The sequence below is a fragment of the Campylobacter sp. BCW_4321 genome, from assembly GCF_001763075.1.
GTDB classification, from domain to species: Bacteria; Campylobacterota; Campylobacteria; order Campylobacterales; family Campylobacteraceae; genus Campylobacter_D; species Campylobacter_D jejuni.
This window is the reverse complement of the sequence record NZ_MJYA01000035.1, coordinates 1-57,671: the sequence shown is the minus strand read 5'-3', so window position 1 is coordinate 57,671 and position 57,671 is coordinate 1. Positions and strand designations below refer to the sequence as shown.

The window sequence follows — 57,671 nt, the reverse complement described above, 5'->3', positions numbered from 1 at the left end:
CATATTTGTAATCATCCTAGCTAAAGACGCCCTTACATGTTCAATAATCATATCAAAACTCTTGCTTACTTCTGCTATATCGCTTACAGATTCTAAAATAGTAAGCATATCTTTAATTGGTATGTGATGCTTAAGCAAGTCTTTGAGAATTTTTTGAATAAGACTTACAGGTGCAACACCTAAAGCACCTTCTACAATGATTGGATAATCATTTTTAACCTTATCAAGAAGATTTTGCACCTCTTGGCGTGTAAGAAGTTCGCTTGCGTGTGCTTTGATAAGTTCGCTCATATGTGTTGAAATAACACTTGCAGGATCTATTACTATATAGCCATTTAATGTTGCTTCATCTTTTAAATTCGCATCAATCCAAAGTGCATCAGAGTTAAAAGCAGGTTCTTTTGTAGCAATCCCTTCTATCTCTTCTGTGATAAAACCACTATCCATGGCTAAATATTTATCCGGATAAATTTCAGCACTTGCTATAGACACGCCCTTGAGTTTAAAACTATACTCATTTGGTTTAAGTCTTAAATTATCTCTTATTCTTATTTTTGGCATTAAAAATCCTAAACTTTCAGCAATACTTCTTCTCATTGAGCGAATTCTTTCTGTAAGTTCGTTTTCAGCAAGCTTAATAAGTCCGTATCCAAGTTCAAGTTCTAAAATTTCAACTTTGAGTATGTCGTTAATCTTGTACTCTTCTTCTTTGAGAATTTCCTCTTCGCTTTTCTTAGCAGGTGCTGCCGTTGTCCCACCTGCTCCACTTTGAGATGCAGCTGCGGCACTTGGTTTGCTTTTTTTAACTGTGGTTATATCAATTTTACCTTCCTTAACCTGCTTGGTAAGATAGCCAAGACTTAAAAAAACTAAAGCCATAAAGCCCAAGGATAAAGTTGGCAAACCAGGTACTAACGCAAAGATAAAAAGTACAAAACCTACTATTAAAAGTGTGCGATATTCACTTAAAAGTTGAGTTAAAGTTCCTTCTGCAAAATTTTCCTCATCTTTGCTTGCACGAGTGATAATTATAGCGGTTGCAGTAGAAGTAATAAGCCCTGGAATTTGCGATACAAGTCCATCGCCTATGGTTAAAATAGTATAAGTAGATGCAGCATCGCTTAAAGCCATATCGTGCTGAAAAGATCCTATTAAAAAACCACCTATGATATTTATAATAGTTATGATAATTCCTGCAACAGCATCTCCTTTGATAAATTTAGAAGAACCATCCATTGCACCATAGAAGTTTGCTTCAGCAATAACTTCTTGACGTCTTGCTCTAGCGGTTTGTTCATCGATAAGTCCTGCATTTAAATCCGCGTCAATAGCCATTTGTTTACCCGGCATTGCATCAAGTGTAAATCTTGCTTGTACTTCAGAAACCCTTGTACTACCTTTTGTTACAACCATGAAATTAATCAATACTAAGATACAAAATACAATCACACCAATGACCATATTTCCACCAACAACAAATTCTCCAAATGCTGCTATAATCTCACTCACAGCTTCAGGGCCGTTTTGCCCTTCGCTTAAAATCATCCTTGTAGTAGCTATATTTAAAGAAAGTCTAAATAAAGTAATAATCAAGATTAAAGTTGGAAAAGTTGTTAAATCTGTCGGTTTAGGTATATAAATAGAAATTAAAATAATTAATACCGATAAAGCTATACTTAAAGCTAAGAAAAAGTCCAAAATAGGACTTGGTAAAGGAACTATAATAATAGCTAAAATGCAAACTAAAAAACCAACAATAGTTAAGCTTTTAGCTTTTAAAACAGGAGCAATTAAAGGCCCCAAAAAAGGAAAAACTAAATCGACTATTTTATTTTTTGCCATTATTTTTCATAATATCTTCTAAAGTAATAGAATCTAAAAATTCATCTACTTTATTTTGTAAATTTACTAACATAGGCATTAAGGTGCAATTTTTTTCTTTATTATTTGGACAAGTACCACCGCTGCATTCAAATACACTGATATCCTTTTTTTCAGCACTATTAACAATTTCTTTTATAGTATATTGATTTGGTTCTTTGATTAATGCAAAACCACCTTTTGCCCCTTTAAAGGATTTTAACAAGCCATCTTTAGCTAAAGTTTGTAAAATTTTAGCTAAAAAACTTTTGGGAATATCAAGCTCTAAAGCTAAAGAATCTACATCTTGAGGTGCTTCTTTTTGAGAAATATAAATTAAAGAAAGTAAAGCGTATTCGCTAGCTTTGGTAAATAGCACAAATTCTCCTTATTATAACTACAGAAATAGCTGTAATTATAATAAATAATTCTTAGAAAAAGACTTAAATTTTGACAAAACCTTCTAAAAAGGATAAATTCAGTTTATTTTTTGCTTTTTAAGATAAAATTACAGTTCTTTAATTTTATTATTTTACCAATCAGGAGGTCTATCATGGCTTTGGATTCGGCCAAAAAAGCAGAAATAGTTGCGAAATTCGCTAAAAAACCAGGTGATACTGGTTCAACAGAAGTTCAAGTAGCTCTTTTAACTGCAAGAATTGCAGAACTTACAGAACATTTAAAAATCTACAAAAAAGACTTTTCATCAAGACTAGGACTTCTAAAACTTGTAGGTCAAAGAAAAAGACTTTTATCTTATCTTAAAAGAAAAGATTATAATTCTTATAGTAAGTTAATTACTGAATTAAATCTTAGAGATAAATAATTTTTAAGCCCTTTTTACGGGGCTTTTTCTTTTTAAATTTCTTCTTTTGTAATCAGTTTTATATATCAAAAATACAAGAAAAATCTTACAAGATTTCCCTTTGTCCTTTGGCATCAGGTTCGCTTAAAATCCCGTTTTGCGTAAGTTGTTCAATAATATTTGCAGAGCGGTTATAGCCGATTTTTAAACGGCGTTGCAAATAAGAAATGCTTGTTTTTCCATCTTCTAAGATCACTCTTTTGGCTTCTTCATAAAGCTCATCTACTTCCCCATCAAAGCTTTCATTTGTTGTAACACCCACGCTTTGCTGATCTTTTAAAAAGCTTTCATCATATTCTACGCTTTGTTGATCCTTTAGAAAATCCACGATTTTTTCTATTTCAAATTCGCTTGCAAAAGGCGCATGCAAACGCACTATAGAGCTTGTTCCAGGAGGAGTAAATAAACAATCCCCTCTTCCAAGTAAACTCTCAGCACCCATAGCATCTAAAATAACTTTAGAGTCAACTTTTTGCCCTACTTTATAAGAAATTCTACTTGGCAAATTCGCTTTGATCAGCCCTGTTACAACATCAACAGAAGGTCGTTGTGTAGCTACAATCAAGTGAATTCCACTTGCTCTTGCCATTTGTGCAAGTCTTCCTATATAAAATTCTACATCTTTACCTGCAGTCATCATCAAATCGGCAAGTTCATCAATAATTACTACAATAAAAGGGAGCTCTTCGCTACCTAATTCTTTCATTTTTTCATTGTAATTTTCTATATTTTTGGTTTTTGCATCTGCCATTAAACGATAGCGTCTTTCCATTTCAGCCACCATATTTGAAAGCGCATTGACCGCTTTTTTTGGATCTGTGATAACAGGAGTTAAAAGATGAGGAATATCATTATAAATGCTAAATTCAAGCATCTTAGGATCTATCATCATCAAACGCAAGGTTTTAGGAGAGTTACGATATAAAAGACTTAAAAGCATAGAATTTATCCCCACACTTTTACCGCTACCTGTAGTTCCTGCGATGAGTAAATGCGGAAGTTTTTTAAGATCGGTTACAAAAGCATTGCCTACTATATCTTTGCCCAAAGCTATAGTTAAAGGACTTTTAGCATTTTTAAAAACTTCGCTTTGTAAAATTTCTCTTAGATAAATAGTTTGAATTTCATCATTTGGGACTTCTATGCCTACAACATCTTTTCCTGGTATTGGAGCTTGAATACGGATTGATTTTGCCATTAAAGCCATAGTTAAATCATCTTGTAAATTTAAAATACGACTTACTTTTACATCTGCGCTAGGACGAAATTCAAAAGTAGTTACAACAGGACCAACATAAGTGCTTATAACATCGCCACCTATTTTAAAACGACGCAACTTTTCAAGAAGATTATAAATTTTTTTATCTATTTCACTTTCATTGATTTCTTGTCTATGCTCTTTTGGATTAGCTAAAAAATCTAATGGTGGCAAGGTGAAATCTTTTGGTTTTTCTATCTCACCCTGCTCTATTTCACGCAATAAAGCTTGGTTAATAGCAATTTCTTTGGCTAAAACTGCTTTTTGAAGTTTAATTTCTTGATCATTTGTTTTTTCATTATCGATTTTAATTTCTGTATTTTGGATAAAATCGAGTGTATTTTTTTCTTCTATAACTATTTCATTTATATTTTTTATAGGAGTAGGTTCTATATAAGGATGATTTAACTCTTCTACAATAGGAGTAAATTCGAAGATATTGTCTGCTTTATCTGGATTTTTATTTTCATTTATTTTGTTTGATTCTTCTGTTTCTGTTTTGATTGTCTTTGAGTTATTAAAACTGTATTTATTCCCTTCTATAATATCGCTTGAATTTATCGCATCATATTCTTCTAATTTTTTAATTTCTTGTTTTACTTTATTTTCTAAAATTTCATTTTGATAGGCTTTGTATTCTTGTTCTAGTTTTTCTTTTTTTATCAAATTCTCTCTAAGTTCAAGCTCTTTTGTGAAAATTTTTGGTTTAACTTCCTGTTTAGAAACTGGAATTTCAATATTTTTACGCTTATAACTTGGCTCATCTAAATTTTTATTTGTATCTATTTGCTTTATATCTTCAAGTTTTTTAGGTTTTAAAAAACGTTCAGGAATCATATCTACCCCTTCTTCTGAAATAAAATTAAAATCTTCATCAAGGCTAATGCTCATTTTGCTAGCCTTTTGTGCGAAATTTCGCACTTGTTGAGAATGCTCATAAACAAAACTTCTTGATTCTTTTAAGCTTTGTGTATCAATCTCTATGGTTTCATCTAAAATTTGATTTTTTAGTTTTTCAAAGTTTTCCTTAGCTGTGGTAATTGAATTTTTACTTGCATTGATATTGCAATCTTTGATTATCTGTTCTAAGTTATTGGTTTTTTCTTTTTTATTTATTTGCAAATTCTCATAAATACTATCTTGCAAAATATTTAATTTTGGAGCCATAGGTTCTGATTTACCTACATCTTCTTTCTCATTTTCTCCGCCAAATACACGCATAAGTAAAGATTTAAAAGCTTGCTCTACTTTTAATAAAAAAGTAAAATCTAATTCTATTTTTAAAATTTCTTTTGCAAATTTCGGAAACAATAAGATCAAAGAAAATAGCAAAAGTAAAAGAGCAAAAATTCCACTCCCTGTATGTCCTAAGATTATAGAAAAAAATCCATATACAATTTCTAAAATATACCCAAACTCTCTATAAAAGACAGAAAATAAAAGCAAAGTAGAAAAAAAGGCCAAAGAAAAACCAAAAAGCTCTCTACGCTTAAAATTTTCTATTTTATAATTTTTTCTATAGTAAAGATAATTTAACACAAGTAAAAAAAATGGATAATAATACCCAAATTCTCCAAATAAAAATAAATTAGCCTTGTAAACCCATTCTCCCATGCTAGGTGCTAGCATACAAAGACAAATATAAAAAATAACAAGTGTAGAGCTGGTAAAAATGGCTTCTTTTTTAATATTCTTTCCTTAAAAATAAAATCAAAGCCAAATTATACCATAAATTTTTACATATAATTTAATAAGCTAAGTTGAGAAATTGTTGTACTAGCCTTAAGAGAAGCTTGATATGCAAGTTGAACTTGCATTAAATTCATCATAGCTTCACCATAATCTACATCAATAACATTTGACTTAATGCTTTGCACATTTACGCTTAAGAAATTTACTCGAGTATTGACACCATCTATAGTATTATGATAAGCTCCCATGGTTGTATTAAGCTTGCTGATATGATCTGCTAAATGATCGAGTCTTTCTAAAGCTCCTTGCATTCCGGTATTTCTTGGATCGGCCGAATTTCCATCGGCTCTCATATTACCACTTAAAACCGCATCTATCATAGTATCTAAATCTTTTATAAGATCAACATTTGGTTCATCTATAACTAAAGCATTATTGGCACTAAAACTAAAATTTGGACCATTCTCTACTTGCGCAGTTGTAGTATAAGGTGGTTGCGGAAAATGTCCACTTTGAGAATCACTTAAAGAAATTCCTATGTTGGTTCCTGAGGATAGCTTATCGGTAACGCTAATGCGACCTTTATAATCCATGCTTACATCAACAGTAGCTTGAGAATCTTTCATGAGTTGTTGTAAACTATTATAACCATTTGCATCAACTTTTCCATTTGTAGCTGTTATGCTTTGGGTTGGAATTTTATCTGCGGCAAACATACCTATAATATCATTGATTTGACCATAAGTAATATCATTTGATCCTGTAACAACTCCACTATTTCCAGTTGCAGGATCAGTATGGGTTATAGGAAAACTTATGGTTTGACCTGGAATATTAGGATCAGGATAGCTTACAGTTGAAGTTTGTAAATTTATAGTAACATCGTAAGAATTTCCACCTTTGGAATTGACTTTTAAATTTAAAGTAGTACCATTTAGACTATTTCCTGCCATTACCTCGCTAAGTTTGGTTGAATCAGTTGCATAAGCATTACTTCCTTTAATAACTTGAGAAACATTACCATAAACAGTATTTCCATCTTTTTCAAAATAAACATTATCATAATCTGCACCATTGGCTTTGTTGCCAGCTGAATCAGTCATATTGCTTTTAATAAAATCAGTTTGAGCTAAACTAAAGGTAAACTCTTGCTCTTTTCCATCTTTTCCTGTTAATTTAATAGTAACTGGACTAGTTGGATTGGTAATATCACCATTTTTCATAGCCTCTTGCATAACAGCATTGGTAACATTATCCATGTTAAGATCATTATCCTTAACAAATTTTTCCATTGCTTTGAAACTTTCTGTTTTGTCCATTTGTGGAGTATAGGCTACGGCATGAAAGTCTAATTTATTATTGCCTTGTTTTAAATCTGTGATTTGAATTTGACCACTATTATTGATGCTTACTTCTACAACTTTATTATTAGCAGTGTTGCCATAAAGTGCACCAATTTGCTCTAATACATCTTCTATTTTATCATCTGGTTTTACTAAAACTGCACTTTTAAAGCTTGTTCCATCTGGTTTTGTTCCTTGAACATAGAGTGTTGAAGGTGGAAAATTAAGTTTTCGGTCTTTATCTTCAAAATCTATATCCGGATCTAATTTTCCATCTTTTACATAATTTTGCCCGATAAGCTGCTTCCAAGCAGAATCCCCGTTTAAATATTCTTGTTTATCTTTATCTGTATAACGATTATCTGTAAAACTGATATTAGTAGTAATTTGTTTTTTATAGTCTCCATCTGCTTTGAAAAATAAATCCCATCCAGGTATATTATAAGGACTTTCAGTTCCAGCTCCAGTTACTACATTGATATTATTTTTATCTCCATAATAATTACCATTGGAATCAAAAGGTTTATTTGCAACTTGTGAGCCTGCAAAAAGATACTGACCATTAACGCTAGTATTTGCAAGCTGAACTATACTCTCTTTTATGCGTTCTAATTCTTTTGCTATAGCCTCCCTTGAAGTTTGAGAGTTCCCATCACTTGCAGCTTGAGTTACTTTAACTTTAAAATCTTCAAGAAGTTTTACCATATCTTGCAAAGCTTTCATGCTGTTTTGAGTCATTTCTTTTGCACTGTTTGTTGCTTGTTTTACTTGTTCTAATGTTTTAATTTCATATTCAAGACGCGTATTATCTATATAAATGCTTGCATCTTCATATGAATTTTGTATTTTTAAACCTGAAGCAAGTTGTTGAGATATCTGATATAAAGCACTTTGACCACCCATAGAATTATTCACACTATTTGTGAAATTAAGTTTATTTGTAATTCTCATTTTTTTCCTCTAAAGTATTAAAGTTAAAATCTTTTCAAACATTGCTAATAAACAAAAGCAATAACTGTTCCAAAAATTTAAATTACATAATTTTATATAATCTTTTTGAAAATACTTTTTATTTTTAAAGTATTTTTTAGTCTAAAAAAGTATAATTTCAACTTTAAATCTTAAAAATGAGCCCGAGTGGTGAAACTGGTAGACGCGCCAGACTCAAAATCTGGTAAGGGCAACCTTGTGTCGGTTCGAGTCCGACCTCGGGCACCACTTATTTTTTGCGGGAATAGCTCAGGGGTAGAGCACAACCTTGCCAAGGTTGGGGTCGCGAGTTCGAATCTCGTTTCCCGCTCCATAGAGTAAAAAAATATAAAATCTTTATTAATTATAAATTCTCACTTTTCTCTAATACTAAAAAATACTCATTTTCTAGAATTTCAAGTTCTTTTTGCATTACTTCAAGCTCTTGATAAAGCTTGTTAATACCTATTTCTTGATATACATTTGGATCGGATAAATCTTGATTTAATTTAGCTATCTTTTGCTCTAAAAAATCTATTTTTTCAGGATGGTTTTTTAATATCTCATTTTCTTTGTAGCTTAATTTTTTAGAGCTTTTTTCTTTTTGGTTATTATTTTGCTCTTGGGTTTGAAGCTCTAAAGCAAAATTATCCAATTCTTCAATTTCTTTTTCATTTTCAAGATATTCAGTATAAAGAGTGTGTAAAATATTTATATATCCATTTCCCTCAAAAGCATAAAGTTTTGTTGCGATTTTATCAACAAAATATCTATCGTGTGATACTAGCAAAATAGCCCCTTCAAAACTAAGTAAGTATTCTTCTAGTATATTAATCGTAGCTATATCAAGATCATTAGTTGGCTCATCTAAAATCAAAACATCATATTCTTTAGTAAAAAGCAAGGCTAAAGCAACGCGATTTTTCTCTCCACCACTTAAAAGAGCCACACTTTTATCTAAAAATTCCTTAGGAAATAAAAAATTTTTCAAATATCCATAAACATGCATATTTTTACCACGAACTTCAACCCTATCTCCACCATTGGGACAAAAAATTTCAAGCAAGCTTTTATCAGAATTTACCAAGCTTCTAGCTTGATCAAAATATCCTATCTTAAGCTCTCCGCGTTTTATTTCACCGCTATCTTGTTTTATTTGCCCTAGAAGAATTTTTAACAATGTCGATTTTCCACAACCATTTCTTCCTACGATAGCTATGCGTTCACCTTGTAAAATACGCGTTGAAAAATCTTTAAAAAGATTTTTATTGTTTATATTTTTGCTTATATTTTTAAGCTCAAAAAGCATTTTTTTACGATTGATCGTTTTTCCTCCATTAAAATTTAAGGCCGCTCTTGAAATTTCAAGTTTTAAGCGTTTGATTGCTCCGGGATTTTTTTTCGCTTCTTCACGCATTTTAAAAATGCGTTCTTTTCGTCCTTCATTTCTTTTAAGTCTTGCCTTAACCCCTCTTCTAAGCCATTCTTCTTCGCTTTTTAATTGCTTTAAAAGAGTTTCATGGCTCTTAGCAAGGCTTTGCAAAATTTGTGTTTTTTTCTCTAAATAGTTTGCATATCCGCCTTTAAAAATACTAAGTTTACCCTGCTCCACTTCTATACACTTGTGTGCTATAGCGTTAATAAAATATCTATCATGGGAAATAAAAATCACACACATCTTTGAATTTTTTAGCAATTCTTCTAAAAAGCTTGTCATATATACATCTAAATGATTAGTTGGCTCATCAAGCAATAAAATATCAGGATTTTTTAGTAAAAGTATGCAAAGGCCAACGCGGCGTATTTCTCCACCACTTAAAGTAGATATAATACGATTTTCATACTCAAGCAAACTAAATTCTTTTAAAACGCGTATTATTTTAGATTCTATATTCCAAGCATCTTTACTATCAATCAAAGTCATAAGCGTATCTATTTTTTTAAGATAATCTTTATTGCTAGGATCTTCTTCTAATTTTTTATGCAGTATTTCATATTCTTCTAAGGCATTGTAAATTTCTGCAAGCTCTTGCTTGATGGCTTCTTTTACACTTAAATTTGCGTTAAAATCAACGGTTTGTGAAAGCATGGCTATGCTTTTTCCATTTTGTCTTATTACTCTACCGCTATCTAAAGGAAGTGCGCCTAAAAGCGTTTTTAAAAAAGTAGATTTTCCTTCTCCATTTTTGCCTATAATGGCAATCTTTTCTCCCTCGTTTGCGCTAAAATTTACTTCATTTAAAACTATTTTGTCTCCAAATTTTTTTGAAGCTTCAATTAAATCTATAAGAGCCATTTTTTATCCTTGACTGAGTTTAAAACTAAAACTAGAACCATAGCCTAAAGTGCTAGAAATTTCAAGATAACTTTTATGTATACTTAAAATTTTCTTTACTAAAAAAAGTCCCAAACCAAAAGAATTATCACTTTTTACATCAATTTTATAAAATTTTTTTGTAATCAATTTTATTTTATCTTCTTCTATACCTTTTCCAAAATCTTGCACTATTATCTTTTGATCTCTTGCTGTTAAAATGACTTCTTTTTGACTATATTTTAAAGCATTAGAAAGCAAATTTATAATCACTTGCTCGATTAAAAATTCATCAGCCTTAACTTTCGTGCTTTTACCTTGCAATACAACTCTTTCAAAGCCTGGGTTTTTAGTGATTTTTTCACACAGAGAAAAAAGATCAAATTCTTGCATCTGCAAGGCTTCACTATTAAGATTAAAAACAAAATTAAGCTTATGGGTCAAAGCATTAAGCTTAATGCTTTGACGCGAAATTTTTTCTAGCAATTCCTTTTTTAATTTTTTATCTTCCAATTTCTCATCTTTTAGCATCTCTAAGCTAAGATCAATCACGCTTAATGGATTTTTAAGCTCATGAGAAATAGCAGAAATCACACTAGCAAGCTGAGTATTTTTTAAAGTGATTTTATCGCTTTGTTTTTTATTTTTCTGGGTATTCTTTAGAATTTTATCCTTAGTTTTTAAAAGCTTCTCATTTAGCAAATTAAATTCTTTAAACATTCCTTTTTCTAATATAACAACTTTATGATCCCCTATAGAATCTAAAAAATCCAAAATTTTATTAAAATTTTTCTCTATTCTTCTACCTAGCAACAACATTAAAATAAAAACAAACAGCAAGGACACTCCAAAACCGATTGCCATTTTTGTCCAAAAAAGTTCTAAATCTAAAAAACGAGGATAAACAATAATAATATATTTATATCCTTTGTAAATAAAGCTTTTAGTGAGAATTTTTTTTGAATCGAAATTTAAAATTTTTCCTTCTTTAAGATTAGAAAAAAAATCAGGATTTTTTACAGAACTTATTTTCATATCATTGTTTAGGATAATAAAATCAGCCCTAGTATCTTTAGCAAAATCCTTGATATTAGCATCATTTAAATGTTCTAAGAGAGAAAATTTTAAAACATCATCAAGGCTTTTGATTTTTTGCTCATATTGTTTTATAAGCAAGAAATTAAGATAAGAGTTAGTAAAAGTACAAAAAATAAACCCAAAAATCAAAGCCAATACAACAAAAAAAACTATAAAAATATTTTTAGTTTTTAGCATAATTTATAGCCAACACCTCTAACGCTTATAATATGATCTTTTAGTTTTGGAAATTTATTTCTAAGTCTTGTTAGAGCTATATTGATTGTTTTATCACTTGTAGTATCATCTTTCCAAACGCTTTCGCTTAAAAATTGTCTAGTAAGCAAGGTATTTGGATTTTCAAAAAAATATTTTAAAAGCTCATAGTCAAGATTTGAGATTTCTAATTTTTGATTTTTGTAAAAGAATTCATAATTAGCCAAATCTAAAATAAAATCACCAAAAGATAGTTTTTCTTCTTCTTTTTTATGGCGTTTTAAAATTGCTTTAATGCGAAGCAAAAGCTCATTAAAATCAAAAGGTTTACAAACATAATCATCACAACCACTTTCAAAGCCTTCGAGCAAATCTTGATGCAAAGCCTTGGCTGTAAGAAAAATAACTGCTTCTTTATATCCTTGCTCTCTTAAATCTTGAATTTTTTCTAAAGAATCTCCACTGGGCAAATTTCTATCGACTATTAAAAGATCGATTTGCTCATTATCGAGCAAATCTTCAACTCCAAAAAAATCCACTAAAGATATAACTTCATAACCACTAGATTTTAACTTTAAAACAAGCAGTTCGTTTAAATCTATATCATCTTCTATAATTAAAATTTTAAATTTCAACATATTGGACAAATACACACGCCTCTAATTGTTTTAGTTCATCTAATACTTCTTTCTGAACTTTTTCATCAATCAAAACAACAGCCAAAGCATACCCAAAACCATCTCTACCAAGCCTAAAATCAGCTATATTGATATTTTTAGCTGCCAAAACGGAGCTGATTTTAGCTATAACTCCTGGTATGTCTTTGTTTTTAAAAATAATCATTTTCCCTTTTGGCTTAAAATCAGTTTTAAAGCCATTTAATCCAACTATGCGTTGTTCATTTTCATTAAACACTGTTCCTGAAACACTGATATTTGAATTTTCGGTGATAATTTTAACGCTAAGTTTATTATTATAACCACTATTTGGAAGAGTTTCGCAAGATAATTCAACTCCTTTTTCTTTGGCAACAAATTCTGCATTAACATAATTAATTTTCTCTCCTAAAATTCCACCCAAAGCACCAACAGCTGCAAAGGTTAGCATAGAATTTGCATACTCGCCAATAATTCCTTCAGCCTCTAATTTAATACTTTTTATAGGATTTTTATCAATTTGAACAGCTAAAAAAGCCATTTTAGAAACAAGTTCTATATAAGGAGCTACAAAAGGTGGTAAATCTTCGGTTTTAATTGGCAAATTTAAGGCATTAGGATAAGCCACGCCTCGTGCTGCACTTAGTGCTTGCTCACAAGCTTCTCTTGCGATATTGTCTTGACTTTCTAAAGTATTTGCTCCTAGGTGAGAAGTAACTGAAATATTTTCAAAGTCTAAAAGAGGATGATTAGTCGCAGGTTCTTTATTGAATACATCTATACCAAGCCATGCTATTTTACCACTTTTTAAACCTTCATATAAAGCCTCTTCTGTGTACAATCCTCCGCGAGCACAATTTATTAATCTTATTCCATCTTTCATTTTTGCAATTTCTTGCTTTCCTATCATACCATTGGTTTCTTTGGTTTTTGGTGTGTGAATGGTAATAAAATCACTTTTTTCTAAAATTTCATCCAAATTTTTTGCTTGCTCCATATCTAAATCTGTAATCTTAGAAGCAGAAATATACGGATCGTAGGCTAAAATTTTCATACCAAATGCTTTAGCACGGATAGCTACTCTTGAACCTATATTTCCAAAACCTATAACCCCTAGCGTTTTGTTCATCAATTCAATGCCATACCATTTTTCTCTTTCCCATTTTCTTTCAATTTTTAAAAAATTATGAGCATTGACAAAGCTTCTAGCTGATGTTAAAAGATGTACCATTGTTAGTTCAACTGCGGCAATAGTATTTGCAGTTGGGACATTCATCACAATCACTCCTCTTTTAGAACACTCTGGAATATCAACATTATCTACGCCCACCCCAGCACGCACAAGCGCTTTTAATTTTTTGGCATGATTTAAGAAATTTATATCTACATCTGTAGAACTTCTAGTAATAGCAACTTCAACATCGCTTAGCATTTGCATAAGTTCATCTTTTGGAACTTTTGCAGCTTCTATAAGCTCAATATCTTCAGCTTTTCTTAGAATATCGATACCTTTATCCAAAATAGCATCACATACTATAATCTTTTTTTTCATAACCAAATTTCCTTTACTTCTGTATTTATTTTATATTTTTTTAATTCTTTCATAATATCATCTATAAGTTTTTCATTACCTGTATCCAAAAAGATTTCTGGACTATCACCTGATTTAAGAAGAAAATACTTCACATTAAAAGAATTTAAAGTCTGTCTTAAGCAAAACATAGAATAAATATCATATTTTCCAACTATAAGTTGATAATATTTATTTTTCTCCTTAAGCTCGCTAGTATCCGCATCAAAATATAAGGTAAATTTTTCTGCTGCTGGGGTAAAATCTCGTGTAGGCCATTTTGCTAATTCTTCTTGCCATGAAAGATCTTGATTTTGGGTTTGAATGCTTGGCTGCGTATTTGTATCTTTAGCAAATTGTGGAATGAAATTTACATTAGCTTTAAATTGCCAAAGTAATGTAAAAACAACAGCAAGCAAAATGAGTAATAAAATACTCAAAATGCTTATTGTAAAGTATTTTTTCATTAAGTTAGTTGATCTTTAATGATATCACCTAAGGTTACTTTATCATCATTATTGATTTCATTAAGAACTTCTCTTTCTTTCATTCTAATAAGATTTTTAACACTTAGGCGAATTCTATTTTTCTTTTCATCAATAAAAACTATAGCAGCTTCAATATCGTTGCCAATTTTTAAATTTTCAAGCATAGAAGTGCTTATATCTTCTTTATGAATTAAAGCATCAACATTTTTACTTAGCTCTACAAAAACGCCAAAATCTTTAATATCACGGATAGTGCCTTTTACAATATCGCCGACTTTATGAATTTTGGCATATTCTTGAACTGGAGAGCTACTTAATTCTTTTGCGCTTAATGATATTTTTTGGTTTTCTTCATCTATTTTGATAATTTTTACTTTGATTTTATCCCCTTGAGAGAATTTGTCTTTGCATTTATCATTTCTATCCCAAGAAGCATCTTCATTATGCAACAAACCTTCAATACCGCCAAGTCTAACAAACGCACCAAAAGAAGTTACTGAGGTAATTTCTCCCTCAACCACATCTGCAATTTTGTAAGATTTCATAAATTCATCAAAAGGTCTAGAAAGTAAATTTCTTAAAGAAACTCTTAAGCGTCTTTCATTTGGATTGATTTCAATTACTTCAACATCAATTTCTTGGCCTTTGTTGATATAATCTTTTGGATTTTTAATATTTTTATCCCAAGAAATTTCACTGATATGTAAAAATCCTTCTATATCATTTCCTAAATCCACAAAAGCACCGTAAGGCTCTATATTTGATACTATTACTTTAATGGTATCACCTACATCAAGAGTATCTTTTATCTCACTCCATGGATCAGGTAAAGCCGCTTTTATAGATAAGGATAAATGTTTGCGTTCTTTATCATACTTTATAACTTTAACTGGAACTTTATCGCCCTCTTTATAAAGTGTTCCAGGATTTACAGGTCCTTTGTAAGAAATTTCGCTGTAATGAACAAGGCCATCAACACCTCCTACATCTACAAACATACCATAGGTGGTAATTTTTTTCACAATACCTTCAATTAAATCTTCTTGTTGTGCTACATTATTGATCAATTCTTTGCGTTTTCTTCTCTCCTCATCTAAAGTTTTTTTACGAGAAACAATGATACTTTGCTCATCTTTGTCGATTTTAATAATTTTAACTTTAAACGTTTTGCCTATAATGTTATTTGTTTCTTTGAAGCCATATTGAGATTTTGGCAAGAAAAATTCAACATCATTTTCATCAACAACTATCAATCCGCCTTTATTTTTTCCAACTACTTTTACGGTAAAAATATCATCTTGATTTTCTTGATAGTTTTTAATAAATTCAATAACTTTTTCTTTTCTCAAAGCTTTTTTATGAGAAAGTAAAGATCTGCCACCACGAGAACCCATAACAGCAACTTTAATACTATCGCCTACATTAAATAATAGCTTAGAATTATCATCTTGTATTTCACTAAGAGCTAAAATACCTTCAGATTTTTTGCCTATATCTACATAAACTTCATCATTTTTGATCTCTACAATCACACCCTCTGTTGTAGTCTCTTCTCTTGATTTATCGAAAGCCTCTAAAAGCAGTCCAAAATCTTCTTCCTCAAGATAATCATCTACGCCGCCTTGAACTTTTTTGTTCACCTCGCTCATTATGGTCCTTTAAAATAATTTTTAGAAATTGATTGATTTTACCTTATTTTTCTTTAATTAGTGTTAAGTTTTTTTATTTTTATTAATTTTTTTTAAATTTTTGACTTTTTTATTCTATATTGAAAACATTTTTTAATTAATTTTAAAATTTTCTATTTTGGCGATAACTTTTTGTATGATCCAATCAGGAGTACTAGCGCCTGCGCTAATACCACAATGTTTTTTATCTAAAAACCATTCTTTTTTTAACTCTTCTTCGGTTTCAATTAGATAACTATCTTCACAATTGGTTTTTGCAATCAAAAAAAGTTGTTTTGTATTGGCTGAGTTTTTACCCCCTACAACAACCATAACATCACTTTTAAGCGAGAGTTCTTTAATAGCATCTTGATTTTTAAAGGTTGCATCACATATAGTATTAAAAACTCTTACTTCTTTGGTTTTAAGTATTAAAAAATTTACTATCTCCATAAAATGTTCAGGCTTCTTAGTTGTTTGGCTTACTACAGCTATTTTATTAGGAAGTTTTATATGTTGAAGCTCTTTTTTATCCAAAACTACATAAGCTTTTGTGCTTACATAACTTTTTACTCCTTTAACTTCGGGATGATTTTCATCTCCAAAAATAACAACTTCATAACCCTCCTTGCTCATTTGCTCGCAAATTTGTTGTGGCTTTGTAACAAAAGGACAAGTGGCATCAAAAATTTCTATATCTTTTTTTCTCAATTCTTCTAAATCTTGCTTTGTAATACCATGAGTTCTTATAATAGCCTTTTTTTCATTGCTTAAAGCTTTTATATTTTCCAAAGTTTTGACATTAAAATTTTTTTGTAAACGAGAAATTTCTTCGTTATTATGAATAAGAGGACCTATAGTTGCGGCATCTTTTATTTGTTCTGCTTTTTTAATAGCTCTTTTAACACCAAAACAAAAACCATAGTTTTTTGCTAATTCAATAATCAATCCTAGCTCCTAAATTTGATAAAATCTCTATAAAATTTGGAAAAGAAGTTTTTATACAATCACTATCATCAATCTCAACTCCACAAAGCAAACCTAAAATAGCAAAACTCATAGCAATACGGTGATCTCCATAGCTTTTAATTTTTGAAGATTTTAGTTCGCATCCACCTTCTATTTCAAAACCATCATCAAGTTCTCTAGCTTCAACACCACAAAGCTTTAGATTTTCAACCATCGCAGTAATTCTATCGCTTTCTTTAACGCGTAATTCTTTAGCATTTATTAAACTAGATTTACCCTTAGCCAAAGCAAAAGCTATAGCCAAAGCAGGCGCTTCATCTATCAACCAAGCGATATTATCTTTAACTTCTATGCCATTAAGCTTGCTAGACTCCACCCTGATCTCACCAATAGTTTCAAAATCATTTTGAGTTATTGTCATTTCAAGTTTGGCGCCCATTTTTTGCAAAATTTTATACGCCTCTATACGAGTAGGATTAAGTAAAATATTTTTTAAAATAATTTGAGATTTAGGCAAAATAATAGCTGCTAAAACAAAATAAAAAGCCGAAGAAGGATCATTAGGAATGATTATATTTTGAGCTTTTAAAGGTTTTTTTAAAGGACTTATTTCAAGACTTAAGCCATCATTACTAACCCTTATTGGAGCTTTCATAGCCTTTAGCATGTTTTCACTATGATTTCGACTAAGAGAAATTTCACTAAAAGTGCATATATTATCAGCTCTAAAAGCAGATAAAATCATAGCTGTTTTAACTTGAGCTGAAGAAATTTCGCTTTTATAGTTAAAAGCTTTTAATTTTTGACCTTCTATACAAAGTGGAGCTAAATTTGCCTCATTTCTTCCATAAATTCTAGCGCCTATTTGAGTAAGTGGTTTGCTTATCCTTCTCATAGGACGATTGTTTAAATACTTATCTCCACTCAAAATAAAAAAACCAGAAATTCCTGCTAAAAATCCTATCATCAAACGCATAGCGGTTCCTGAATTTCCACAGTCTAAAATACAATTTGGAGATAAAATTTCTTTAGGGGGTATAATTTTGACGCAAGAATCTTTTTGTTCAATTTTAGCTCCAAGATTTTTTATAATTTCAAGAGTGTTTAAAGTATCTTGAGCTAAGAGATAATTTTGAGCCTTATTTTCTTCTTGTGTTAAAAGCGAAAATATAGCAAAACGATGAGATATGCTTTTATCTGCTGCTATATTTTCAAGTATAGCATTTATAGAGGTTTGCAATTTGTAAATTTTCATCTTAAATCAAGACCTAAATTTTTAAGAGTATTTAAAATTTTACCCATGCATTCATTTACTTGATTATCTTCTAGAGTTTTATTTATATCTCTAAAAGAAAAACTCATAGTAATGCTATAAAATTCTTTAAGGTTTTCATCACTATAAATATCAACTAAACGAAAATTTTCAAGTATTTCTAAATTCAATTCTTCGATACAATTTTTAATCTGATTGTATTCAAAACCTTTAGGTATTAACACGCTAAGATCTCTAGTGATAGCTGGGAATTTGGAGTAAGGCTTAGCTATTTTAAAATCTTGCTTAATTAAATCTAAATCAAGTTCGCAAATATATGTTTTTGGCAAATCCCTCTCATTTTCTATTTTTAAATGCAAACGGCCTATAAAACCTACTTTAATATCCGATAGATAAATATCTGCTTGTTCATAAGGGCTTAAAATATTATATTTTGATGATTTTAGTTTAAAATCGCCTATAATATTTTTAATGTCTAAAAGAAAATCATAAAATTGCACCGATTCAGGTTTTGCCTTATTAGAAATTTTAGCTTCTTCTTTTAAGCCAGAATGGATAAATGCGATACGATTTAATTCTTGATTATTGACATTGAAAACAACCCCTAGTTCAAAAAGTTTAATAATTTTTTTAGAATTTTTTGCATTTAAACTTGCTGCATTCAATAAATGATTTAAAAGGGTTGTTCTTAAAGTATTAAGTTCTGCTGTAATTGGATTGATTAGTTTTAATTTAACAGAATCAAAACCCAATTTTTTAAGTTCTTTTTCATTGTCTAAAACATAATGTAAGCTTTCAAAATAACCACTAGCTACTGCTCTTTTCCTTAAATTCAAAAACTCAATATAATTTTTATATGCAGAATTTAAACGATTTTTTTCTATAAATTCTAAACCCTTAGAAGCAATATTATCAATACCTATAATTCTTACAACTTCCTCGCAAATATCTGATAAATTTTTAATATCAGGACGATGTAAAGGTACTTTAACATTTATAAGCCCTTCACCTGAAAGTATGAGCTCAAAACCTAATTTCTTCAATATTTTTAATACTTCATCTTTATCAACATTTTGCCCTATTATATCGCCAATACTTTCAATACTTATTGGTATGATTGGTAATTCTTTATTGGTTAAAATTTGTTGAGAAGAACTATAAATAACAAGATTTGGAATCTGCTCAAAAATACTAAGCAAAAAATCCATTCCTAAATTTAATTTAGGTTCACTTCCCCTAAAACTTCTATAAAGCATTTTTTCATCTTGATCTTTATGATATATTTTAGCATCTGCAATTACCAATGGATCGGTATAATTAGCCTCAATAATAATTATTTTAGAATCATCTTTACATCTACTTTCATTATTTTGGAAAATTCCGCTAAAGCTTAAAAGTTTATCTTTGTAAGATACTTTTGTTTCTCCATGCATTTGCTTGCTTAAATTGATGGTAAATTCTTCATCTTTTTCAGAAAAACCACTTAAATCATAAGCATTAAAAAGAACACCAGTTGAATGCGTTGCATAATTTAATAAATTTTCTATGGAATTTTTTCCCAAACCTTCAATTTGAGCAAGTCTTAAACTAAGCAATAAATTTGTTTGAATTTCTTCTTTTAGCTCTATAGCTCGATAATTATAAAGTCCGTTAAGTTCTTTCTCAGCTGCTAAGCGCAAAATTCTACCGATACCCAAAACATTTTCACTTTCTTTGAATGGTTTTGGTTCTTTTAAATTTAAATTTAAAGCTGTAGCTAAATCACGAGCAATACCATAAATACTTAAACAATCACCCCTATTAGGAGTAAGCTCTACTTCTATTAGCTCATCATTAAAAATTTCATAAGTATTTAAAGCTCTCCCAAGTTCTAATTTCCCTATACTCTCATCTAAAAGCATAATTCCTTCATTGATTTTTTCAAAACCCAATTCTAAACTAGAACAAAGCATACCACAAGAATCCACTCCTCGTAATTTTGCTTCTTTTATTTCCATACCGTTTGGCATGATAGCACCTTTAGTTGCAACAGCTACAAATTGTCCTACATCAACATTCGCAGCACCGCAGACAATTTGCAAGGTTTCACTTCCGATATCAACTTGACAAATGCTTAATTTATCTGAATTTTCATGTTTAATTTTTTCCTTAACATAGCCTACAACAACTTTATCTGGAGCCTTTAAAACGCCAACCCTATCAACTTCTATACCTATAGAATTTAAAGTTTTAGCTATTTTATCTGAACTTATTTCTTCAAGTTCTAACCAATCATTCAACCAACTTTTAGTAATTATCATCTAAACTGCTCCAATAATCTTAAATCACCTTCAAATAAAGATCTTAAATCTGGAATTTGATGCAAAAGCATTGCAAAACGCTCTACTCCTAATCCAAAAGCATAGCCACTTACATTTTCATAACCAACAAAATTATAAACATTAGGATCAACTATTCCACATCCTAAAACTTCGAGCCAACCTGTATGTTTGCAAACTCTACAACCCTTTCCTTTGCAAAATACACAAGAAATATCAACTTCAGCAGAAGGTTCTGTAAATGGGAAAAAACTTGGACGAAAACGAACTTTCACATCTCCAAACATATAACGCAAAAAATCTTCCAATACACTTTTTAAATTTGCAAAGCTAACCTTTTGCCCTTCTTCCACTACAAGGCCTTCAACTTGATGAAACATAGGAGTATGCGTAATATCAAAATCTCTTCTAAATACAGCACCAGGGGCTATCATCCTAATAGGAGGTTTTTGTGCAAGCATTGTCCGTATTTGCACTGGCGAAGTTTGTGTTCTTAAAAGCCTTTTATCATCAAAATAAAAGGTATCTTGCATATCTCTTGCAGGGTGAGATTTAGGTAAATTCAACGCTTCAAAATTATGAAAGTCATCTTCTATTAAAGGCCCTTTTTCTATGCTAAAATTCAAAGCTATAAAATACTCTATGATTTTATCCATGGTGCTCATAACAGGATGCAAGGCACCTGTTGTAATACTTTCATCAAAATAGTTAAAATTTAAAGCATCTTGTTTCATTCTTTCTTCTAAAGCAAGATTTTCCAAATCTTTAAATTTAGCTAAATAAGCCTCATTAAATATTTCTTTTTGTGCATTTAGTTTAGCAGCAAATTCTTTTTTCGCCTCATCTTCTAACTCTTTAAGCTTTGTAAAGCCTTCTGTTAAAATACCTTTTTTTCCAAGAACGGAAATCCTAATGGCTTCCAAATCATTTAAATTCTCACATTTTTGAATCTGTTCTATAAAATTTTGCAATTTTCTTACCTTAAAATAAAATATTTCAAGTTCTAATTCTATTAAAAACTATTTTAAATTCAGCATAAAAACCAAACTTTAAAGATATAATTGTATCAAACCAACAATAAAAAAGGATAAATAATGCAAGAAAAAACAATTTTTGAACTCATAGTTGAAGGTAAACTTCCATGCAATAAAGTGCTTGAAAGTGACGATTTTCTAGCATTTCATGATATTGCACCCAAAGCACCCATACATATACTTATAATCCCTAAAAAACATTTTAAAGACTTTCAAGAATTTGATCCTGAACTTATGGCCAAAATGACAAGTTTTATACAAGAACTAGCTGTTCTTTTAGGCGTAGATAAAAGTGGATATCGCTTGGTAACAAACTGTGGAAAAAATAGCGGACAAGAAGTTTTTCATTTGCATTTTCATATGCTTGGAGGTTTTGAACTGCCTAAGGAAAAAACAAAAAAAGAAAATCCTCAAGCTTTATTTTAATTTAAATGGTAGAAAAACTACCATTTAAATTATTTTGTCAGAGGTAGCAACATTCCCTCGTATAATTTTTGATAAATTTCATCACCGCATAACTTTTTAGCTAGTTCTAAACCAAAAAGAATTGCCGTAGCTGGACCTGCTGAAGTTATAACATTTTTATTTACAACTACAGCCTTATTAACACGATTTCCATTAAGTCCAACTTCACAACTAGGATAGCAAGCAAACTCGCCCTCTAAAACACCTGCTTCATTTAAGACTATAGGAGAAGCACAGATTGCGGCAACAATTTTATTGTTGCTATGAAGTTGTTTAATGATATTTAAAATAATATTTGAATTCTTAAGATTCATCATACCTTCAAAGCCACCCGCCAAAGCAATGGCATCTAAATTTTCTATATCAACATCCTCTATAGAACAATCTGCTTTTATACTAATGCCATTAGCACCCTTTACTAATAACTCACTATTTAGCGAAGCTATAACAACTTCCAAATCCGGATTTAATTCTCTTGCTCGTTTTAAAACATCTGCAATTCCTATAAATTCAGCTTCTTCAAAACCTTGAGCCAATGGAATTAATACTTTTTTACTCATTTTGTTCTCCTTTTTTATATTTTTTAAATCTTTCTTCTCTTTCTTTGTTTTTTTGCATCATTTGATGATTGAATCCTATGACCAAAACAATCATTAAAAACACAAAAATAACTATTAGAATGAAATCTAAAATTTCCATAAATACAACCTTATTTTTGGGAAATTCTAACACATTTTTTTAAATCTTTAGAGAAAATTCAAAGATATTTCTATAAAATCTTTTTTTAAATAATTTCTCTGAAAAGGTTTACAAATTGAATCAGAAAAATATAAGAATTTTTGTTTTTTTTGTTATTATTATTTTATGGGGCTATTTTTCTTTCCCGATAGAAATATTAAAAATTCAAGATCCTAGTGGAGTTGTAAGCTATGGCTATACAGAAAATGCAAAAGCTTATTTAAAAAGTTATCTTATTACGCTTTTATTAACTGCTTGTGCTGTTATTATCGGAGTGATTATTGGTTTTAGCTTAGCTATTTTACGCTTCTCTAAATTTAAAACACTTAATTTTATTATAGATGAATATATAGACATTATACGAGGAACACCAGTAATTTTACAATTGATGATTTTTGCTTTTGTAATTTTTACTTTTATAGATAACCTTTATGCAGCCATTCTTGCACTAGGACTTAATAGCTCGGCTTATATAGCAGAAATTGTAAGAAGTGGCATTAATAGTGTGGATAAAGGACAAATGGAAGCTGCAAGAGCAATGGGACTTGATTACAAAACTTCAATGAAAGAAATTATTCTTCCTCAGGCTACTAAAAACATTCTACCTGCATTAGCTAATGAATTTATTTCTTTATTTAAGGAAACTTCTGTTGTAGGATTTATTAGTGTTGTTGATATTACCATGCAAAGTCAAAGCTTGCAAGCCGTACTTTACAATCCAAAACCTATTATTTTCACTGGACTTGTTTATTACGTAAGTGTAAAAATTTTTAGTTATTTTGCAAAAAAACTTGAACTTAGGATGAATAAAAATGATTGAAGTTAAAAATTTACAAAAAAAATATGGAGAATTAGAAGTTTTAAAAAATATTAACACTACAATCTCAAAAGGCGATGTAATAGCTATCATAGGTCCAAGTGGAGGAGGAAAAAGTACATTTTTACGCTGCATCAATCGCTTAGAAGTAGCTGATAGTGGGGAAATTTTAATCAATAAGCAAAACATACTTGATAAAGAAATTGATATTAATAAGATCAGGCAAAAAGTTAGCATGGTATTTCAGCATTTTAATCTTTTTGCTAATAAAAATGTTATGGAAAATTTATGTTTAACGCCCATTAAAACAGGAATTTTAAGTCAAGAAGAAGCCATAAAAAAAGCAAAAATACTTCTTGCTAAGGTGGGTTTAGCAGACAAAGAAAATATAATGCCCCATAAGCTCTCTGGTGGACAAAAACAACGCATAGCTATTGCTAGAAGCTTGATGATGAATCCTGATGTTATTTTATTTGATGAGCCTACTTCAGCTCTAGATCCTGAAATGATAGGCGAGGTTCTAAGCATTATGAAAGATGTTGCAAAAGAAGGTTTAACTATGCTTGTGGTAACCCATGAAATGGGTTTTGCTAGAAATGTTGCCAATCGTATATTTTTTATGGATAAAGGAAAAATTGCTGTTGATGCAAGCCCTAAAGAAGTATTTGAAAATCCTAGCAATGAAAGATTGAGAGAATTTTTAAACAAGGTTTTAAATCATTCATAAGCCATTAAGGCTTATGAATTTTAATCCCAACATTCAGCGTTTTTAATTCCAAGTTTACTAGCGTTAAATTTAGGATCTATACCAGATTTTTGTTGCGTATTAAAATCTTTTAAAACTTTATTTACTATACCACCTAAAAGCAATAAAGATATAATATTTGTCGTTGCCATGAAAGCCATAGTCAAATCAGCCAAATTCCAAGCAAGTTTTAAATTCATTTGCGAGCCTATAAAAATCATAGCTACAGCTGTAATTCTAAACAAATTCATTACAAATTTGGAATTTGTTAAATATTTAACATTAGCTTGAGCATAATAATAATTTCCTATTAAAGAAGTTATTGCAAAAAGAACAATAGCTATAGTAATAAAATGGATTCCAAAGCTACCATAATACTCACGCATAGCTTCTTGAACTAAAGGCATTCCACCATCGATTTTACTTTCTCCAAGTCCTAAATATGCCATAGAAAAAAGAACTAAAAATCCAGAACTTGTACAAACAACAACATCAATTAAAACTGAAAAGGCTTGTATAACACCTTGTTTAGCTGGATGACTTGTCAAAGCTGCTGCAGCTGCATTAGGTGCCGAGCCCATACCTGCTTCATTTGAAAAAAGTCCTCTTTTAATCCCTATAACTAAAGCAGAACCAGCAAAACCACCAAAAATCGCTTTAAAATCAAAAGCACTTTGTAAAATCATATGAACCACAGAAGGAATTTTATCAAAATTCATTAAAACAGCAATCACGGCAAGTAAAACATAAGCTAAAGCCATAAAAGGAACAATTAAAGAACTAATTTTACCTATTTTAGTATGGTGAGAAAAAAACATCCATGCACCAAAAATAGTTAAAACAATACCAATAATCATTGGCCAAGAACTTGATGCAAAATCTACAGCAGCATTTGGATTAAACATATCATAATAAACTTTAAAAGACGAAGTCATTGTTTGACTTTGAAGTCCGTTAAATCCATAAGCATAAGTAATAATAAGAATAAAAGCAAAAAAAGCTCCAAAAAAATGTGAGCCTAAGGCTTTTTTTATATAATAAGCTGGACCACCTTTAAACCCGCCTGTATCATCTTTTGATTTGTAAACTTGAGCTAAGGTACTTTCAGCAAATGCTGAGGCACCACCAAAAAATGCCATAACCCACATCCAAAATAAAGCACCAGCTCCACCTGTAGCCAATGCCAAAGAAATTCCAGCGATATTTCCTATACCAACTCTAGAAGCAGTTGAGATCATCAATGCTTGAAAAGGTGAAATATGTTCTTTAGTGTGTCCTTCGTTTTTTTCTGTAAGAATTTTAAATACAGAACTCAACATACGAAACTGAACAAAGCGAGTTAAAAAACTATAATAAAGCCCACAAACAATAAGTAAAACTACCATAATAATGTCTGTATTTGGGACAATCTTATTAGCTATAATATCAGACGCTTTATTGGCAAAATCTAGTATAATATCTAAATTCATCCAAACTCCTCAAAAAATAATCTAAATTTTACTTTAACATAATTTTTATAAAAAGGACTTTATGATTTTATTTGTTTTAAGTTATTGTGTAAATTTGAAACTTTTAAGAAACAAAATTGCTAAAATTTTGTCTTAAAGCTTCATAAGAGATTATACCAACGCTTGTAGCTAAATTTAAACTTCTTCCATAAGATTTCATAGGTATAGTTATAGCATTTTCCCAATTTAATTGCATTAATTCCATAGGTAAGCCATAACTCTCACTTCCAAAGAATAAGAAATCATTTTTTTGAAATTCTGCATCAAAATAAGCTTTTTGACTCTTAGTTGTTGCGAAAAAAAAGCGATTTTTATAAATCATATTTTCATTTAAAAATTCTTCAAGATTCTCCCAAATAATAGGCTCTAATTTATCCCAGTAATCAAGTCCTGCTCTTCTAACAGCCTTTTGAGAAATATCAAAAACAGTTGGTTTAACAATATGAAGTTTAAAACCAGCATTAAAACACATTCTACCTATACTACCTGTATTTTGCGGTATTCTAGGGTGAACTAAAACTATATTAAACATGTTTATACTAGAACTCTTTGAATGTTAGGGTTTAATTTTACTAAAATTTCATAGTTAATAGTATGAAAAAAATCAGCCCAAATATCAGCATCTTTAAACACGCAAATTTCCTCACCAGAATTTTCACAAGAAAAACTATCCATTGACATCTTTCCAAGTATTACTTTTCCATTTCCAAGCACTAACTCCCCTTTTCCATTGTAACGGAAAAGACCATCAGCATAACCCAAATCATAAGTTGCTACTTCCATATCCTTTGCAGCAGTAAAAATGCCTCCATATCCTATACTCTGTCCTTTTTGTAAAATCCTTTGACTTAATCTATGAGCATACAAACTTAAAACTCTTTTTAAATTTGATTCCCCATATCCAAATTGAACAAGCCCAACTCTACAATATTCATCTTCAGGAATTTTCCCTCTAAATAATGCTGCAGAATTATGCGAATGAAATAATAAATTTGAAAAATATTTTTTTACTATCTTTTTAGCTTTTTGAAAATTTTCTTTTTGAACAAAAAAACTTCCATCCATTTCATCTGCACTAGCAAAATGTGTAAACATTCCAGTAAGTTTTAAATCACTACTTCGAATAAGATTTATAGCATGCTCTAAATTTTCTACACAAATTCCGTTGCGATGCATGCCTGTATCTATTTTTAGATGTATTTTTATATCTTGCTTGTATTTTTTTACTTGGGAAATATCATTTAAAGCATAAATAAATCGAGAATTTTCATTACCATGAGGACGATGTGATAGTATTAATATATTCTCAAAAAATTCTTCGATTTCTTGAGCTTCTTCTTCACTCTTAACAGCAACAAAAGAAACTCCTAAATTTTTGGCTAATGGAGCTAAAAGCTTAGCTCCATGTCCATATGCATTATCTTTAAAAACGCAAATTAATCTTTGAAAACTCCCTATTTTTTTAGCAATATGTCTTAAATTATATTCATAAGCTTTTTGATCAATTTTTATTAAAGACATTTATTGCTCTGCTAAAATTTTCATTTTACCTTTACTATCTATCTTAACGTATAAAATTTTATCGCCTCTAAACTGATAGTTTTTAGTGTAATAATCCTCATAAAATGAAATTCTATACATAGTTTCATTTTCTAAATTCGGATAAGGGCTGATATTAATATCTGAAAATTTAATCTTTTTATCTTCTTTACGAGAAAAAATAGATTTTTTCATGGAAGCAAACTGTTCAAATTTCATTTTATCAAAACGTTTAAATTCTTGCTCATCATAAAAACTTAAATAGGTATTAGTATCACTATTTGTCCAAGCTAGTTTCCATGTAAAAAGATCAGCCAATAAACTAGCTATTTGATCCTTTTTAGCTCTAATTTTTTCTTTTTCTTCTGTCATAACAAAAACTTTTTTGTCTTGCACAACTTGTGCAAATTTCTCCAAATTGTTATTAAATAAAGCAATACACCCTCTTGTTTTAAATTCATCAAGTCTAGAACCATCTAAAGGATAGCCATGGATCCAAATACCACCACCTGTTTTTCCTTGTACTTTATCAAGTAAATTTGGATAAGTTGTAGCAAAAGCAAAGGGACCATAATAAGGATCACCTGGATTAAACTTACGACCTAGCTCATAAAAACCTACTGGCGTTTTCAAATCTCCTTCTATTTTTTTATCGCCCATTAATCCAGTTATTATTTCTTTTTGTTCAAAATCTTTTCTTATTTTTCCATCCTCGTAAGAATAAACACGGAGAATTTTATCTGTTTTATTTGCAAGCACGATAGCAACATTATCATCATAATATCCGAGTGAAATATTTTTATCTCCTATTTCACTTAACCAAAAATCCTTTTGAGTTAATTCTTTTTCAATCGCTACGCCAACAGCATCTAACCCTTGATTAAGATAAATTTTAACAAGATCTGAGGCATGCAACATCAATGAAGAAAGTGTAATTAATAAAGTAAGTCGTTTTAACAATGTTTTTCCTTAGGTATTTCAAAATTTTTTAAGTCAAAAATGTTTGTGATTATAATATTTTTTTTCTTAAAAAATATTAATTATATTAATAATGCGACCTTATTTATGATATAATTTTTATAAATCATAAAGGCTTGTTTTAAAAGGTTGTCTATAGTGGTAAGAAATTTTTATAGAAATATCTTTTTAGGCATTTTGTTTTTAGCTTTTTATGCATTATATGATAAAAAGAAAGTATATTTAGCTTAAATACATGCCAAGATCTAGCTTGTGACTTAAATTTACAAGATTGTGTTTTTTCTTTTAATAAAAAAATATTGAAGTTTCAGCCTACCCAAAACCTATAAAAATTTTCAATAAAACTACTATAAAAATTAAAAATTCTCCTCATTATTCTAATTTAAAGATTAAAATTTATAGTTTAAATTCCTAATATAGGCGATATCATTCCTAAAAAATTTATATAGTTAATGGTGATATTCTTATAAATTTTATAGTATAGAAGTATTACCAATGATTCTAGATTTAGGGTTGAATTTTTATCCAGCTGGTTTTTTCTTTGATTGTGATGTTACTATGCAAAAAATTTTCAAACAGGTAATACACATTGAAAGATTTTAAAAAATTTATATTCAAATAAAAATATTTTTTGATATAATGAACAAATATTTAATATTATAAAAATAAGGATGCAAATATGAAAAAAATTCTTCTCTTAGGCGCTCTTTTTGCTGTAAATCTTTGGGCTGTTAATGATATAGAGGTAAAAAATGCTTTTGTAAAACAAACTCCACCTCATGCGAAAAATAGTGCTATTTTTCTTACCATTTTTAATAATACTGATAAAGATATTGCTTTAATAGGCGTCAAAAGCGATATCAGTGAAGCAAGTGAACTGCATACACATATACACAAAGATGGAAAAATGATGATGCAAAAAATTCCTGAAATTATTATAAAAGCTCATTCAAGCACAGAGCTTAAATCAGGAGGTTACCATATAATGCTTTTAAAACTAAAAAAACCTATTATTAAAGATATGAAGGTAAATTTAGATTTAAAATTTAATAATCACAAAACCATAGAGTTAAAAAATATTGATTCTAAAGAATTCTAATTAATGAGAAAAATTATTTTTATCCTAGCTTTTGCTTTTGTTATTGCTACTTTATATATTATTTTTGATTTTTATATAATAAAAGATTCTCAAAAAATAACAAAAGCTGATTTTTCCACCCCATTGACTTGCGATCTTAATGTTAAAGACTGCACATATAGTTTTAATAATAAAGAAGTCTTAATTTCCCTAAATCCTAAACCCTTACAATCTTTAGATGTTACAAATCTAAAGATTGTAAATCTAGGAAATTATAACAACTTAGGAATTAAAATTTATGGATTAAATATGTATATGGGTGAAATTAAGCCTAAAATACATCGATTAAATTCAACAGACTATGAAAGCAAAATAGTTCTTGCTACTTGTGTTTTAGATACTATGCGTTTTAGGGTAGAATTTATGGATAATAATAAACCCATAGGGTTTTATTTTGATTTTGAGCTAAAAAAATGAAAAAAAATATTATTTTATTTATAGTTATAGTTGCCATTATTTTAGGTGTAATATTTTTTATTAAAAATCATCAAAATTCTTATGATTTTATCTTGAAATCAGATTTAAAAGAGGAAGCCACCCTAAAAGATTTTAAAGGAGATAAGCTTATTATCTATTTTGGATACACTTATTGCCCTGATGTTTGTCCGGCAACTCTTAGTTTAGTAGGCAAAGCCTTAAAGCAAATCAATAATCCTAAGGCTCACCTTCTTTTTATTTCTTTAGATCTAAATAGAGATAATAACTTAAGTAATACAAACGAATGGTTACGATACTTTTACCCAAAAGCAGATGCTTTAATTGCAAAAGATGAAAAAACTCTTCAAAAAATAACAAAACAATATAATATTCAATATCAAAAAATAGATCTAAATGATTCTTTTATGGGTTATTCTATAGCACATAGCAATATGCTTTATCTTATTGATGAAAAAGGTCATTTTTATAAAGAAATTAGCGATTTAAATCCACAAGAAATTTTAAGAGAACTTAGAATTTTTCTAAATTCTCAATAATCATACTTAAGCAAAAAGATCAGTTGAGAGGTATCTTTCAGCCGTATCGTTTAGCATAGTTAAAATTCTTTTATCTGGAAATTTCTTTGCTAGCATACTTGCGGCAAATACATTTGCTCCACTTGATATACCTACCATTAAACCACTTTTGGCAAGTTCTTTGGCTGTATTTATAGCATCTTCATTACTTACCGTGATCACTTCATCTATAACTTCTTTATTTAAAATAGCAGGTATAAAATTCGCCCCTATTCCTTGTATTTTATGGCTTCCCGCTTCACCTTTGCTAAGCAATGGAGAATTTAGAGGCTCGACTCCAACAATATGCACTTTTTCTAATTTTTCTTTTAGTATTTCCCCAACTCCACTAATAGTACCGCCAGTTCCAAAACCAGCTACAAAAATATCAAGTTTATTATCCAAATCTCTTAAAATTTCTAAAGCCGTATTCTTACGATGCGCATTTTTATTTGAAATATTTTCAAATTGAGAAATCATAAAAGAATTTGGAGTATTTAACAATATTTCATTTGCTTTATCAACCGCTCCTTTCATTCCTAAATTTGCAGGAGTTAATTCTAACCTAGCGCCAAAGAGTGTTATCATTTTTCTTCTTTCTAAACTCATAGATTCAGGCATTACAGCAATAAATTTAAGTCCCAAATCTGCACAAATCATAGCCAAAGAAATTCCAGTATTCCCACTAGTTGCTTCAACTATTGTAGTATCTTGATTAATTTTTTTACTATCTAAAGCATCTTTAATCATTTCAAAAGCTGCTCTATCTTTTATAGAATGACTAGGATTTAAAAATTCGCATTTAGCAAAAACATTGATACCAAATTTTTTCAAATGTATAATGGGAGTATTTCCTATAAGCTCACTTACTTTTTCATGTACTTTCATAATTTTAATATCCTTTTTTATTTAATAATGATAGTTTTATAAAAGTTTAAAAAAATAAAGTAAATAAAAGATGCAAAATATCCGAATCAATCAAGAAAGAAGGCTAGAATTTATCTAGCCGAAGTTTTATTTTTTCTTTTTGTTGCTTGCTTTTGCAACAGCTTCTTTAAGGTTTTTACCTACCTTAAATTTTGCAACTCTTGTAGCAGGAACTTTAATTGTTTTTCCTGTGCTTGGTACTCTAGCTTCTCTAGCAGCTCTTTCTTGAGTTGAAAAAGTACCAAAACCAATAAAACTGATGCTATCACCTTTAGCTAAAACATCAGTAATAGTAGAAATAACTGCATCAGTAGCAGTAGTAGCGTCTTTTTTTGTTAGCCCAGCTGTTTGAGCAACTAATGAAATGAAATCTGCTTTAGTCATAAAAGCTCCTTTGTTTTAATTGAAACGCCTAATTTTAGCATATTTAAAAAACAATATCAAGTAAAAAACAGCTTTTTTTAAGTTTTTTTCAAAAAACTTTATTATTTTTTCTTATATCTTTCAAATTCTCCGCTATTATCAATTTCATTACCAATTTTCTCGTATAAATCATAATAAAATTTAACAAATTCTTTACACTTAGGCATAATAGGAAGAAAAATATCATCTTCAATTTCACAAAATCTACTTAAAAACTCTTTTGCATCAAGTCTTAAAGCATAGTGTTTTGCCAATTCATGATAATTTTTTAAAGTTAGTTCTTTAAATTTTTCATAATGCCCTAAATCAAAATTTATCTTCAAATTATTATTTTCAAAAATCAATACTTCACTTTCAAAAAGCAAACTAAGATGAATAAGTCCTTCTGTATAATAAGGTCTAACTTCATCAACCCTTTGCCAAGAAATAAGTCCAATAGCCCTTTTTATAAGTTCATGAAAAACAGGCATTATCAAGTCATCTTGTTCGTGATAAAAGAAATTTATAAGTCCACCTGTAGTAGCTTTATATTCTTCTATATTTTTAAAAAAACCACTCTGATTCATTGTTTTTTCAGTATCATTAGCAATAAAAAATATATGACCAAATTCATGGCCTATAGTTGATACTTCATAAACCCTTTTCCAAATTTTTTCCTGATAAAATAAAATATTTCTTCCAAAATCCAAAAATTCTTTATCAAAAATCTCGCTAGAAATTTTCATAAAAGGCTTTGTTTTAGCATTTTCATATACAAAATTTATAAAGGCAAATATTTTTTTGCCCGCCTTAGAACTTACAAACTCATCATTTGGAACGACTTGAGCTGAGAATAAACCTTTAAGTTCAGCACCATAAAATATCATCGGAGTGCAAATATAAAGTTGAGTTTTTTCTATATTAGATAAAACTTCTTTTTCTAATTCACAATCTTCAAGTCCTATATTTTTATAAACATGTTCAAAACTTTCCTTAATTTCACTACCAAATTTCAAAACATCAAAATCATTCTCATCTTCTATTCTTATATCCCATTCTAATGCCACCGCATGAGTATAATTATCTTCATAATATTCTAAAGGATGTCCCACTTGTAAAGGTGATTTTACTTTCATCCAAGCAAATTCAGCTTCTTGCCAAGCTTTTATAACCCTATCTTCATCTTTTTCGCAAAACGCCAATTTTAATTTTTCAAAATATTCTATATAAGCTTTTTCCTCTTCGTTGCTAGCAAATATTTTTAGTTGATCAATCATATTTTCAAAAGCAAATTCTAATTTTAAAATTTCATTCTCGAAAAATCTCGCATAAGGAACAAATTTCCATAAATTTCCTATTCTAACTAAAACACCATAGCTTCGCTCACAAATTTCTCCTTCTGAAGTTTTTTGATATAAACGATTTTTACGCAAAAATTCCATTGCATCATCTAAATTTGGAAATTGAGTAGATAAAATTTTATTATTTTTTTCTATAATTTCTTTAGTCCAAGAAATTTCAAAAATATTCATAATTAAACCTATATTATGCACTCCTTGTATTAAGGACTGATAAAAATTATTTAAAAGCTTTTTCTCTTTTATTTCATTAATTAAATTTTGATGTTCTTTTTCATAAAACTTTCTAATCTCTTCATAGAACTTATGTTTTAACTCTATAATCTTATCTTCCTTAAAGTTGTTTTTTTTCCACTCTTGAACTAAATTTTCTTCCTTTAAATCAACCAAACGCCTAAGTATGGCTAGCATAGTTGTTTTATCTTGTTTTAATTCGCTTAAAGAAATCAAAGATCTAAAATACTCACCCACATCTTCTTTGTCTAAAAACTCATATAACGCATTATTTCTTTCTTTGTATTTTCTAACCAATTTAGCTATTTCTTTAAAATTATTCATACTTTTATTCTCCTTTTTAACTTTTTTAATTATAATTCATTTTTTAAAATAAGGAGTAAAAATGAGAGATATGGGAGAACCAAAATTAAAAATTGTAGCCATGCCAAGCGATACAAATCCAGCAGGAAATATTTTTGGCGGATGGATACTTTCACAAATCGATTTAGCAGGAGCTATCGCAGCAAGAGAACTTTCTCCTGAACGCGTTGTAACCATCTCTATGGATAAAGTAGTTTTTAAAGAACCTGTTTTTATAGGTGATATAATTTCTTGTTACTCTAAAGTTGTAAATGTGGGCAACACTTCAATCAGCGTTGAAGTAGAAGTCACAGCTCAAAGAGTGGATTCTCAAGGTTGTACTTCTTGCATTAATGTAACTTCGGCTTTAGTAACTTACGTAAGTGTTACAAGAGATGGAAAGAAAAAGCCTATTACTGAAGAACTTAAAAGAATTCATGGCTTTTTAAATGCTTAAAGCTTATTTTGTATGATAAAACTTTATCCTTTAAGCTTATCAGCATTTATTTAAACCGCCACTATTATATTTTTTATCTAGACATTCTTTGAAAAATTCCCCTCTGGTTTTTGGAATTTTTCCTGGATGTTTTTGTTTCATGTGTTCTAAATACTTATCATAACTAGAAAGTCCCACCAAGGGATGAAAAAACCTTTCGGCTTTTTCATAATAATACTTAAATTTTTTGAAATTCATCAATCTTAATATACTTAGTTTCTTTAAGAGGAATTTTAATTTTACCTAAGCAAATTCCTATACAAGAAATTATAACAAGCAAGGTAGCTATCATAAAGAACACACAAAGAATTGCATTAAGTAAATTTCCAACTTTACTTTGAGTGGCTATTGAAATTTCTTTTTTAATTGTAGAAATTTCTTTTTCATCTTTAGTGTTATTTAATTTAAATTCTAAATCTTTAATTTTTTGACTTTGTATGCTAACGGCGGCTACATGACTTACCGCATTTGCTACTTTATTGCCTTCTTCATAAGGCATAATTTTTTGAATTCCTCCATACAGAGTTGCCACTAAGACAAATACCGCAGGTACTAAAGTAACCCAAGTATATCTTGCCTTGCCCATTTTTACAAGTATAGTTGTAGCAAGAAGCAAAGCCATACCCGCAAGCATTTGATTACTCACGCCAAAAAGAGGCCAAAGCGTATAAATTCCTCCCTTAGGATCAATGGCACCTTGATAAAGAAAATATCCCCAACCTGCAACACTTAAAGCCGTAGCCAAAAGTCCAGCTGGATAATTATGAATATCTCCTAAAGGTTTATAAACATTACCCAATATATCTTGCACCATAAAACGACAAGCCCTTGTCCCAGCATCCACCGCTGTTAAAATAAATAAAGCTTCAAACAATATAGCAAAATGATACCAAAAAGCCATCAAATCCACGCCGCCAAAAAGTTCATGCAAGATCAAAGCTACACCTATAGCAAAAGTTGGAGCTCCACCTGTTCTTGAAAGTATAGTATGCTCTCCTATATTTGTAGTCAAAGTAGTAATTTCTTCAGGAGTAATGCTAAATCCCCAACTTGAAATGGTTTGTGCTACACTTACAACATCTGTTCCTATCAAAGCAGAGCTTGAATTTATAGCAAAATAAAGACCTGGATGTAAAATACAAGCACAAATTAAAGCCATAATCGCCACAGCACTTTCAGCAAGCATAGAGCCATATCCAACAGCTAAGGCATGAGTTTCGTTTTCAAGCATTTTAGGAGTAGTTCCACTAGAAATCAAAGCATGAAAACCACTGATCGCACCACAAGCAATGGTAATAAATAAAAATGGAAATACTCCACCTGCAAATACTGGACCTGTTCCATCAAAATACTGAGTATTTGCTTTTGGCATTTGCAAATCAGGAGCAACCAAAACAATAGCTACAGCCATTACCACAATAACACCGATTTTCAAAAAAGTTGAAAGATAATCTCTTGGAGCAAGTAAAAACCACACAGGTAAAACAGAAGCAATAAAACCATAAGCCATCATAACAATTGCCAAAGTTGGAGCTTCTAAAGTAAATATTTTAGCCCAATAAGGATCAGCAGCTATAACGCTACCATAATGAATAGCCAAAATTAAAAGCACAAAACCTATTATAGAAGCCTCCCCTACTCTACCTGGACGGATAAAACGCATATAAATTCCCATAAATATTGCTATAGGAATAGTCATTGCGATAGTAAATAAACCCCATGGAGATTCTGCTAAAGCTTTTACAACCACCATAGCTAAAATGGCAATAATAATAAGCATAATGCCAAAAATCGCCACCATAGCAACTCCACCTGTAAATTTACCCATCTCATCCTTAATCATCTCGCCAAGACTTCTACCTTTTCTACGAGTAGATATAAAAAGAACAACAAAATCATGCACAGCACCCGCTAAAACTCCTCCTACTAAAATCCAAAGCATAGAAGGCAAATATCCCATTTGAGCAGCCAAGATAGGTCCTACTAATGGACCTGCTCCTGCAATAGCAGCAAAATGATGTCCAAATAATACAGCCTTATTTGTAGGCACAAAATCACGCCCATCATTTTCTACAAGTGCTGGTGTTGCGCGATTTTTATCAAGTTCTAAAACCTTATAAGCTACAAAATGCCCATAAAATCTATATCCTATCATATAAATACATACAGCAGCAACCACCAAATAAATCGCTGATACACTTTCGCCATTTTGTAAAGCTAAATAACTAAAACAAATAGCGCCTAAAGTTGCAACAAGCAACCATAAAATTTTAGTACTTAACTGAGTCATATTTCTCCTAAGAAAATAAAATATTTTCAAAGAATAACAGATTTATAGATTAAATTGTATAGAAAGATGTTTAGTTTTTTCACATTTTTAAAAAATATATATTTTTTGTTTCTTTAAGTAGCATAAAAATGAAAAGCTTAAAAACAATCTTTAAGCTTTTTTAATCTAAATAAAGAGAGAATTTACACTTTCGTTATGATAAACACGACGTATTACTTCAGCAAAAACAGATGTAACACTTAATACTTTAATATTTGGTAATTGCTCTTTTAAAGGTATGGTATCTGTTACTACAAGCTCATCTAAAGCTCCACTTGCTATTCTCTCATAGGCTTTTCCACTTAAAACTGCATGAGTACAGCAAGCCATAACAGATTTTGCACCTTTTTCTTTTAAAGCTTCTGCAGCTTTAACTATAGTGCCAGCAGTATCAATAATATCATCTACTAGGATAACTTCTTTATCTTTTACATCTCCAATGATGTTCATTACTTCACTTTCATTGGCTTTTTCGCGACGCTTATCAACTATAACTATATCAAGTCCTAAATGCTTTGCAACACTCCTAGCTCTTGCAACACCGCCTATATCTGGACTTCCTATAATAGCATTTTTAAAATGTTTGGCTTTAATATAATCATTAAAAACTATACTTCCATAAAGATTATCTACTGGAATATCAAAAAAACCCTGAATTTGTCCTGCATGCAAATCTATCGTAGCTACGCGATCAATCCCAGCTGCCTGAATCAAATTAGCCACAAGTTTAGCAGTAATTGGCACTCTAGGATTTGCTTTTCTATCTTGTCTCGCATAGCCAAAATATGGGATAATAGCCGTAATCGAATTTGCACTTGAGCGACGCAAAGCATCTGTAAGAATTAAAAGTTCCATTAAATTATCGTTTGTAGGAGCACAAGTACTTTGAATAATAAAAACATCCTTTCCGCGTACGCTCTCATCAATTTGAACACTAATCTCCCCATCACTAAACCGTTTTACTCCAGCATCGCTTAAAGGCAGGGAAAGATATTTAGAAACTTGTCTTGCAAATTCCACATTAGCTGAGCCTGAAAAAATTTTATAACCTCGCATAAAAAACCTTAATCAATAAAATTATGAATTAATACAAAGGATTTTAATAAAAAAAATGTTAAAAACTGCTGTAAATTTAAAAAGCTTATATAAAAATATAAGCTTTTTTAAGAAATGTAAGCTGTCTTTTTGGCATAATATCTTACCAACATAGAAAGTGAAAAACATATTATAAAATAGATTCCCGCAACAACACCTATCATCGCTAAAATTTCTTCAAAACTTGTTAGTTTTGCCAATATAGTTTTTGAGTTATAAGTAAGCTCAGCTATACCTAAACCCGCTAAATAAGCTGTATCCTTTACAGTGGTTACAATTTGAGATAATAAAGCAGGTACTATTTTTCTAAAAGTTTGTGGTAAAATAATATAAAAAAGAGTAAAAAATTTACCAAAACCTTGAGAATAAGCTGCTTCAAACTGACCTTTTGGTATAGAATTTAATCCACCTCTAATAATTTCAGCCATAACCGAACTCGTATAAAGTGAAAATCCTATAGTACCCCAAAAAGCTTGAGGAAATTGTCCAAAAAATACAGGTAGAACAAAACAAGCTGCAAGCATCCATAATAATAAAGGAGTATTTCTAAAAATATCTATATAGCAAGCTGCTAAAAATTTACTTAATCTATCCCCATAATTTTTAGTTATAGCTAAAAAAGTTCCAAAAACAATCGAAATAATACAAGTTGCTAAGGCTATTTTTAATGTCAGAAATAAACCTTGCATTAAAAATTCAATATTTTGTGCATTAAAAACATTTTCCATTAACAACCCTTTATCTCGTTAAATGTGCTTTTTTTAATTTATTTTCATAAGCCTTTGCAAAATAAGCCAAAGGATAACAAATTATAAAATATAAAACCGCTGCAAATATATAAGCTGGCGCATAATTTCCATAATCAGCTGCATAACTATCAGCAGAATGCATTAACTCAGCTCCACCTACAATAAGCAATACAGAGGTATTTTTGATTAAATTTACCATTTGATTTGTCATCGGTGGTAAAATAATTCTAATGGTTTGAGGTACTATGATATAACGCATTTGCTGAATATAAGTAAACCCTTGAGAAGCAGAAGCTTCAAACTGACCTCTTGGCACAGCCAAAATTCCACTTCTAACCACCTCGCTTACATAAGCTCCGTGATAAGCCCCAACACCCAATACACCAATAGTAAATATATCAAGTCTTATACCTAAAATAGGCAAGGCATAAAACAAAAAGAAAATTTGTATTACCAAAGGAACATTTTGAAAAAGCTCTACGTAAATTCTAGTGTAGGCTCTGATAATTTTAAATCTACTTATAGCCATAACTCCGCCTATAGTTCCAAAAATTGTAGCTATAAGCAAAGCAAGAATGCTTACTTCTAAAGTATAAATAAAACCATTAATAAAAGCATCTTTATTATCCAAAGCATCTAAAAATTTCCATACCGCAAAAGGGCTTATACTATTTTCATCATATAAACCCCAAGAAGTAAGAATTTGTCTTAAATGTTCAACAAAACCTACACTTTCATTCATATTATAAACCCCATTTTTTCGCTAAAGCATCAATTTCACTTTTATGTTCTTTTACAAAATCATCAACATATTTTGCAAAAGCTGGATCATCTTTTTTGGTTACAATACCATAACTTTGTGGTTCAAAACTATCTGGTAAAATTTCACTTTTATCATCCACATAACCTAACAATATTGATTTGTCTACAGAAAACGCATCAACTCTTTTAGCATCTAAAGCAGCTTTTATACTTGGATAATCAGGAAATTCACTAAATTTAACATCGACACCAATTTTTTTAGCAGCTTCACCTATAGCTTTTTTTGTAGTTGCAGCTTGAGCTACTCCAATATTTGCACCTTTCATATCAGCTAAAGATTTATAATTTTTTTCTTTTAAAACTAAAAGCCCTATAGCATCTTGATAATAAGGTTCTGAGAAATTATAAATTCTTTTTCTCTCTGGAGTAATAGTAAAAGTTGCTATCACTGCATCTACACTACCATTATCAAGCAAAGGGCCTCTTGTTTTAGCATTAACTGCGACTAGTTTTATTTTTTTATCATCACCTAATATACTTTTAGCTAGCAATTTGGCAACATCTACTTCAAAACCTTTAATTTCACCTGTTGCTTGATCAAGTAAAGCATAATGTGGAACATCATTTTTAACACCAACTATTAATTGTCCTTTAGATTTAATAGACTCAAGTTTACCTTCTGCTGCATTAGCATTACTGAATGCAACACAAGCACCTAGAGCAAAAACTGCCAACTTTAATAAAGATTTTCTAAAAACCATTTTTTCTCCTTTCAATTTTGGTTAATTTTTAAGAATTTTCCCTAAAAAGAGTCGCGCTCGTTCGGTTTTTGGATTTGAGAAAAATTCACTAGGAATATTTTCTTCCACAATAGCGCCATCTTCCATAAAAATAATCCTATCTGCTACTTCTTTTGCAAAACCCATTTCGTGTGTAACAACCACCATGGTAGTATTGCTTTGGTGTGAAATTTCTTTCATTACATCTAAAACCTCTTGTATGGTTTCTGGATCAAGGGCTGAAGTAGGTTCATCAAATAAAATATAGGGTTTTTTAGTACAAAGTGATCTTGCTATAGCAACGCGCTGTTGTTGTCCGCCTGAAAGGGTTGCTGGATAAACATTTGCTTTATCCACTAAACCTACGACTTTTAAATACTTAAAAGCTGTTTCTTCAGCTTCTTTTTTAGATTTTTTTTGAAGTTTCATTAGAGCTAAGGTTAAATTTTGCAAAACCGTCATATGTGGATATAAATTAAAATGCTGAAAAACCATTGCACAATATTTTCGACAAATTTCAATTTTATTTTTATGATTTAAAACAAGATTGTTAACTACGACCTCTCCTGAACTAACTTCTTCAAGCCCATTCATGCAACGGATAGTTGTACTTTTTCCACTTCCACTTGGACCTATAATAACAAGCTTCTCACCTTCTTTAACAGAAAGATTAATATTCTTTAGAACATGATGAGTTCCGTAGTATTTGTTTACATTTTTTAATTCAATCAAGTTTTTTCCTTTATTTTTAACTAAATATAAAATTAATTAAAATTATTTTATCATTAAATAAAGAAAACTACTTCAAAATGTAACTTATTTTTACTAATAAATTTCTAAAGTGTAACTTTTAGTAATTTTTAGAATTCATACTTTTTCATAGTAAACACCTCTTGGAGAGAAAATCTTTTTAAAATAAATAGTCTCTGGAATTAAATCAGCATTGCCAACATAAAGCCTTCCTTTATCATTTAAAATTCTATGAAATCTCTCCATAAGTTTTAGTTTTGATTCATGATCAAAATAAATAATCATATTTCTAGAAGCTATAATATCAAATTTTCCCAATCTTGAAAATTTTTCTTCAAAAACATTGCAAAGTTCAAATTTACAAGTACAAAGCTCATTTTTATTAATAGTATAAAATTTATCTTCGCTTTCTAAAAAAAACCTTCTTTTTTCACTCTCGCTCAATCGCTGTAAAGTTCTTCCTTGATATTTTCCAAGTTTTGCTTTTTCAATCACGCTTGAATTAATATCAATGCCTAAAACATACATATCTTTAATAAAATTCTGTGCAGCCAATAATGCCAAAGAATATACCTCTTCTCCACTTGAACAAGGGGCGCTTAGGATATTTACTCTCTTTTCTAAGCTTTTGGCATAATAAATTATTTCTTTCAATTGAGCCAATTCTCTTAAAAAATAAGTTTCACCTATGGTTACAAAATCTAAAGTTTCTTGTTTAAGTTGTCTATTACTTTTTAATTTTCCCAAAAATTCGGAAAAATTTTTAGTATTAGTTCCTTCAAGAAATTTATTCAACTTTAAAGCTAATATATTTTTTTTATCGGTTAAATCAATACCGCTCATTTCGTTGATAATTTTTATAAATTCATTAAGTTCTAATTCGCTAGGAGTTATTTTTTTTTCCATGTAATTTTCCTTTTATTAATCCTGATCAATAAAATTTATAATTTCTTTTTTAATTTCTTTTAAGCTCATAGGTTTTAAATGTGGATTCATATCTTTTGCTCTTTTTGGCATACCATAAACGACGCTATCTGCCTCATTCTCACATAAACATCTAACCCCTGTTTTATAAAGCTCAAATAAACCTTTTGCGCCATCATCTCCCATACCCGTTAAAATAATAGCAAGTATTTTATTTGTTTTTGCCAAAGAAACAGCGGAATGAAAAAGCAAATCTACACTTGGCTTAAAACTTGATACCACATCTTGCCAAGAGGCTACAATATTTAAATTTCCAGATAAAATAGTATTTTTAGGGCAAATATAAATTTTATTGCTTAATATCTCTTTATCGTTCAATAAGCACACTTCACTAAAAGCCTCTTTATTAAATTGCCCCACAAAAGATGGAATAAAACTAACACTCATGTGTTGAGCTATAACTACACAAGTATTTTTTATATCAATATCCTTTAAAAGAAATTTAAGCTGATTAGGACCACCTGTTGAAGATCCTATGAGTATGAGCTTCATTTTCTTCTCCCCTTAATTTATTGAAATTTTATTTTTCTTGTCGCAAATTCTAACATATATAAAGAAAAATAAAGCTTATTTTTAAAAAAAGAAAAGCTGTTTTTATGATTTAATATGATAAGATTAGATTTTTATCTTATTTTATATAGTAATTAGGAAACCAATGCTTAGGGAAAAAATTTATATTGCTAGTGATCATGCTGGTTTTGAATTAAAAGAAAAAATTTGCGTATTTTTAAAAGAAAAAAATATAATTTTTAACGATTTAGGAACAAACACTTGCGCAAGCTGTGATTATCCTGATTATGCACATTTACTTGCCGAAAAAATAGACAAACGAAGCTTTGGCATTCTTATTTGTGGAAGTGGAATTGGAATTTCTATTGCAGCAAATCGTCATAAAAACATTCGCTGCGCATTATGCCATGAAAGCTTAAGTGCGGAACTTGCAAGAAGACATAATGATGCCAATGTTTTGGCATTAGGTGGAAGATTAATCGGGATTGAATTAGCTACAGATATTATAGAAAAATTCATTCAAACTCCTTTTGAAGAAGGGAGACATATGCAAAGAATTCAAAAAATTGAGGTAAAAATATAATGTTTACAAACTGGCTTGTTTTAACTATATTAATTTGTGCAACTATCTATCTGATTGTAATGTTGTTTTACTATAAAACTCTACTTAATAAAGAAAAAACATCAAAAGATTTTATCAAAAACAATCTTGATGATACTGAGATTGTTATTAGAAAACTACAAATCCAACTTCAAAGAAGTCTTGGAAATATAGATATACTCACAGAAGAGCTTAATAAAATCAAAGCAGACCTTACATCTTTAAGAACTAGAAATTCTCAATATCGTTTAGAAAATGACAAACTAAGACAAAGAATTAAAGAATTAGAAGCAAAAATCGAGGCATTATTATGATAAAACTAACACAAGAAGAACAAAAATACCTGCTTGATAGCATTAGAATTATTGCTGATTTTCCAAAAAAAGGAATTATTTTTAGAGATATTACCACTCTACTAAATAACAAAGAGGCTTTAAATTTTCTACTTAAACATTTAAAAGAACGCTACAAAGATTACAATCTAGACTTCATAGCAGGAACAGAAAGCAGAGGATTTATCTTTGCATCTATGATTTGTGCAAAACTTAATCTTCCTTTTGTGCCTATTAGAAAACCTGGAAAACTCCCTTTTGAAACCTTTAGCTGCGAATATGATCTTGAATATGGCAGCGATAAAGTAGAACTTCATAAAGATGCATTTAAAAATATTCAAAATGCAAAGGTTTTACTTGTAGATGATTTAATAGCAACTGGCGGAACAGCTATAGCTTCGTATGAACTTATTCAAAAAGCTGGAGCAAAATGCGTTGAAGCTTGTTTTTTAATGAATCTTAAAGATTTAAATGGAGCAAATAAACTTGAAAAACTTACTTCAGTTTATAGTGTTTTAGAAATTTAAAACTATAGAAAGGCGCAAATGGAAGAATTTTTAAAAAATTTACTTTACCAATACAAAGATCTAGCATATATTATTATTTTTTTATGGTGTATTTTAGAAGGGGAGTTGGCTTTAATTTTGGCAGGTATTTTTGCCCATCAAGGACATGTAAATTTAGGCTTTGTTATATTTATAGCAGGACTTGGTGGTTTTGTAGGCGATCAAATTTATTTCTATATAGGAAGATATAATAAACGCTACATACAAAAAAAATTAAAAACCCAAAGGCGTAAATTTGCAGTAGCACACTTACTTTTACAACGTTTTGGTTGGCCTATTATTTTTATACAACGCTATATGTATGGCTTTAGAACCATTATACCTATGAGTATAGGAGTCACGCGTTATAGTGCAAAAAAATTTGCTATTATCAATCTTTTTAGTGCTTGGGTTTGGGCATCAATCACTATACTTTTAGCTTGGTATTTTGGAGAACAAATTTGGAAGATGGTGACTTGGGCTGAAGAACATTGGTATTATGCAGCCATTATTATTATAGCTTTTTTATCCCTTTTATTATTTGGTTTTAAACAAATGGAAAAAGCTATACTTAAAGATAAAAGGAAAAAATCATGAAATTTGAATTAAACGATAAAAAACTAGATGCTATAAAAGCAGACTTTGAACTTATTTTTATACAGGATAAAAATTTAAAAAATTTTAACAAAGAAAAAGATTTTTTTAAACTTAATAATTACAAAGGCGAAGGTGTATTACTAGACTTAAACAATAAAAAGCTTTATTTAGAGCTTAAAAGCCTTGCTTATGAGGATATAAGATTAAGTCTTTGCACAGCATATAAAACTCTTGAAAAGCTTAATATAAAAAGCGTAAAACTTCCTAGCATAATAGGAGATTGTGTAGTTAGAAGTTTTACATCTTTAGTTGAAGGCGTACTTTTTGGAGCTTATAAATTTGATAAATATAAAAGCGAGAAAAAAACAAGCACTTTGGAAAAATTTATTATTTCAAGCGAAGAATTAAATGGTAAGAAATTTAATAAAGATGAAGCTAAGATAGGCTTGGAGCGTGGAGAAATTTTAGCTAATGCCACAAATTTTACTAAAAATATAGTCAATGAAATTCCTGAAATTTACACCCCTTTAAAAATGGCAGAAGATGCGCAAAATTTAGCTAAAGAAAATAAAAACATTATTTGTAAAATTTATGATGAAAAATTTTTGGCCAAAGAAAAAATGAATGCTTTTTTGGCAGTCAATCGTGCCTCGGTACATCCACCACGCCTCATTCATCTAAGCTATAAAGCCAAAAATGCAAAAAAACGTGTTGTATTTGTTGGAAAAGGCTTAACTTACGATTGCGGTGGATTAAGCTTAAAACCAGCTGATTTTATGCTTACAATGAAAGCTGATAAAAGCGGTGCAGCAGCAGCAATGGGGATCATAAAAGCCGTAGCCGAGCTTGCTTTAGATTTAGAAGTGCATTGTATTTTAGGTGCAACTGAAAATATGATAGGCGGCAATGCTTATAAGCCTGATGATGTGTTAATCAGTCGCGAAGGCGTAAGTATAGAAGTAAGAAATACAGATGCAGAAGGACGCTTGGTTTTAGCTGATTGTCTTTCTTTTGCACAAGATTTAAAACCTGATTTACTTATCGATATGGCAACACTTACTGGAGCTTGTGTTGTAGGACTTGGAGAATTTACAAGTGCTATTATGGGAAACAATGAAGAATTGCAAAATGATTTTTATCTAAGCTCTAAAAAAAGTGGAGAATATACTACAATCTTACACTTTAACCCCCACTTAAGAGAACTTATAAAATCAAATATTGCCGATATTAGCAACACTGCCTCTAGTCGCTATGGAGGCGCAATTACCGCGGGGTTATTTTTAGATAAATTTATTCGTAAAGAATATAAAGACAAATGGTTACATCTTGACATAGCAGGACCTGCTTATACGGAAAAATCTTGGGGATATTCTAGTTTTGGTGCAGGTGGAGCTGGAGTTAGAATGTGTGTTAATTATTTAATTCAAATTTTAAGGAAATCTAAATGAGTTTAAGCGTAGGTATAGTAGGACTTCCAAATGTTGGCAAATCAACGACTTTTAATGCTTTAACTAAAGCACAAAATGCCCAAAGTGCAAACTATCCTTTTTGCACTATAGAGCCTAACAAAGCCATGGTTGAAGTTCCTGACTTAAGACTTAATGAACTTGCTAAAATCGTAAAACCTGAAAGAATTATGCATTCTTTAATAGAATTTGTAGATATCGCTGGACTTGTTAAAGGTGCAAGTAAGGGTGAAGGCTTAGGAAATAAATTTCTTTCAAATATACGCGAAACTGAGGTTATTTTACACATAGTGCGTTGTTTTGATGAAGAAAATATCACCCATGTTGAAGGTGGAGTTAATCCTTTGCGTGATGTAGAAATTATCAATACAGAACTTATTTTAGCAGATATTGAACAACTTAGTAAAAAAATAGAAAAACTCACCAAAGAAACCAAAGCCAACCAAAAGGGTGCTAAAGAAAGCCTCGAACTTGCAAATTCTTTACTTGATCATTTAAACAAAGGCTTAGCTGCAAGTTCTTATCCTGAAAAAGAAAGCGAAATTTATCAAGCCTTAATCAAAGAATTAAGACTGCTTTCTGCTAAAGAAGTGATTTATGGTGCAAATGTTGATGAAAATGGTATTAGTGAAGATAATGATTATGTAAAAGCTTTAAAAGAATATGCTAAAAAAAATGATCATGAAGTTATCAAGCTTTGTGCAAAAATCGAAGAAGAATTAGTAGGATTAAGTGATGAAGAAAGTCGTGAATTTTTAAGTTCTCTAGGAGTTAACGAAAGCGGTCTTGATCAAATCATACGCACTGCTTTTACTAAGCTTGGACTGATCAGTTATTTTACCGCTGGTGTAGTTGAAGTGCGTTCTTGGACAATCAAAAAAGGCTGGAAAGCACCAAAAGCAGCGAGCGTGATTCATAATGACTTTGAAAAAGGCTTTATAAAAGCTGAAGTTATTTCCTATGAAGACTATATCCAATACAAAGGCGAAAATGGCGCCAAAGAAGCAGGAAAGCTACGCCTTGAAGGAAAAGACTATATCGTTTTAGATGGCGATGTAATGCATTTTAGATTCAATGTTTAGGCAAAATAGCCTAAACAATATTTATATTTTTTTAATAAATTCTTGTAAAATTTGAATTTGCTTTTCTACGCTTGTAGTAGAACTTGAGCCTTCACTTTGTTTAGAATTTAAAGAAATTTCAAAATTTAAAAGCTCTATAGCTTTTTCATCAAATATAGGATCTATTTTTGAAAGATCTTTAATTTCGCTTATATCAATGCCTTGTATTTCAGCTTGTGCAACAACATTTCCTACTATAAAATGTGCCTTTCTAAAAGGAATATTTTTTTCACGCACTAAATAATCCGCCAAATCAGTAGCCAATAAATGACCTTTTTTGCAAGCATTAAGCATATTTTCTTTATTAATTCGTATTTCTTTTAACATTGCATTTAAGATGATTAAACTATCTTTAGCGGTTTTTACACTATCAAAAAGCCCTTCTTTATCTTCTTGCATATCTTTATTGTAAGCTAAAGGTAGAGCTTTCATTATAGTTAAAAGAGAAATCAGATTTCCATAGACACGCCCTGTTTTTCCGCGTATAAGTTCACAAACATCGGGATTTTTTTTCTGAGGCATGATAGAACTTCCTGTTGAAAAACTATCACTTATGGATATAAAAGAAAATTCCGAACTTGAAAATAAAATCATTTCCTCGCAAAGTCTTGAAGTGTGTGTAAAAATAACTGCTATATCATAAAGTAAATCAAGAGCAAAATCTCTATCACTCACTCCATCCATAGCATTTGGCATAATATCTTTAAATCCTAAAATTTTAGCGTTCAACTCACGATTGGTGGCATAGCTTGTTCCTGCACACGCACAAGACCCAAGTGGCGAAAAATCAGCGAGTTCTAGACTATTTTGCAAACGCTTAATATCTCGCATTAGCATAAAAGCATAAGCTAAAATATAAAAAGAAAAACTCACAGGCTGAGCGTGTTGTAAATGTGTAAAACTTGGCATAATAGTTTTTTTATGCACTTTGGCATGTTCGAGCATGGTTTGAATCAATTCTTTTAAAAGCTTTATAAGTTCAATATGAGATTTTTTGACAAAAAGTTTAAAATCAGTAGCCACTTGATCATTTCTACTTCTTGCAGTATGAAGTCTTCCACCAATTTCACTACCTATAAGCTCGCTTAAACGCTTTTCTATAGCCATATGAATATCTTCATCTTTAATATCAAAAATAAATTTGCCTTGCTCTATTTCACTTCTAACCTGCTCTAAACCTTTTATAATAGCATCTAATTCTTCTTTTTTTAAAATACCACAACTTTCAAGCATTGTAGCGTGTGCTATAGAACCTTGTATATCTTCATTGAACAAAGTTTTATCTACATTTAAACTTGCATTAAATTCTTTTAAAAGCTCATCACTTGCACCACTAAAGCGTCCTGACCACATTTCATTTTTCATTTAAATGCCTTAAATTTTTGGTCCAAATTTGCTAAATTCAATGCCTTCTTTGACATCTTCATAACGTTTAAAATTTTGTATAAACATATGTGCTAATTTATCTCTTGTTGCAATATAATTATTTTTATCTGACCAAGTATTTATAGGATTTAAAAGCGTGCTTTCTACACCTTCTAAAGCTTTTGGAATAGCTAAATCAAACACTTCAAAATTTTCAAATTCGCATTTTGCAATACTTCCATCTAGAATAGCATTAATGCAAGCCCTAGTAGCCTTAATGCTCATTCTTTTACCCACACCGTAGCTTCCACCGCTCCAGCCTGTATTAACAAGATAAACATTAGCTTCATGCTTTTCAATCTTTTCACCAAGTAATCTCGCATAAACCGTTGGATGCAAAGGCATAAAAGGTTCTCCAAAACAAGCTGAAAAAGTTGCTTGAGGTTCTAAAATACCACGCTCAGTTCCAGCTACTTTTGCTGTATAACCACTTAAAAAATAATACATAGCCTGCTCTTTGCTTAGTTTACTTACTGGAGGTAAAATTCCAAAAGCATCTGCACTTAAAAATATAATATTTTTTGGATGCCCTGCTTTTAGACTAGGCTCATGATTTTCAATATGCTCTATAGGATAAGAAACTCTTGTATTTTCTGTTTTTGAAGCATCAGCATAATCAACACTCTTATCGGCTCTTAAAACTACATTTTCTAAAAGTGCATTTCTTTTAATGGCACCATAAATTTCAGGCTCATGTTCAGGATCGAGATTGATTGTTTTTGCGTAACAACCACCCTCAAAATTAAATACACCTTCATCATCCCAACCATGTTCGTCATCACCTATAAGTTTTCTTTTTGGATCGGTTGAGAGTGTAGTTTTTCCAGTGCCACTAAGTCCAAAGAAAAGTGCTACATCACCTTTTTCTCCGACATTTGCACTACAATGCATAGAAAGTTTATTTTCTAGTGGCAACCAATAATTCATCATAGAAAAAATACCTTTTTTCATTTCTCCGCCATACCAAGTTCCACCAATAACTGCTATATTTTCTTCAACATTAAAGATTACAAAAACCTCTGAATTTAAACCATCTTGTTTGTAATCTTCATTGATACATTTGCAAGCATTATAAACAATAAAATCTGCTTTAAAATTCTCAAGTTCTTCTTGACTTGGGCGAATAAACATATTTTTAACAAAATGCGCTTGCCATGCAATTTCAGTAACAAATCTTACTGCTTTGCGACTTTGCAAAGAAGCGCCACAAAAAGCATCTTGAACATAAATTTTCTTTCCACTTAATTCTTGTTTTGCTTTGGTCAAAAGCTTATCAAATAATTCTTTTGTAATGGGCTGATTTACCTTTCCCCAAGCAATATACTTACTAGATGGATCTTGTTTTACAAAATATTTATCTTTAGGACTTCTACCTGTAAAAATCCCTGTATCTACACAAAAAGTATCATTATCCGTACTTAAACCTTCATTATTTGCTTTTTCATGAGCATTTAATTCATCATAACTTAAATTATGAAAAATTTCTTTTATATTATCCAAACCTAAATTATCAAATTTTTTCATCTTTCCCTCACTTTAATTCTTATAGATAGCTAATACTTCGCCTTCGTTAACAGTATCGCCTATTTTAATACAAAGCTCTGAAATAATTCCATCTTTTGGAGCATTAACCTCAATCTCCATTTTCATTGCTTCTAAAACCATGATGGCTTGACCTGATTTTACTTCTTCACCTTCGTTAACATAAATTTTAAAGACATTACCTGAAATACCTGCTAAAACTTCATTTTCAGCATCTACAGAACTTGTTGAATTTGAAGAAACAATATTTTTATTTTCTTCTACTTTTTTTACACTTTTAACATTAACATCTTTATCAAAACCATAGCTTACCTCTACATGATATTTATTACCATTTACAGCTACGGTAAATTTGTTTTCATCTACACTCATAGGCTTTGGCATACTAGCTAATTTGCGTACATTTACCTTTGCCTCTCCTTTTAAAAATGCTATACCTTTTTCTTTACAAGCTGCTGCAATAAATATATTTTCTTCACTCGTTTCTATACTCTCTTTTTCAAGCAAGGTTTTGGTATAAACTATACTTTTACTCTCATCTTTATCAGCTATATTAATAGCAAGCTCTGTAGTAGGTTCTAAATTAAGTTGTTTTGAAGCAAGTTCAACAATATTTGCATCGGGTGTAACAGGAGTTTTTCCAAAATAACCAAGCACCATTTTTCCATAACCTTCTGCTATTTTTTTCCAAGGTCCAAACATCACATTATTAAAAGCTTGTTGAAAATAAAATTGAGAAACTGGAGTAACCGAAGTACCAAATCCACCTTTTTCTACAACTTCTCTCATAGCATGAATGACTTGTGGAAATTTATCTAAGATATTATTATCTCTCATCATTTGTGTATTTGCTGTTAAAGCTCCTCCTGGCATAGGAGAAAAAGGAATAAGTGGATTTACCATAGTAGCTTCAGGTGGTAAAAAATATTCTTTTAAACAATCTTTTAAAACTTCTTCGTATTTTAGAATTTTTTCTTCCTCAAGTCCGCCTAAATCATAATCTTTGCCTTTTAAAGCATGCATCATGGTTAAAATATCAGGCTGAGAGGTTCCGCCACTTACTGGAGCCGCAGCCAAATCGATACCATCAACCCCTGCTTCAAGTGCTGCAAGATAGCAGGCTATACTCACTCCTGCAGTTTCATGCGTATGAAGTCTAATGTGTGTATCTTGAGGTAAAATTTTTCTAGCCATTTTAATGGTTTCATAAATTTTATTTGGATTAGAAGTCCCACTTGCATCTTTGAAACAAATACTATGAAAAGGAATTTCTGCTGCTAAAATTTCTTTTAAAATTTTTTCATAAAAAGGCACATCATGGGCACCTTTACAATTTGGCGGTAAATCCATTAAAGTGATAGTAATTTCATGCTTTAACCCATGTTTTACTATACATTCACCACTAAATTTTAAATTATTTACATCATTAAGGGCATCAAAATTTCTTATCGTTGTAGTACCGTGTTTTGCAAAAAGTTTTGCATGCAAATCAATAAGTTCACTACTTCCAGTATCTAAAGTAACGGTATTGACCCCTCTTGCTAAAGTTTGAAGATTGGTATCTTTTCCTACAATAGCCCTAAATTTATCCATCATGGTAAAAGCATCTTCATTAAGATAAAAATACAAGCTTTGAAATCTAGCACCACCGCCAAATTCAAAATGTGTAATGCCTGCTTCTTTTGCTGCTTCTACTGCAGGAAAAAAATCATCCATTAAAACCCTAGCTCCATAAACAGACTGAAAACCATCCCTAAAGCTTGTATCCATTACATCGATGAATTTTTTAGCCATTATTTTTCCTTAAAAAATATTTTTTCATTATTATACAAAAATTTGATAACACATTACCAAAATTATTGCTATAGGCGATATAAAACGAATAAAAAACAACCAAATTAAGAAAATTTTTCGACTTATAAATTTAGAAAAAATTTTATAAATTTGTTTTTTATTCATAAAAAAACCTACAAATATAGAGCATGCTATAGCACCAAGTGGAAGTAAAAAATTTGAAGTTAATTTATCTAATAAAGTAAAAAAATCTTTGCCAAAAAAACTAAACATAGAAAAAAAATTTAAATTTAACGACAAGATACAACAAATTCCAAAAACAAAAACAAATAAACCTATTAAAAATAGAGCTTTAGCACGAGAAATTTGATAGTTATTAATCATATAAAAAGTTAAAGGCTCTATCATTGAAACAGCTGAAGTAATACCAGCAAAAAAAAGTGCTAAGAAAAAACAAAATGCAAAAATATAGCCTAAAATCCCAAGCTGATTAAACAAACTCATCAAGGATACAAAAACAATCCCCGCTCCTTGAGTATGTGGATCGGCTCCAAATTCAAAGATAAAAGTAAAAACAATAAGCCCCATAATAAAAGAAATCAATAAGTTAATCAAAACAATATACACTGAACTTTTTATAAAATTTGTTTTTTTATCCAAGGCTGATGAATATGTAACTATACAACCTATTCCCAAGCATAAGGTAAAAAATGCAAGCCCTAAGGCTTCGGCAATAGAGCTAAATTTAAAGTGTGAAAAATCAGGATAAAATAAATAAGAAAAAGCATTTGCAAAACCTTGCTTAAATCCCATGCAATAAAACAACATAAAAACAAGCATTAAAAATAAGCTAGGCATTATAACAACGTTTAATTTTTCAATCCCTTTGATTAAACCTTTAGATACTATCAATAAAGTAAGAAAAAAAGATAAAGTGAAGAAAAAAACAGAACTTGTCAAATTTGTAGTGATTAAATTCTGAAAATTACTTGCTGCTTCATCTAAAGTTTTAGGAAGATAATAAAGACTCACTACAGTATATTTTAAAACCCATCCCATGATAACTAGATAAAAAGAGAGGACAAAAATACCACCTAACATAAAAACGCCGCCATATCGCCATCTATTGCCATATTTTATAGCAAGATTTGAATAAGCATTTGCAAGATCACTTTTACTTAAACGTCCCATAGCCACTTCAGCCAAAAAAATACTAAATCCTATAGTTAAGGTAAAAAACAAATATAAAAGCACAAAAACAAAACCACCATTTTCTGCACTTAAAGTTGGAAATTTCCAAGCATTACCTAAACCAACGGCTCCACCAGCAACAGCCAATACAAAACCGATTTTTGAAAAATATGTTCTCATTATTTTTCAAACTCACTTTAAAAAAGCGGCTATCATAACTATAACAACAGCCAAAGGGGAAATAAATCTCAAAAACACATACCAAAGTTCAAAAAATATACCGCTCATATAAGGTTCAAATAAAATTTTTAAAGCATCTTTTTTCATCACAAATCCCACAAAAATAGCTGCCAAAATTCCACCTAAAGGCATAATAACCTTGCTTGAAACACTATCAAGCAAATCAAAAAAACTCATTCCAAAAAATCCAAACTGAGTACTTTTTAAAGAAGATAAAATACACAACATTCCTAAAATATAAACAACAATTCCTATTAAAATCAAAGCTTTTTTACGGCTCATGCCAAAAGTATTAATAAGATAAAAAGCAAAAGGCTCTATCATTGAAACAGCTGAAGTAATACCAGCAAAGATTAAAGAAATAAAAAATGCTGCTCCAAAAATACAACCAATCACCCCAATTTTTTCAAATAAAGTAGCTAAGGAAATAAAAACAAGTCCTGGTCCTTGCTGATTAGGATTGTAGCCAAATTCAAAGATAAAAGTAAAAACAACCAAACCCATTAATAAACCAACTAAAAGATTGATAAAAATAATATTTAAAGTACTGGTAATAAAATTGGTTTTATCAGGCAGACTAGCAGAATAAGTAATAATCGTTCCAACGCCCAAAGAAAGACTAAAAAAAGCAAGTCCTAAGGCTTCAAGAACATTTGAAGTGTTGATTTTGGAAAAATCAGGTACAAAAAGAAATTTAACCGCCATCATAAAACCATCTTTACTAATAGCATAAACAAGCATCAAAATAAGTAAAATAAACAATGAAGGCATCATCCAAACATTTAACTTTTCAATCCCATTCTTAACACCTTTAGAAACAATATAAAAAACACATAAAAAAACCAAAGTAAAACAAATAAACTGACTTAAAAAATCCTCACTTGTAAAAAATCCAAACTGTGCTTTACTTACTTCTAGATCCATAGGCAAATTTCCAGTGATACTTAAAAACACATATTTAACTATCCAGCCAATCACCAAGGTATAAAAAGAAACTATTAAAATCGCCCCCACCATAGTAAAACCAACATAAGACCAAGCTTTTTTATTTGAAGGTGCTAACTTTTCATAGGCATTAACCGGATCTTTTTCACTAATTTTTCCTATGCTAAGCTCAGCTAAAAATATCACAAAACCTACACCTAAAGTAAGAATTATATAAAGCAAGATAAAAGCAGATCCACCACTTTGACCTACTAATGTTGGAAATTTCCAAGCATTACCCAAGCCCACCGCTGAACCTGCTACCGCTAAAATGAAACCTATTTTTGAAAATTTAGAACTCAATGTTACAACCTTAACTTAAAAATTATTTTAAAATATTATTAAAGCAAAAAAACTTTTAAGCTTTATTGAAAACAATCAAATTTAAATCAAAAATGTGAATTTTTGTAAATTTCAATAAAAATAAAGATACTTTTGGTTATAATTCGGCTTTATTTTTAAGTCTTAAGTAGGGATACGCAAGCCGAACTGATTTAAAAATTGAAAAAATTTTTTTATAGAAAGGTTAAGATAATGAAAAAAGTTCTTTTTTTATTATTAGCATGTTCAGCAGTAGCTTTTGCAGCTGAAACTAATGCTCCAGTAGAGCAAGAAGCTATTAATGTATGGATTAAAGCATTTTCAGTTCTTGCAGCAGGTTTAGGTCTTGGTGTTGCAGCACTTGGTGGTGCTATCGGTATGGGTAATACTGCAGCGGCAACAATTGCAGGAACAGCTAGAAACCCTGGCCTTGGGCCAAAATTAATGACAACTATGTTTATCGCTTTAGCGATGATTGAAGCACAAGTTATCTATGCTCTTGTTATCGCGCTAATAGCACTTTATGCAAATCCTTTTATAGTTTTACAATAAAACTTATCAAAGCCCTTTTTGGGCTTTTTTTATGCGGTTATGGTGGAATTGGTAGACACGCCATCTTGAGGGGGTGGTACGCTCTGCGTGTGCGAGTTCAAATCTCGCTAACCGCACCATCGATACTATAAACTACTATAAATATCATACTTATAAAATATTGATAAAATAGGCATTTATAGCTATATAAAGCCTAAATTAAAGTTTTTTCCGTTAAAATTCATTTCCTAACTTTTTTCCTAACTTTTTATTTTTTATTCTAAAAAGTTAGGAGAAATTACCACAAGGAGTCTATTTTTAAATGCTTACACAGAAAGATATAGTAAATATTAGTCCAAAAGATAAAAAATTTTTAATTAGCGATAGTGATAATTTATTTGTATTAGTTTATCCTAGCGGCAAAAAGTCTTTTGTATTTGATTGTAAAGATCCAAAAACAAGAAAATTAAAAAGAATAACTTTGGGGCAATTTCCGCAAATATCAATTAAAGAAGCTCGAGATAAAAAAATGAGATAAAAACTTTACTAAAAACTAATGAAAGTATAAGAAAAAAAGAAGGATGTGATACAAGTTTTAGAAAAATTGCTGAACAGTATTTTCTTCAAAAAAACGACATAACAAAACGCACTCTCAATGAGTCTATTAAGCGAATGGAAAATCATTGCTATCCTATTATAGGAGATATTCCCATTAGTAATCTTAAAAGAAGCGACATTTTAAATGTTCTTGAAAAAATAAAACTACAAAAAAATCCGAAGTCGGTAAAAAAATATTTACAACATTAACTTATGCAGTTAACAAAGAGATGATTGAAAATAATATTATGCTTGGTATAAAAAGAAAGGATTTGGTCTATAACAAAAAAAACAAGACATTTTGCGACTATTACGGAAGTTTCAAAAATTAAAGAATTAATTGAAAATATTATTTATATACAATGTGATACAAATACAAAAATGGCAATCTTATTGTCGCTTCTTACTGCGCAAAGAAGTTTTAGCATAAGAAGTGCTGCTTGGGAAGATATTGATTTAGAAAATGGCTTGTGGAACATACCTGCTTCAAAAATGAAAATGAAAAAAGCGCATTGTATACATCTAAGTGATATTGCAGTGCAATTATTAAAAGAATACAAACAAATAAGTCATCATGATCTTTTATTTAAATCCATTAAACAAAAAAGAAAGGCGATGGACTAAATGAGATCTTGAGTGATAATACAGTAAGAATGGTATTTAGAAGAATGGGATATTCAAATGAAGATTTTACTCCACATGGTTTTAGATCTATGTTTAGTACTCTAGCTCACGAAAATATTCAAAAACATCAGTTTAGTAGCAATATTATAGAAATGTGTTTGGCACATACGGAAAAAAATAAGGTTAAAGCTTCATATAATTTTGCACAAAATTTAAAAGAGAGAAGGGAGTTGATGCAATGGTATAGTGATTATTTGTGCGAAATATGCCCAAAATTAAAAGATTTTATTTTACTTGATTTTATATAAAAAGGAATAATATGAAAAACAAATATTTAAAAGAAGCATTCACTCGGGCGGGGGGGTGAATTTCTTGAAAATAAAGAAAATAGAGAAAAACTCATAAAAACCCTAATCATACACTTAAATTCTTATTTAGAGGCTGAAAATAATCTACAAAAAATCAAGATTTTAGTCAAAATATATCAAAATTTACAAAAATGTAGCCGAACTCCTGATCTTATTGACATAGAAGAACTTGAATTTAACAAAGAAGACATTTTCGAAGAATTATTTTATGCTTTAGGCGGTTTAGGAGGTATGTATTCCGTAGAAATAATACAATCAAGAATTGCAAATTTCATCAAAATACTTGGCGGAGAACCTAAACTTTTATTAGAAAGATTCACAGCATAGACTTCAAAAAGAAGTCTATGCAAATACTCAATTTTAGAAAAATTAATTATTCAATAACGCAGCTTTTATTGTATCATTTGTTGCTTTGGCATATATAGCAGTAGTATTTAGTTTTGCATGTCTTAGAATTCCACAAGGTTTGTTCCTTTGGCTGTTAATCTCATGGCTAAAGTGTGTCTAAGCAAATGAAGTCCTTTTTTGCTGATCAAAGCTTTAGCGTAAATATTATTTACAATCAAAAAAGCATTGCTTCTATTTAAATGTTTTCCTATGCTAGTTTGCATTATGTAATCATGATCTTGGATATTTTCTTTAAAATATTCAAGCTCATCATCTACTTCTTTTTTAATAAATGCAAATTGTTCTTTACCACCCTTGCCTATTATGGATATTTTTAATATTTCATCATCAACCTCTTCAAAATCACAAAGTTTTACATTTAAAGCTTCAGAAATTCTAAGTCCTCCATAAAGCATAAGTTTTATCAGTAAAGAGTTTCTAAAACTATTATAAACTTCTTTTTTTGCTTTTTCTTTCTCTAAAACATTATTTAGCCTTATAATTTCATTTTCATTAAGATAATTTAATTTTTCTTCTGATTTTTCTGTTCTAAATCTAATTTTCTTCATATCAAAGGAAAAAATAAACAAATCATCATTATTATCGCTTATAAAAAAAGCTAGTTAATACTCTCAAATAAGTTATTTTTGTTTTTTTGATAGTTTATTGCCATTTTTTGAATTATTTTCTAAATAATTAAGAAAATTGACTAAAAAAGTCGTTTTTATATCGTTTATTTGCATTTCATCTTGATATTCTAAAGAATATTCTACAAATTCTAGTAAAATACGCCTATAAA

The 57,671-nt window shown here is 30.1% G+C and carries 56 protein-coding genes, 3 tRNA genes and 3 pseudogenes (1 of these 62 running past the window's edge); 24 read left to right on the top strand and 38 right to left on the bottom strand.

The genetic code is table 11. The features are described 5' to 3' along the window. Together flhA and AJN58_RS05325 are read right to left on the bottom strand one after the other, a co-directional pair. Positions 1-1,842, bottom strand: partial view of a flagellar biosynthesis protein FlhA gene (flhA, locus tag AJN58_RS05330; RefSeq protein ID WP_002890378.1) — the 5' portion only. Its footprint begins 333 nt before the window's first position; only the first 1,842 of its 2,175 coding nucleotides appear in the window; the start codon lies at positions 1,840-1,842; its stop codon lies beyond the left edge, outside the window. After that, complete coding sequence (locus tag AJN58_RS05325) at positions 1,829-2,239, bottom strand: Rrf2 family transcriptional regulator (protein ID WP_044780498.1); 411 nt, start codon at positions 2,237-2,239, stop codon at positions 1,829-1,831. Before AJN58_RS05325 ends, flhA begins: the two co-directional genes overlap by 14 nt. Before the next feature lie 174 nt (positions 2,240-2,413). Between AJN58_RS05325 and rpsO the strand changes: the two genes are divergently transcribed. Beyond that, a complete protein-coding gene (rpsO, locus tag AJN58_RS05320) occupies positions 2,414-2,686 on the top strand; it encodes a 30S ribosomal protein S15 (RefSeq protein ID WP_002852579.1) in 273 nt (90 codons plus the stop codon). 85 nt (positions 2,687-2,771) lie between these two features. Here rpsO and AJN58_RS05315 read toward each other — a convergent pair whose 3' ends face one another. Continuing rightward, on the bottom strand, positions 2,772-5,612 hold the full coding sequence (locus AJN58_RS05315) for an FtsK/SpoIIIE family DNA translocase (protein ID WP_044780499.1): 2,841 nt from the start codon (positions 5,610-5,612) through the stop codon (positions 2,772-2,774). Positions 5,613-5,719: 107 nt separating this feature from the next. After that, positions 5,720-7,969, bottom strand: coding sequence for a flagellar hook-associated protein FlgL (gene flgL, locus AJN58_RS05310; RefSeq protein WP_070276256.1), 2,250 nt, complete (start codon positions 7,967-7,969; stop codon positions 5,720-5,722). 180 nt (positions 7,970-8,149) lie between these two features. Here flgL and AJN58_RS05305 point away from each other — a divergent pair. Together AJN58_RS05305 and AJN58_RS05300 are read left to right on the top strand one after the other, a co-directional pair. After that, positions 8,150-8,236, top strand: a tRNA-Leu gene (locus AJN58_RS05305). 10 nt (positions 8,237-8,246) lie between these two features. Then, positions 8,247-8,321, top strand: a tRNA-Gly gene (locus AJN58_RS05300). 30 nt (positions 8,322-8,351) lie between these two features. On the opposite strand, the gene abc-f is transcribed toward AJN58_RS05300, so the two are convergent. From abc-f to pheS, 10 genes are all read right to left on the bottom strand, one after another. After that, positions 8,352-10,283: a ribosomal protection-like ABC-F family protein gene (abc-f, locus tag AJN58_RS05295; RefSeq protein WP_070276253.1), complete on the bottom strand. Its 1,932-nt coding sequence runs from the start codon at positions 10,281-10,283 to the stop codon at positions 8,352-8,354. A gap of 3 nt (positions 10,284-10,286) precedes the next feature. Then, positions 10,287-11,576, bottom strand: a complete 1,290-nt coding sequence (locus AJN58_RS05290) for a sensor histidine kinase (protein WP_044779238.1) — start codon at positions 11,574-11,576, stop codon at positions 10,287-10,289. Further along, complete coding sequence (locus tag AJN58_RS05285; protein WP_004305935.1) at positions 11,570-12,232, bottom strand: response regulator transcription factor; 663 nt, start codon at positions 12,230-12,232, stop codon at positions 11,570-11,572. Before AJN58_RS05285 ends, AJN58_RS05290 begins: the two co-directional genes overlap by 7 nt. Beyond that, on the bottom strand, positions 12,219-13,802 hold the full coding sequence (gene serA / locus AJN58_RS05280; RefSeq protein ID WP_044780500.1) for a phosphoglycerate dehydrogenase: 1,584 nt from the start codon (positions 13,800-13,802) through the stop codon (positions 12,219-12,221). Before serA ends, AJN58_RS05285 begins: the two co-directional genes overlap by 14 nt. Further along, positions 13,799-14,287 (bottom strand): hypothetical protein, encoded by a 489-nt coding sequence (locus AJN58_RS05275; RefSeq protein WP_070276251.1) that lies wholly within the window; start codon positions 14,285-14,287, stop codon positions 13,799-13,801. Before AJN58_RS05275 ends, serA begins: the two co-directional genes overlap by 4 nt. After that, complete coding sequence (locus AJN58_RS05270) at positions 14,287-15,957, bottom strand: 30S ribosomal protein S1 (RefSeq protein ID WP_070276249.1); 1,671 nt, start codon at positions 15,955-15,957, stop codon at positions 14,287-14,289. The genes AJN58_RS05275 and AJN58_RS05270 overlap by 1 nt, the downstream gene beginning before the upstream one ends. A 132-nt stretch (positions 15,958-16,089) precedes the next feature. Continuing rightward, positions 16,090-16,923 (bottom strand): 4-hydroxy-3-methylbut-2-enyl diphosphate reductase, encoded by an 834-nt coding sequence (locus AJN58_RS05265; protein WP_002861592.1) that lies wholly within the window; start codon positions 16,921-16,923, stop codon positions 16,090-16,092. Next, entirely contained in the window at positions 16,913-18,199 is a 1,287-nt protein-coding gene (aroA, locus tag AJN58_RS05260; RefSeq protein ID WP_070239657.1) for a 3-phosphoshikimate 1-carboxyvinyltransferase, read from the bottom strand. Before aroA ends, AJN58_RS05265 begins: the two co-directional genes overlap by 11 nt. Further along, complete coding sequence (gene pheT / locus AJN58_RS05255; RefSeq protein ID WP_070261282.1) at positions 18,196-20,517, bottom strand: phenylalanine--tRNA ligase subunit beta; 2,322 nt, start codon at positions 20,515-20,517, stop codon at positions 18,196-18,198. The genes aroA and pheT overlap by 4 nt, the downstream gene beginning before the upstream one ends. Then, the gene (pheS, locus tag AJN58_RS05250; protein ID WP_002852567.1) at positions 20,514-21,506 is read right to left on the bottom strand and encodes a phenylalanine--tRNA ligase subunit alpha; all 993 of its coding nucleotides are present in this window, start codon (positions 21,504-21,506) and stop codon (positions 20,514-20,516) included. Before pheS ends, pheT begins: the two co-directional genes overlap by 4 nt. 123 nt (positions 21,507-21,629) lie before the next feature. On the opposite strand from pheS, the gene AJN58_RS05245 reads away from it, so the two are divergent. Then, positions 21,630-21,995, top strand: coding sequence for a histidine triad nucleotide-binding protein (locus AJN58_RS05245; protein ID WP_002857192.1), 366 nt, complete (start codon positions 21,630-21,632; stop codon positions 21,993-21,995). A gap of 29 nt (positions 21,996-22,024) precedes the next feature. Here AJN58_RS05245 and AJN58_RS05240 read toward each other — a convergent pair whose 3' ends face one another. Both AJN58_RS05240 and AJN58_RS05235 read right to left on the bottom strand, forming a co-directional pair. Next, positions 22,025-22,594 carry a DJ-1 family glyoxalase III gene (locus tag AJN58_RS05240; RefSeq protein WP_004305949.1) on the bottom strand — a complete coding sequence of 190 codons (570 nt, stop codon included), beginning with the start codon at positions 22,592-22,594 and terminating at the stop codon, positions 22,025-22,027. Then, entirely contained in the window at positions 22,587-22,766 is a 180-nt protein-coding gene (locus tag AJN58_RS05235) for a hypothetical protein (protein ID WP_010891894.1), read from the bottom strand. The genes AJN58_RS05240 and AJN58_RS05235 overlap by 8 nt, the downstream gene beginning before the upstream one ends. An 82-nt stretch (positions 22,767-22,848) precedes the next feature. On the opposite strand from AJN58_RS05235, the gene AJN58_RS05230 reads away from it, so the two are divergent. Both AJN58_RS05230 and AJN58_RS05225 read left to right on the top strand, forming a co-directional pair. Then, positions 22,849-23,592, top strand: a complete 744-nt coding sequence (locus AJN58_RS05230) for an amino acid ABC transporter permease (RefSeq protein WP_002861598.1) — start codon at positions 22,849-22,851, stop codon at positions 23,590-23,592. Continuing rightward, a complete protein-coding gene (locus AJN58_RS05225; RefSeq protein WP_002861599.1) occupies positions 23,585-24,316 on the top strand; it encodes an amino acid ABC transporter ATP-binding protein in 732 nt (243 codons plus the stop codon). The genes AJN58_RS05230 and AJN58_RS05225 overlap by 8 nt, the downstream gene beginning before the upstream one ends. 20 nt (positions 24,317-24,336) lie before the next feature. On the opposite strand, the gene AJN58_RS05220 is transcribed toward AJN58_RS05225, so the two are convergent. The 4 genes from AJN58_RS05220 to AJN58_RS05205 form a co-directional block, all read right to left on the bottom strand. Then, on the bottom strand, positions 24,337-25,803 hold the full coding sequence (locus AJN58_RS05220; protein WP_002861600.1) for an alanine/glycine:cation symporter family protein: 1,467 nt from the start codon (positions 25,801-25,803) through the stop codon (positions 24,337-24,339). Positions 25,804-25,906: 103 nt separating this feature from the next. Continuing rightward, positions 25,907-26,374 carry a tRNA (cytidine(34)-2'-O)-methyltransferase gene (locus AJN58_RS05215; RefSeq protein WP_002921721.1) on the bottom strand — a complete coding sequence of 156 codons (468 nt, stop codon included), beginning with the start codon at positions 26,372-26,374 and terminating at the stop codon, positions 25,907-25,909. A 2-nt stretch (positions 26,375-26,376) separates the two neighbouring features. Next, on the bottom strand, positions 26,377-27,363 hold the full coding sequence (locus AJN58_RS05210) for an alanine racemase (protein WP_002861602.1): 987 nt from the start codon (positions 27,361-27,363) through the stop codon (positions 26,377-26,379). After that, on the bottom strand, positions 27,364-28,341 hold the full coding sequence (locus AJN58_RS05205) for a murein L,D-transpeptidase family protein (protein WP_004305957.1): 978 nt from the start codon (positions 28,339-28,341) through the stop codon (positions 27,364-27,366). Between the two features lie 153 nt (positions 28,342-28,494). Here AJN58_RS05205 and AJN58_RS05200 point away from each other — a divergent pair. From AJN58_RS05200 to AJN58_RS05185, 4 genes and pseudogenes are all read left to right on the top strand, one after another. Then, positions 28,495-28,952: pseudogene (locus AJN58_RS05200) on the top strand (hypothetical protein). Between the two features lie 86 nt (positions 28,953-29,038). After that, positions 29,039-29,458, top strand: a complete 420-nt coding sequence (locus AJN58_RS05195; RefSeq protein WP_053872822.1) for a copper chaperone PCu(A)C — start codon at positions 29,039-29,041, stop codon at positions 29,456-29,458. A gap of 3 nt (positions 29,459-29,461) precedes the next feature. Further along, positions 29,462-29,914 carry a hypothetical protein gene (locus tag AJN58_RS05190; RefSeq protein ID WP_053872823.1) on the top strand — a complete coding sequence of 151 codons (453 nt, stop codon included), beginning with the start codon at positions 29,462-29,464 and terminating at the stop codon, positions 29,912-29,914. Then, a complete protein-coding gene (locus AJN58_RS05185) occupies positions 29,911-30,471 on the top strand; it encodes an SCO family protein (RefSeq protein ID WP_070210066.1) in 561 nt (186 codons plus the stop codon). Before AJN58_RS05190 ends, AJN58_RS05185 begins: the two co-directional genes overlap by 4 nt. A gap of 6 nt (positions 30,472-30,477) precedes the next feature. Here AJN58_RS05185 and cysM read toward each other — a convergent pair whose 3' ends face one another. From cysM to ciaB, 3 genes are all read right to left on the bottom strand, one after another. Next, positions 30,478-31,377 (bottom strand): cysteine synthase B, encoded by a 900-nt coding sequence (gene cysM / locus AJN58_RS05180; protein ID WP_070210065.1) that lies wholly within the window; start codon positions 31,375-31,377, stop codon positions 30,478-30,480. Between the two features lie 126 nt (positions 31,378-31,503). Further along, positions 31,504-31,800, bottom strand: a complete 297-nt coding sequence (locus AJN58_RS05175) for an HU family DNA-binding protein (protein ID WP_002861608.1) — start codon at positions 31,798-31,800, stop codon at positions 31,504-31,506. A 101-nt stretch (positions 31,801-31,901) separates the two neighbouring features. Then, positions 31,902-33,734, bottom strand: a complete 1,833-nt coding sequence (gene ciaB, locus AJN58_RS05170) for an invasion protein CiaB (RefSeq protein ID WP_004305962.1) — start codon at positions 33,732-33,734, stop codon at positions 31,902-31,904. Positions 33,735-33,795: 61 nt separating this feature from the next. On the opposite strand from ciaB, the gene AJN58_RS05165 reads away from it, so the two are divergent. Then, a complete protein-coding gene (locus AJN58_RS05165; RefSeq protein ID WP_052949397.1) occupies positions 33,796-34,209 on the top strand; it encodes an acyl-CoA thioesterase in 414 nt (137 codons plus the stop codon). 39 nt (positions 34,210-34,248) lie between these two features. Here AJN58_RS05165 and kcuS read toward each other — a convergent pair whose 3' ends face one another. The 9 genes from kcuS to AJN58_RS05120 all read right to left on the bottom strand — a co-directional run bounded on the left by kcuS (position 34,249) and on the right by AJN58_RS05120 (position 42,188). Continuing rightward, entirely contained in the window at positions 34,249-34,446 is a 198-nt protein-coding gene (gene kcuS, locus AJN58_RS05160) for a KCU-star family selenoprotein (protein WP_002867452.1), read from the bottom strand. After that, a complete protein-coding gene (locus AJN58_RS05155; protein ID WP_070276244.1) occupies positions 34,427-36,538 on the bottom strand; it encodes a carbon starvation CstA family protein in 2,112 nt (703 codons plus the stop codon). Before AJN58_RS05155 ends, kcuS begins: the two co-directional genes overlap by 20 nt. A gap of 165 nt (positions 36,539-36,703) precedes the next feature. Beyond that, on the bottom strand, positions 36,704-37,633 hold the full coding sequence (locus AJN58_RS05150) for a ribose-phosphate pyrophosphokinase (protein WP_002861611.1): 930 nt from the start codon (positions 37,631-37,633) through the stop codon (positions 36,704-36,706). Between the two features lie 107 nt (positions 37,634-37,740). After that, positions 37,741-38,400 carry an amino acid ABC transporter permease gene (locus tag AJN58_RS05145; protein WP_004305969.1) on the bottom strand — a complete coding sequence of 220 codons (660 nt, stop codon included), beginning with the start codon at positions 38,398-38,400 and terminating at the stop codon, positions 37,741-37,743. Between the two features lie 10 nt (positions 38,401-38,410). Beyond that, positions 38,411-39,163, bottom strand: coding sequence for an amino acid ABC transporter permease (locus tag AJN58_RS05140; protein WP_044780509.1), 753 nt, complete (start codon positions 39,161-39,163; stop codon positions 38,411-38,413). A gap of 1 nt (position 39,164) precedes the next feature. Next, positions 39,165-39,944, bottom strand: a complete 780-nt coding sequence (gene peb1A, locus AJN58_RS05135) for a bifunctional adhesin/ABC transporter aspartate/glutamate-binding protein PEB1a (RefSeq protein ID WP_044780510.1) — start codon at positions 39,942-39,944, stop codon at positions 39,165-39,167. 21 nt (positions 39,945-39,965) lie between these two features. Next, positions 39,966-40,694 carry an amino acid ABC transporter ATP-binding protein gene (locus AJN58_RS05130; RefSeq protein WP_070292062.1) on the bottom strand — a complete coding sequence of 243 codons (729 nt, stop codon included), beginning with the start codon at positions 40,692-40,694 and terminating at the stop codon, positions 39,966-39,968. Between the two features lie 135 nt (positions 40,695-40,829). After that, positions 40,830-41,618, bottom strand: coding sequence for a CheR family methyltransferase (locus tag AJN58_RS05125; RefSeq protein ID WP_070276240.1), 789 nt, complete (start codon positions 41,616-41,618; stop codon positions 40,830-40,832). Between the two features lie 15 nt (positions 41,619-41,633). Continuing rightward, a complete protein-coding gene (locus tag AJN58_RS05120; RefSeq protein WP_002861616.1) occupies positions 41,634-42,188 on the bottom strand; it encodes a CheB methylesterase domain-containing protein in 555 nt (184 codons plus the stop codon). Positions 42,189-42,351: 163 nt separating this feature from the next. Between AJN58_RS05120 and rpiB the strand changes: the two genes are divergently transcribed. Genes rpiB through ychF form a run of 6 tightly spaced genes read left to right on the top strand, consistent with a single transcriptional unit; the run spans position 42,352 to position 46,829 of the window. Then, positions 42,352-42,789, top strand: a complete 438-nt coding sequence (gene rpiB, locus AJN58_RS05115) for a ribose 5-phosphate isomerase B (protein WP_002861617.1) — start codon at positions 42,352-42,354, stop codon at positions 42,787-42,789. Then, the gene (locus AJN58_RS05110) at positions 42,789-43,121 is read left to right on the top strand and encodes a membrane protein (RefSeq protein ID WP_002853247.1); all 333 of its coding nucleotides are present in this window, start codon (positions 42,789-42,791) and stop codon (positions 43,119-43,121) included. Before rpiB ends, AJN58_RS05110 begins: the two co-directional genes overlap by 1 nt. Further along, positions 43,118-43,666, top strand: coding sequence for an adenine phosphoribosyltransferase (gene apt / locus AJN58_RS05105; RefSeq protein WP_044779227.1), 549 nt, complete (start codon positions 43,118-43,120; stop codon positions 43,664-43,666). The genes AJN58_RS05110 and apt overlap by 4 nt, the downstream gene beginning before the upstream one ends. Before the next feature lie 18 nt (positions 43,667-43,684). Next, positions 43,685-44,281, top strand: coding sequence for a DedA family protein (locus AJN58_RS05100; protein ID WP_002861619.1), 597 nt, complete (start codon positions 43,685-43,687; stop codon positions 44,279-44,281). Further along, entirely contained in the window at positions 44,278-45,729 is a 1,452-nt protein-coding gene (locus tag AJN58_RS05095; protein ID WP_044779226.1) for a leucyl aminopeptidase, read from the top strand. Before AJN58_RS05100 ends, AJN58_RS05095 begins: the two co-directional genes overlap by 4 nt. Continuing rightward, the gene (gene ychF / locus AJN58_RS05090) at positions 45,726-46,829 is read left to right on the top strand and encodes a redox-regulated ATPase YchF (RefSeq protein ID WP_004305979.1); all 1,104 of its coding nucleotides are present in this window, start codon (positions 45,726-45,728) and stop codon (positions 46,827-46,829) included. The genes AJN58_RS05095 and ychF overlap by 4 nt, the downstream gene beginning before the upstream one ends. A 21-nt stretch (positions 46,830-46,850) precedes the next feature. On the opposite strand, the gene argH is transcribed toward ychF, so the two are convergent. Genes argH through AJN58_RS05065 form a run of 5 tightly spaced genes read right to left on the bottom strand, consistent with a single transcriptional unit; the run spans position 46,851 to position 54,347 of the window. Continuing rightward, entirely contained in the window at positions 46,851-48,233 is a 1,383-nt protein-coding gene (gene argH / locus AJN58_RS05085; RefSeq protein WP_070277254.1) for an argininosuccinate lyase, read from the bottom strand. Between the two features lie 9 nt (positions 48,234-48,242). After that, complete coding sequence (gene pckA, locus AJN58_RS05080; RefSeq protein WP_004305981.1) at positions 48,243-49,817, bottom strand: phosphoenolpyruvate carboxykinase (ATP); 1,575 nt, start codon at positions 49,815-49,817, stop codon at positions 48,243-48,245. A gap of 12 nt (positions 49,818-49,829) precedes the next feature. Further along, a complete protein-coding gene (locus AJN58_RS05075; protein WP_002861624.1) occupies positions 49,830-51,629 on the bottom strand; it encodes a biotin/lipoyl-containing protein in 1,800 nt (599 codons plus the stop codon). Positions 51,630-51,659: 30 nt separating this feature from the next. Beyond that, positions 51,660-53,000, bottom strand: a complete 1,341-nt coding sequence (locus tag AJN58_RS05070; protein WP_044779224.1) for a sodium-dependent transporter — start codon at positions 52,998-53,000, stop codon at positions 51,660-51,662. Between the two features lie 12 nt (positions 53,001-53,012). Continuing rightward, on the bottom strand, positions 53,013-54,347 hold the full coding sequence (locus tag AJN58_RS05065; protein ID WP_044779223.1) for a sodium-dependent transporter: 1,335 nt from the start codon (positions 54,345-54,347) through the stop codon (positions 53,013-53,015). A 231-nt stretch (positions 54,348-54,578) separates the two neighbouring features. Between AJN58_RS05065 and AJN58_RS05060 the strand changes: the two genes are divergently transcribed. The 7 genes and pseudogenes from AJN58_RS05060 to AJN58_RS10515 all read left to right on the top strand — a co-directional run bounded on the left by AJN58_RS05060 (position 54,579) and on the right by AJN58_RS10515 (position 56,812). Further along, a complete protein-coding gene (locus tag AJN58_RS05060; RefSeq protein WP_002861627.1) occupies positions 54,579-54,917 on the top strand; it encodes a F0F1 ATP synthase subunit C in 339 nt (112 codons plus the stop codon). A 33-nt stretch (positions 54,918-54,950) separates the two neighbouring features. Beyond that, a tRNA-Leu gene (locus AJN58_RS05055) sits at positions 54,951-55,036 on the top strand. A 182-nt stretch (positions 55,037-55,218) separates the two neighbouring features. Next, positions 55,219-55,434, top strand: a complete 216-nt coding sequence (locus AJN58_RS09820) for an Arm DNA-binding domain-containing protein (protein ID WP_002881691.1) — start codon at positions 55,219-55,221, stop codon at positions 55,432-55,434. After that, positions 55,431-55,703 (top strand): phage integrase central domain-containing protein, encoded by a 273-nt coding sequence (locus tag AJN58_RS10565; RefSeq protein WP_374220172.1) that lies wholly within the window; start codon positions 55,431-55,433, stop codon positions 55,701-55,703. The genes AJN58_RS09820 and AJN58_RS10565 overlap by 4 nt, the downstream gene beginning before the upstream one ends. A 60-nt stretch (positions 55,704-55,763) precedes the next feature. Continuing rightward, a complete protein-coding gene (locus AJN58_RS09815; protein WP_083265167.1) occupies positions 55,764-56,117 on the top strand; it encodes a tyrosine-type recombinase/integrase in 354 nt (117 codons plus the stop codon). Positions 56,118-56,125: 8 nt separating this feature from the next. Beyond that, complete coding sequence (locus tag AJN58_RS09810) at positions 56,126-56,425, top strand: tyrosine-type recombinase/integrase (RefSeq protein ID WP_002881695.1); 300 nt, start codon at positions 56,126-56,128, stop codon at positions 56,423-56,425. Positions 56,426-56,436: 11 nt separating this feature from the next. Then, positions 56,437-56,812: pseudogene (locus AJN58_RS10515) on the top strand (hypothetical protein). A 42-nt stretch (positions 56,813-56,854) separates the two neighbouring features. Here the strand turns inward: AJN58_RS10515 and AJN58_RS10510 are convergent. Next, positions 56,855-57,671 (bottom strand): annotated as a pseudogene (locus tag AJN58_RS10510) (tyrosine-type recombinase/integrase); the annotation flags it as partial.

Bases quoted from the DNA above. Each gene is read 5' to 3' on its own strand.
- rpsO (WP_002852579.1), top strand. From the start codon at position 2,414: ATGGCTTTGGATTCGGCCAAAAAAGCAGAAATAGTTGCGAAATTCGCT.
- AJN58_RS05315 (WP_044780499.1), bottom strand. From the start codon at position 5,612: ATGCTAGCACCTAGCATGGGAGAATGGGTTTACAAGGCTAATTTATTT.
- flgL (WP_070276256.1), bottom strand. From the start codon at position 7,969: ATGAGAATTACAAATAAACTTAATTTCACAAATAGTGTGAATAATTCT.
- abc-f (WP_070276253.1), bottom strand. From the start codon at position 10,283: ATGGCTCTTATAGATTTAATTGAAGCTTCAAAAAAATTTGGAGACAAA.
- AJN58_RS05290 (WP_044779238.1), bottom strand. From the start codon at position 11,576: ATGCTAAAAACTAAAAATATTTTTATAGTTTTTTTTGTTGTATTGGCT.
- AJN58_RS05285 (WP_004305935.1), bottom strand. From the start codon at position 12,232: ATGTTGAAATTTAAAATTTTAATTATAGAAGATGATATAGATTTAAAC.
- serA (WP_044780500.1), bottom strand. From the start codon at position 13,802: ATGAAAAAAAAGATTATAGTATGTGATGCTATTTTGGATAAAGGTATC.
- AJN58_RS05275 (WP_070276251.1), bottom strand. From the start codon at position 14,287: ATGAAAAAATACTTTACAATAAGCATTTTGAGTATTTTATTACTCATT.
- AJN58_RS05270 (WP_070276249.1), bottom strand. From the start codon at position 15,957: ATGAGCGAGGTGAACAAAAAAGTTCAAGGCGGCGTAGATGATTATCTT.
- aroA (WP_070239657.1), bottom strand. From the start codon at position 18,199: ATGAAAATTTACAAATTGCAAACCTCTATAAATGCTATACTTGAAAAT.
- pheT (WP_070261282.1), bottom strand. From the start codon at position 20,517: ATGATAATTACTAAAAGTTGGTTGAATGATTGGTTAGAACTTGAAGAA.
- AJN58_RS05245 (WP_002857192.1), top strand. From the start codon at position 21,630: ATGCAAGAAAAAACAATTTTTGAACTCATAGTTGAAGGTAAACTTCCA.
- AJN58_RS05240 (WP_004305949.1), bottom strand. From the start codon at position 22,594: ATGAGTAAAAAAGTATTAATTCCATTGGCTCAAGGTTTTGAAGAAGCT.
- AJN58_RS05225 (WP_002861599.1), top strand. From the start codon at position 23,585: ATGATTGAAGTTAAAAATTTACAAAAAAAATATGGAGAATTAGAAGTT.
- AJN58_RS05220 (WP_002861600.1), bottom strand. From the start codon at position 25,803: ATGAATTTAGATATTATACTAGATTTTGCCAATAAAGCGTCTGATATT.
- AJN58_RS05215 (WP_002921721.1), bottom strand. From the start codon at position 26,374: ATGTTTAATATAGTTTTAGTTCACCCTAGAATACCGCAAAATACAGGT.
- AJN58_RS05210 (WP_002861602.1), bottom strand. From the start codon at position 27,363: ATGTCTTTAATAAAAATTGATCAAAAAGCTTATGAATATAATTTAAGA.
- AJN58_RS05195 (WP_053872822.1), top strand. From the start codon at position 29,039: ATGAAAAAAATTCTTCTCTTAGGCGCTCTTTTTGCTGTAAATCTTTGG.
- AJN58_RS05190 (WP_053872823.1), top strand. From the start codon at position 29,462: ATGAGAAAAATTATTTTTATCCTAGCTTTTGCTTTTGTTATTGCTACT.
- AJN58_RS05185 (WP_070210066.1), top strand. From the start codon at position 29,911: ATGAAAAAAAATATTATTTTATTTATAGTTATAGTTGCCATTATTTTA.
- cysM (WP_070210065.1), bottom strand. From the start codon at position 31,377: ATGAAAGTACATGAAAAAGTAAGTGAGCTTATAGGAAATACTCCCATT.
- AJN58_RS05175 (WP_002861608.1), bottom strand. From the start codon at position 31,800: ATGACTAAAGCAGATTTCATTTCATTAGTTGCTCAAACAGCTGGGCTA.
- ciaB (WP_004305962.1), bottom strand. From the start codon at position 33,734: ATGAATAATTTTAAAGAAATAGCTAAATTGGTTAGAAAATACAAAGAA.
- AJN58_RS05165 (WP_052949397.1), top strand. From the start codon at position 33,796: ATGAGAGATATGGGAGAACCAAAATTAAAAATTGTAGCCATGCCAAGC.
- kcuS (WP_002867452.1), bottom strand. From the start codon at position 34,446: ATGAATTTCAAAAAATTTAAGTATTATTATGAAAAAGCCGAAAGGTTT.
- AJN58_RS05155 (WP_070276244.1), bottom strand. From the start codon at position 36,538: ATGACTCAGTTAAGTACTAAAATTTTATGGTTGCTTGTTGCAACTTTA.
- AJN58_RS05150 (WP_002861611.1), bottom strand. From the start codon at position 37,633: ATGCGAGGTTATAAAATTTTTTCAGGCTCAGCTAATGTGGAATTTGCA.
- AJN58_RS05145 (WP_004305969.1), bottom strand. From the start codon at position 38,400: ATGGAAAATGTTTTTAATGCACAAAATATTGAATTTTTAATGCAAGGT.
- AJN58_RS05140 (WP_044780509.1), bottom strand. From the start codon at position 39,163: ATGAATGAAAGTGTAGGTTTTGTTGAACATTTAAGACAAATTCTTACT.
- peb1A (WP_044780510.1), bottom strand. From the start codon at position 39,944: ATGGTTTTTAGAAAATCTTTATTAAAGTTGGCAGTTTTTGCTCTAGGT.
- AJN58_RS05125 (WP_070276240.1), bottom strand. From the start codon at position 41,618: ATGGAAAAAAAAATAACTCCTAGCGAATTAGAACTTAATGAATTTATA.
- AJN58_RS05120 (WP_002861616.1), bottom strand. From the start codon at position 42,188: ATGAAGCTCATACTCATAGGATCTTCAACAGGTGGTCCTAATCAGCTT.
- rpiB (WP_002861617.1), top strand. From the start codon at position 42,352: ATGCTTAGGGAAAAAATTTATATTGCTAGTGATCATGCTGGTTTTGAA.
- AJN58_RS05110 (WP_002853247.1), top strand. From the start codon at position 42,789: ATGTTTACAAACTGGCTTGTTTTAACTATATTAATTTGTGCAACTATC.
- apt (WP_044779227.1), top strand. From the start codon at position 43,118: ATGATAAAACTAACACAAGAAGAACAAAAATACCTGCTTGATAGCATT.
- AJN58_RS05100 (WP_002861619.1), top strand. From the start codon at position 43,685: ATGGAAGAATTTTTAAAAAATTTACTTTACCAATACAAAGATCTAGCA.
- AJN58_RS05095 (WP_044779226.1), top strand. From the start codon at position 44,278: ATGAAATTTGAATTAAACGATAAAAAACTAGATGCTATAAAAGCAGAC.
- ychF (WP_004305979.1), top strand. From the start codon at position 45,726: ATGAGTTTAAGCGTAGGTATAGTAGGACTTCCAAATGTTGGCAAATCA.
- argH (WP_070277254.1), bottom strand. From the start codon at position 48,233: ATGAAAAATGAAATGTGGTCAGGACGCTTTAGTGGTGCAAGTGATGAG.
- pckA (WP_004305981.1), bottom strand. From the start codon at position 49,817: ATGAAAAAATTTGATAATTTAGGTTTGGATAATATAAAAGAAATTTTT.
- AJN58_RS05075 (WP_002861624.1), bottom strand. From the start codon at position 51,629: ATGGCTAAAAAATTCATCGATGTAATGGATACAAGCTTTAGGGATGGT.
- AJN58_RS05070 (WP_044779224.1), bottom strand. From the start codon at position 53,000: ATGAGAACATATTTTTCAAAAATCGGTTTTGTATTGGCTGTTGCTGGT.
- AJN58_RS05060 (WP_002861627.1), top strand. From the start codon at position 54,579: ATGAAAAAAGTTCTTTTTTTATTATTAGCATGTTCAGCAGTAGCTTTT.
- AJN58_RS09820 (WP_002881691.1), top strand. From the start codon at position 55,219: ATGCTTACACAGAAAGATATAGTAAATATTAGTCCAAAAGATAAAAAA.